Source organism: Bacteroides galacturonicus (genome assembly GCF_003096855.1).
Taxonomy (GTDB): Bacteria; Bacillota; Clostridia; order Lachnospirales; family Lachnospiraceae; genus Lachnospira; species Lachnospira rogosae.
In genome coordinates, this window is sequence record NZ_QEOA01000006.1 from 57,672 (window position 1) to 115,342 (window position 57,671).

Genomic DNA, 57,671 nt, shown 5'->3' on the forward strand with positions numbered 1-57,671 from the left:
ACATACATAATTGCAACTATCATAAATGCAAATGTTGTAGTTATTAATGTCTTTAAAATACCGAAAGCAATGAAATCACCTTTGAAATATTTCGCTGTACGAAGCATTTTCCTGCCCTCGTTCTTTTCATATATAGCCATCTTAGTCATCATCTTAACTTTATTCTCATTAAGCACAACTTTCACCTCATTATTCATTTCATAAATATGCTATTGGTTATATAACAGCATTTTATTAAATATAGCATATTTGACATTAATTGTATATTACAATTTGCGAATGTCCTCCGCCTGCTGCTGTTACAATTCTTACTTTTCTTCCCTCAGCAGTAAATGTTCTGTCACTTGAAGCAGAAAGATAATTGCTCCATACCTGACTATATTCTGATGGGAGAAGCTCACTTAATACACTATTAATCTTGCTGTCAAAACCACCGCTTCTCTGCTTGATATATATAATAGAAACTTCTGGCTGTATTATTATTTCTCCATAATAAGTATCATTTTCTGTATATATGTATACATTAGAATATTCTCTTGTAAATCCCTGATTACCAAGTATGTCTGGCAGATCTGTACTCTTCATTCCGTCACTGTTTCCAGTTGATGAACTGCTGCTTCCTGTGTTAGTGCTATTGGTATTCGATGAATTAGAGCCTGAATTGTTAGAGGTATTGCCTGAATTATTGTTATAAGACCCATCTGAATTATTAGATGAATCATCTGCAATATAGCCTCCGTCAGAACTACCATTATCTGTACCACTGCTGTTACCATCATCATAGCTTCCTGCCTCACTGTTATATGAGTAGCCCGTTCTGCCTGATGTGCCACTATTAGAAGTCCCTGATGAGCTGCTGTTAGATGAATTAGAACCCGTAATGCTTCCATTACCTGTGTATACAACATATCCATTGGCTGAACCTGCTGATACACTCTTTATTCCCTCAATAGCTACGGCATCTGACACATCTCCTACTGTCGCTGTAAGTGCCGCAACACCTACATTATTAACAGTTACAACACCATCTGAATCAACCTTCATAATATCCTCATTACTGCTTGACCACACAAGTGCCTTATCAGTATTCTCCGGCTCTACAACTGCAGCTGCTTTAAATGTTGTGCCGACAACAACAGCTGTATCATCCATTAATATCTCAACCTTAGTAAGTGACCTGTCAGCTACACTGTTGTTAGATGAATTATTCTGTGGTTTCAAATTCTTCTCTGTCAATGTCATTCCAACAGTATTATCCCCACTTTTCTTATTATTAGAACTTACAGCTCCTGCTATAATAACTGAAAAAAGAGCAATTACAGCTATTACAATAAGTACAATTGCAATTGGGGACAGCTTAGTTGTTGTATTTGCTGTGCCTTTTGAATTATTATCCTTTTCGTTGTGCATCTTTATCTCCATTCTTAAACTATCTCATCAGGAAGCTTCCATTGCTCTGCCTGATACTTATAATCTTCCGCCATCTGTCTGAACTGTGCTATCTGTTCTATATCTTCTGATGTTTCTGAAAGCTTGTCATAACATCTGCTAAGAGCATACAAAGGCTTATTACCTCCGCTTGTAATATCTAACATGCTTGAAGTTTCATATATTGCATTATAATACCACATTGCCGCTTCTGCATAGTCATTTATATCATAATAATAATTACCAAGTTCATAACATATCTCTGAGCTTGGATTATCAGCAACACACCTTAAAGCAAGCTTAAAGAATTCTCCCATATCACCTGCTATGCGGTATATTTTAACAAGTACGCAGTTCACTTCCTGTCGAATGTCGTCACTTCTGTTCTCATTAATAAGAATATCGGCAAATATATCTTTAAAATCCATAAAATCTTTATCTGAACCAGAAATATAAAGCTCCTTGCATAACATAGTTATAACATAGTCCTCCAACTGTGTTCCCCTGGCAAATGCTTTAATATATGTAGAGAAATCCCTCCTGCTGTGGTCTGATACTGGTCTGTGCAGTATCTCTATATCACTGTCATATACCACAGGTGTAAGCCTTACTGTTTCATGAATTGGTGATGTCCATACGAAAGGCCTTAACCTCTTAAAAAGCTTTGGCCTTAATTCTCTGTGTACATTGTACACAGAGTTATAGTCATTATCATTAACATAATACATCTGTACTATATCTATCTCTGGAAGAAGCATTGATTTCAGGTCTTTTAATGCCTGATTATTGCGTTCATCTAATATCTCATCTGCATCTGCACTGAATATATAATCGCAGGAAGCTAATGAAAATGCGTAATTTCTGGCAGCGGCAAAATCGTCACACCATTTATAATCATATACTTTATCTGTGTATTTATGTGCTATATCTTTGGTTGAATCAGTCGAACCAGTGTCCACTATTATTAATTCATCATAAGTTCCTGCGTATGAAATAAGACAGCGTTCTAATATTGACTGTTCATTTTTTACTATCATACATAAGGTGATTGATATCATTTTCGTGGTCTCCTTATAATTGTTTCCTGTTCATAAGTATACCATATCAGTTTTTATGTGGATAGATTTTTAATTAAAAAAGGAGTTTGTGTTTGATATGTCACCTGTCTACTGGTACGGGTGGCAATCTAGCACAAACTCTTTTTAGGTTTTCTTTATTATTTTTTTATCATTTCAATACTTGAATTTATTTATTCCAGCTATTTATTTTAAGCCTTTTTCAAGGTCTGTAAGCATTATGTCTAATGCCTGTATTCCACCTTCGGCTGTGTACCATACATTTGAATGTTCAAGATATATTATATGGTTGTTTTTGTAGGCATCTGTTGTCTTTACAAGTTCATTTTCCACTATTTCTTTAGCATTCTTAGCACCTGCTGTTGATATTGCGCTATCTCTGTCCATAACAAATATATAATCAGGATTCTGCTTTACTACTGTTTCAAATGAAGTTTCATTGCCGTGTGTTGATGTTGAGCCTGCGGCTGTAAGATTGTTAAAACCTGCTTCTACACCTATTAAAGAGCATCTTCCATCATTTCCAAGAAGATTAAAACTTCCGCTTGTTGTCATACCTACTAATGCTGTCTTTCCTGATGATATCTTCTTTATTGCATCTATTCTTGCTCCAAAATCAGACATAAGTGAATCAACTTTATCTTCCATTCCGAATATTGAAGCTATTGTCTTTGCATTTTTAGATACGCTATTTACAAGTCCCTCATTAGTATCTGTTGCAAGATATACTACTGGTGCTATTTCACTTAAAGCATCATAGCTCTTTGATAAACGTCCACCAATAAATATAATATCTGGTTCACACTCCATAACTGCTTCTAAATCAGCCTCTTTTATTGTTCCAAGATTTTTAATTGATGCATCATTTGAATATTTTTCAAGGTAATCAATACTTGTTGATGCCATTCCTACTACTCTGTCACCTACGCCAAGTTCATCTATAATATCTAAACATGCAAGGTCAAGAATTGCTATTCTCTTAGGATTATAAGGAACTTCTAATTCAATTTCATTCTTTGAAGCATCAAGCGAAGTGATTGTCACGCTTGTCTTTTCTTCTTTAGTACTTTCATTATCAGACTTATCAGTACCACACGCTATAAGTCCTACTGCCATTACTGCCATAAGTGCCATTAATAATAATTTCTTAAAATGTTTTTTCATATTTTACCTTTGTGGCTTACTGCCACTTCATCCTTTCTTTAAATTATAATATATCCCAAGCCGTATACATTACTAAACCAATACCAGTAATAAAAGTGAATGGAAAATTCCACTTTTGACATCCTGCCATTATTTAATAAATTTAATAATATATAGACAATGGTTTGCCCTTAATCTGCATAATCTCAAATTCTACATTATATATAGAAGATAAGTTTTCCTTAGTTATAACTTCTTCAACTGTACCAAATGAAGCAATCTTTCCGTCTTTAAATGCACATATATAATCAGAATAAAATGCCGCATAATTAATCTCGTGCAATACAAGTATTACTGTTTTTCCAAGTTCATCACATAATCTTCTTACTATCTTCATAAGATTACTTGCGTGATAGATGTCGAGATTATTAGTCGGCTCATCTAAAAGAACATATTCTGTGTCCTGTGCTATAACCATAGCTATATATACTCTCTGCCTTTGTCCGCCTGAAAGTTCATCTATAAATCTTTCCCTGAAAGTTTCTAATTCCATATAGTCAATAGCTTTGTCAATCATTTCCTTATCTTTACTATTAAGTCTTCCTCCTGAATGAGGAAATCTTCCAAATGCAACAAGTTCTTCTACAGTAAGCTTCATCTGGATATTATTAGTCTGTGTAAGTATTGCCAGATGCTTTGATAATTCCTTGCTATTCCATTTGTTTATATCTTTCTTTTCTATAACAACTGAACCATTATCCGGTGCAATAAGTCTTGATATTATACTCATAACAGTTGACTTGCCTGCACCATTGGGTCCAATGAGCGATGTGACCTTCCCTTTTGGAAGTGAAAAGCTCACATCATTGACAACTGTCTTTTCATCATATTTTTTAATAATATGGCTAATCTGCATAACTGTAATTCCCTTCAAATTATTTTATGAATTATGCCTGCTTCCCTTTAATATTAAATATAGAAAATATATACCACCTGCAACTGTTATAAATACACTTATTGGAATAGAATACACAAACACTCTTTCAACTATAAACTGTCCTCCAATAAGTGCTATTACACCCATTAACGCCGCACCAGCTATAAGCTGTGTATGTCTGTATGTTTTTAACAGTTGTCTTGAAATATTAGCAATAATCAGCCCCAGAAATGATATCGGGCCAACCATAGCTGTTGCAACTGCTATACACAAAGTTACAGCCAGTAACAATCTTCTTATACATCTGTCATAATCAACACCCAGGTTAATTGCCTGTTCTTTTCCAAGAGTTATTACATCAAGCAGTGCAAGTTCTTTTCTAAAAATCACACCTATAAGTGCAAGTATAATCACCGAAAATATAATTATCTCTGAATTAATATTACTAAAGCTTGCTACAAGTGAAGTCAGAAGCGTGTCATATTCATTAGGGTCCATAACCCTTGTCAATGTACTCTGGATACTTGAGAAAAATGAAGTCAATACAGTTCCAACAAGCAATACATACAGCACATTATGTCCTGTCATCTTAAAAAGCCAGCTATATACAACAGTCGCTATAATTCCCATAAGTACAAGGTCTACAAGAAAACTAAGATTATCATTGGTAAATAATATGCTTCCTGAACCTAACACAAATACAACTGATGTATGTATAAGTGTGTATAAGGCATTCATTCCCAATAGACACGGTGTAACAATTGTATTATTAATAACAGACTGAAATATTATCGTTGCCGCTCCTATTGCAAATGCTGTTATTATCATCGCAATCACTTTAGGTATTCTTAATTTCATTGCATATCTTAGAAGTTTATGATTATGAAACTTAACACCTATAAAAAGAAATGCCGCAACAATAATAATGGCTATTAATGCAATAACAATAAGCTTTATAATATTTTTTCTATAAGCTCTTTTGTTCATAACCTGCTCCATTCGTATCTTTAAATAAAATTTTCTTTATATCAATTGCTTTTCTTCCATATCTTAATCTGTATAAAAGCATTCCTATAAATATAATGCTTCCTAATATTCCAACAATCAGCTCAATTGGTAATTCATATGGTTTAATCACAATTCTGCCAATCATATCGCAGACCAGAACAAATATTGCACCAAATAAAGCGGTATCAATAAGCGTTCCTCTTATTTTGTCACCCTTAAACATTGCCACTATATTAGGAACAATTAAGCCTATGTAAGAAATTGAACCAACGACAACAACAACAGAAGCCGTTATCATTGCGGCAATTGTAAGTCCTCCAAACAACACAATATCATATGGAACACCAAGATTTTTAGAAAAATCTTTTCCCATACCAACTATATTAAAATGATTAGCAAATACAAATGCTAATATAATAAGAGGCACAACCATATAGACTATTTCATATCTTCCTTTAAGTACTAATGAAAAATGTCCAACAAGCCAAGTGGATAACGCCTGTGTCATTTCATACTTATATGCAAGGAAATTAGTTATACCGCCTATAACGTTACCAAACATAATTCCAACGAGAGGAACCATTACCACATCTTTATATTGAACTTTCTGAATAAACCAGACAAATACCCAGGTACCAAGAATAGCCGTTACAAAAGCAAAACCCGCTCTCTGCCATAATGTTGAATTAGGAATAAATAATAATGCCAGAAGAATTCCAAGCTGTGCTGATGAAATCGTTGCTCCTGTTGTTGGCGATACAAACTTGTTCATACAGAGTTGCTGCATTATAAGTCCTGCAACACTCATTCCCATACCTGTACATATAATTGCTAACAATCTAGGTAATCTTGAAACAACAAATATCATCAATGCATTATTATCATTTGTTAATAAATCTTTGATATCTATATCAATAACACCAACAAATATAGATATTAATGATAATGCAAGCAGAATTATTGCAAGAATAATTTCTGTACAGTACTTTTTCAACCCATAGTTCCTCCTTTCCTTACTTTTGTTAGTTATTGCTAACTTGCGACCAGCAAATTATATTACATACTAATTTAGTATGTCTATAACTTACTTTTTTGTAACTTTGAGCTCTATTTTTCATACCTTATATTCTCAGTTGCTATATCATTTCTATTACTATAACCTTTAGCAAATTGTTCTAAATTATCAACTATATCAACAATATCGCTATATTCCTTATTGATTTCATATACTACTATCTTTGGCGGCATTTCCTTTATTACATTTCTGTTAATAAGTCCGCTTGCCTCTAACTCCTTTAACTGTGACATCAATACCTTTGGTGTTATATCATCAATTTTTTTCTGTAATATAGAAAATCTGTTGTCACCGTTTATTATGTGTGCAACTATCCTAAGCTTCCACTTTCCACCTATCAGGTCATCTATAAGATTAAATGGGCAATTATAATTATCTTTTATTTTGGAATAAGTATCTTTCATAAACACCTCCTGAATTAATTCCAATAAAAATATTCTAATAAAAACAAAAAAGCAGTGAGATAGCCAATCTGACATCAGTCGGATTTATGCAAAATGCTACTCACTGTTTAATATCTGTATTATATTTAATTGTATGCTGATTTTTTTCTTTTGTGCTCATTATATCATATGCCCTGCGTTGCTTTTCCACGCATCCGAAGTTTCGAAGAAACTTCTAAGTGACTACGAAGTAGTCATATTATATCATAATTTTTGTGCAGCTTTTCAGCACATATAAAGTTCCGTAAGGAACTTTTAAGATGAGCACTTTTGTGCTCATTATATCATATTCTCAGAATTCTTCCAATTATGCAGTTAATTATGAAAATGAGAATATATATCGTTACGATTGTCGAACCTACTGGAGTTGAGGTAAATATTGATATTATTATTCCAAATACTGCCCCGAATACTGAAAGAATTGCTGAGTATATTATAACTGATTTGAAGCTTGTCATTACTCTCATCGCTGACAGGGCTGGAAATACTAAAAGGGCTGTTATAAGCAGTGAGCCTACGAGGTTCATTGCAAGCACGATTATTACTGCTGTTATAACTGCTATCATAAGATTGTATACATTAGTATTTTTGCCCATTGAGCGTGTAAAATTCTCATCAAATGTCACTGAGAATATTCTGTTATAGAATATTATAAAAAATGCAACAACTACAAGTGAAGCAATTACACACATAACGACTTCTGAACCTGTAAGTGTAAGTATTGATGTTGAACCAAAAAGTGTGGAACACACATCTCCTGATACATTTGAGGATACTGAGAACACATTTAATATAAGGTAACCAACTGCCATTGAGCCTACTGAAAGCATAGCTATTGCTGCATCACCCTTTAATTTCGTGTTAGTTCCTGTTCTAAGAAGCAATATCGCACACACTATTGTTACAGGCATAATGAATATATTTACATTAGCAATCTTTAACACTGTAGCTATTGCAAGTGCACCAAATGCAACGTGTGACAAGCCATCTCCTATGAAGGAAAATCTCTTTAACACAAGTGTCACGCCAAGAAGTGATGAGCATAAAGAGATAAGCACGCCTACGATAAGCGCATATCTTACAAATGGATATGACATATAAAACTGAAATTCCTGTATAAATCCGCTCATTACTCCTCATCTCCTTCCATCTGTCCAAATACATTGGCTTTGTCGCTTTGCATAAATTCTTTCTTAGTACCATAAAAGCTGTCTTTACTGTCAAGATAAAGAATATGTGTCGCATATGATACCGACTGAAGGTCGTGGGACACCATAATTACTGTTATTCCTTTATCGTTAAGCTCCTTTAATAGCTCGTAAAATTCTGCTGTCACCTTAGGGTCCAAACCTGTAACAGGCTCATCTAAAAGTATTACCTTGGAAGTTGCACAGAGTGCTCTTGCAAGTAAGACCCTCTGCTGTTGTCCGCCTGAAAGATTGCGGTAACATTTTTTCTTAAGGTCTGTAATATCAAGCTCTCTCATCTTCTCAATTGCAAGACTTTTCTCTTTCTTTCCGTAAAATGGCTTAAATCCGCTTCCTGCAAGTGTTCCTGACAGAACAACTTCCCATACAGTAGCTGGAAAATCCTTCTGTACAACTGTCTGCTGTGGAAGATAACCTATCTCATAATCCTTAAGACCATCACCATATTCTATCCTTCCTGATACTTTATCTATAAGGTTAAGCAGTGTCTTTATAAGTGTACTTTTTCCAGCTCCATTTTCACCAAGCACACATAAATAATCACCTTTATTGACCTTGAAATTAAGACCTGATACAACTGCCTTGCCCTCATATCCCAAAGCCAAATTCTCACATTCTATATATGACATTTTCTTTTCCTTTCTCAATTCCTATTTATCAATTGTTATTGATAAACATTCTCATAGTAAGTATAATAAACACAAAAATTATCGTTCACGTCTGACATTAAAATCTATTGTAAAGCCTGTTTTAATACGACAAGGTTATTACTCATAACATTCAGATATGTATAATCTGCATCATCTGTCCCTGCCGACTGCATCGAATCCATAGTAAGTATCTGCTGGTTCTTCTGGCTTGTATTGCCCTTAATAGTGTTAGCTATTCTTTTATCAGAACCATCAATTACAAGTATGCTTCCTGTTCCTATCTCGTCTATCTTGCCAGAAAGAAATGTAACTGTCTTAAAACTTGCCTCTGTTTCTGCTGAACAGCCTGCAAATGCGGCATAATAATCAATTCCGTAATCATCAACAAGATACCTGAATGGAAATCTGTCGCCAAATATAACTGTCTTAAGCCTTGAATTCTCACATACATTTTCATAATCACTATCAAGTCCGGCAAGCTGATTTATATACGCATCAGCGTTATCCTGGTATAACTGCGAATTATCTTTATCCAAATCCTTGACTATATCCGCAAGATACTGTGTTAATACAGCCGCATTTTTTAATGAAAGCCATATATGCTCGTCATATTCAATATCCTCGTCTGTGTGACTGTGCCCTGCCTCCAAACTGTGGTCGTCTGCGTGATTATCTTCGCTATGGTCACCTGCCGTATATTCATCTGCGTGGTCATCTGCTGTATGGTCATCACTATGCTCATCTGCGTGGTCATCACTGTGATCGTCTGCACTATGGGAATGTGTGTGTGTATGCCTGAACTGGAAACGGCTCTCCTGCATACCTTCTATTACCTCTTCCTCTTTAGTCCTGTCGCTTATAAGCTCCATCATATTGACTTTTATCATATCATTATTCTTAGTTTCCCTTACCGCATCAAGAACCCACGCATCAGACTCGCCTCCGACATACACAAACACGTCTGCTGATGAAATCTTAGTCATATCCTTAGCTGAAGGCTGGTAACTGTGTAAATCCACTCCACCATTAATAAGAAGTGTCAGCCTGAATTTATCGGAATTATCACCTATTATCTGACTTAGCCAGTCGTACTGTGGGAATGTTGTACACACAATACTTATCCTGTCATCATCATACCCTGTATCTGATGAACAGCCTGTTAATAACAGCATTGAAAATGTACCAATCAGAAGAACAGTACTCATAAATAATGCTTTTATTCTTTTTCCTGCCATTTTTATATCTATATTAAAATGCTTATTCTGCATATTATCTTTACTCCATTCTAACCCTGCTCCTCTTTGCAATTCCTGCAAAGACCGCTTAAAGTTGAGCCATTACATTCAAGTGTAAATCCATATTGTTTCATAAGATTTTTTCTTATTTCGTCCATAAATGCACAGTCAAGGTGCATAACCTTTCCACACTTACGGCACTGCATATGAAGATGTGCATCACAATTATTATGTTCATCTGATATTCTATAATAATAATTACCACTGCTTGCTGTCTTAAAACGCACAAGCACTCCATTATCTGTCATTCTGTCGAGCGTACGGTACACTGTTGACTGGTTTACATCTACATTGTTGCTTTCAAGGTAATGATATACGTCAGCCACGCAGAAGCTCTTGTCTTTCTGGAGTGAAAGATATTGTTCGATTTCCTGGGTAGCTTTGGTGTGGTATGTTTTAGGCATTGTGTACGGCTCCTTTCTTGTGAGGGAGGGCATTAATTGCTAATGTTTGGTGATTTCCTCTATGATAATGACACCGATTGGGGTATTGTACGCACTTTAAATTGTGGCGCACTTTATGTTAATGGCACACTTTAAACTGTGGCTTCGCATAGCGGGTATATATGCTGATTTACTTTAATGGCTTCCCTTTTTATAAAAAATGCGAAATGCATTGTAATTTGCATTAAATTTGCAAATCGTTTGCATTTCGCATATTATCATTTAACTATAGTTCTGTCAATATGTTTATATTTATTTAACAATATTTACTGGCAAAGAAGTAAACTCTCTCATTCCTGCCAATAATGTAGATTGAGATTGGGGAGAGCTGGCACAGGCATAAGAAGACGATGGGGAGCCGCCGGCACTTAAGCGCTGTCCTTTAGCGCTTTAGTACCGCTGCGAGCGACACTTAAGCGCAAGCGTGTCGCCGTTGCCTGTGCCAGCTCTCCCCAATCCCTCACAACCTACATTCCTCTCTCCCAATTGCCCAATCAAATATTTTTTATCATATTCTTACAACTATTATAAGTTATAACAAAATACCCTCCATATATCAAAAGTATAAACACTCCGGTCATTATTATTGACTGTACCATATATTCCGTACCAAGCAGTTCCATCACCATATAGCTTACCCTCATTCCGAATATTGAGTGTATTATTGCAAGAGACATTGGTATTCCAAAGAATATCGCTGTCTGCTTTAATACTGCGTGATTGATTTTGCTATTGTCTGTTCCAAGATTTTTAAGTATCTTATATCTGCCAAGATTGTCGGCACTTTCTGACAGTTCTTTTAATGCAAGTATTGCCGCTCCTGATATAAGGAATATAAGTCCAATGTACAATGCTATAAATGCTATCATAGCACCAAGTCCCATTGAATTCTCTTTTACTGAAATAAGCGTATTAATATCCATTATAATACCTTCTTTACCAGCACCATTCGCTATCTTTACAATCTTTTTATCAACTGCCTCACGTTCATCACCCTCTGGTATATTATAATTACCAATATAATATTCACCTGTTGGAAGCATTGTTTCAAGTACTTCGTCTGGCACAACCACAATTCCTATATTTATATGGTTAGATGACATCTGGACAAAACCATCCGAACAACGATTATATTTTGGCTTTAACAATTCCCCATTTAAAGCAATCTTTACTCCCTTATCTAAGGCTTTGTTTCGCACTTCTGCCATCGACTTAAAGTCTGCAACAATTATATATTCATCAGAACTAAGACTGTATTGTTCATTACCATACAGAGCTGCCACCTTGTTATAATCACTAAGTTTCATAATATCTTCAGAATAATATGCATCAAAATATGATGAATCAATATTATCTGCGATATCCGGATTATCAGCCTTCGCTGCTTCTGTATTTCCTAAAGTATCATTAATTGTAAGTTCACTTGTATTGTATACATACACATCTACTATATCTTTAAGAATATCTTCAAGGTCAATATCTTTTCTCTTATAATAATCTTTAATCAATTCTGCCTCATCATCTGAATAAAGTTCCTTCTCTATCTGCACATCTGCTGGTGATAGCATATCAATATTGTGTACAAGTGAATTACGCACTGTAAGTCCGCTTGATAATACGCATATTGTTATAAACATCATAAGGCATATAACTGTCATTGCGAACACGTTGCTGTTCATACGGCTGCTCATCTGACGGAACACAAAGCTGTTAAGCCCCTTATAGTACACCTTTTTCATAGAATGTACTGCTGAGAACATAATTCCTGATAATGACCAGAAGAATAAAAATGTGCCTGCACAGCCCATTACTATATATTTGGCAAGGTCAGTAACTAACTCAAGATTCCTGCTATCTGATACCTTATAGTAGGCAAATGCAAGCAGTACAACTGATATTATCCATACAACTGCACATATATATGGATTTTTGTTAGTTGCTTTTTCTGCCTTTCTGCTTCCTGTAAGAAGGTCTATAAGCTTATATTTGTTAATGCAGAACATATTAAAGAGTATTACGATAACATATATAATTGCAAAATATATCAATGTCTTTACAAATGCCTGCTGAGAAAATACAAATCTGTATTTCTCAATGTTAACCCCAAACATATTGGCAACAAATATACTTGTAACCTGTGAAAGTCCTATTCCTGCCACAAGTCCTATTCCTAACGATATAACACCTATAATCAGTGTTTCAAGAAACAGTATAAGTGATATTTTCCTTTTTCCCATTCCAAGAAGAATGTATAATGCAAATTCCTTTTTTCTCTTCTTCATAAGGAAATTACTTGCATATATAACAAGAAATCCAAGTATAAATGCAACAAATACACTTACTCCCGAAAGTGTTGTATTAATAAGCTTTACTATCTCTCTTGTGTCTTCTGATATTTTAAGCATAGTTGTCTGTGTTTCGATTGCATTAAAAAGATAAAATATCGCAACACCGAGTATTAACGTGAAGAAATATACTGCATAATCCTTCAGGCTTTTTTTCATATTAGAAAATGATAGTTTAAAGAGCATCGCCCGCGTCACCTCCCAATAATGAAACAACATCTATTATCTTGTTAAATAAGGTCTTCCTGTCATCAGCGCCACGGTTAAGCTCGTGGAATATCTTACCATCCTTGATAAATATAATTCTGCTTGCATAACTTGCAGTAAATGAGTCGTGTGTTACCATAAGTATTGTCGCCTGCAATTCCCTGTTAAGCATATTAAACCTTTCAAGAAGAAGCTTAGCAGCTCTTGAGTCAAGAGCTCCTGTCGGCTCATCGGCAAGCACCAGACTTGGACTTGTTATAATTGCCCTTGCAGAAGCAACTCTCTGTTTCTGTCCACCTGACATCTGGTAGGGATATTTATTTAATATCTCTGTTATATCAAGCTGTTCTGCTACATTTTTTACTGCCCTGTCAATTATCTCAGGAGAATCATTTCTGATTGACAATGCAAGTGCAATATTCTCATATGCTGTAAGTGTGTCCAGAAGATTAAAATCCTGAAATATAAATCCCAGCTTATCTCTTCTGAATCTGTTAAGAGCACTTCCTTTAAGCTGTGTGATATTATTGCCGTCTACATATATATTGCCACTTGTAACCTTATCAATTGTAGATATGCAGTTAAGAAGTGTTGTCTTACCGCTTCCCGAAGCACCCATAATAGCAACGAATTCACCCTTATTTACATCAAACGATATGTCATCTATCGCTTTAGTCAGGTTATTCCTGCTGCCATAGTATTTCTCTACATTTTGAATTCTCAAAATATTCTCACTCATATAAAATCCTCCATTTCTGTATACGAAACCTCTAAGGCTCATATCTGCCAATCACTTGACTTCCTCTACATTGTAATAAGGATTTTGTTATCTGTCGTAATTCTAATATTACGCAATGTTACATTTTTGTAATATTGGCTTTGTATAATATTAACTTTCTGTAATATTAATTCTTTATAATATCGGACTTTTCAATATTAACCGGGTTGTAATAGCTGTCCCCGTAAAATATTATTTCAACCTCTGTATATTCTCCCTCAATTGACTTTATCTCTATATTATGTCCAAGCTTGCCACACATATTTTTAGCAATATACAAGCCCATTCCTGTTGATTTGGCGTTATTTCTTCCGTTAGAACCTGTATAAGATTTAATGAATACTTTATCTATATCTTTAGCTGGTATTCCAATTCCGTTATCCTTTATATGAAGCACAGCCTGCCCCACTTTGTCTGTGCCACTGTCCTGTCTTTGCTCTGAATATACTTCGATATAAGCCTCTCCTGATGTCTTTTTGTATTTAATACTGTTGCTTATAATCTGGTTGACTATGAATTCAAGCCATTTGGCATCAGTATTAACATAAGTATCTATGTCGTGGACATTAAGACTTATGTTGTTGCTTAATATTATGTCTTTATTCTTAACTGCCGTCTTGTTAATAATTGTTTTGAGATTAACTTTTCCAAATGAGTAGTCTTTCTCTGCATTTTCTGACCTCACATAATAAAGTACCTTGTCTGCATAATCATCAAGCCTGTTAAGCTGTGTAATAAATTTCTTATCTATATGCTCTTTGTCATTGTGGCACATAAGCGTAAGGCTTGCTATTGGAAGCTTTATCTCGTGAACCCACATTTCTATGAAATCTTTAAAATCCTGCTGTCCCCTCTCGTACTGGTTAATATGCTCAATCATAGATTTATTAATGTCATACATCGCTGTATACACAAGGTTTCCCTCATAGAATTCCGGCTCGTCCAGTGTTTCAATAACAAGATATTTCTTATCAATCCTCTGTGTATTATCAATAAGACTGTTATAGAAATTCCGTTTTCTGCAAAAATCCCATATGAACATTATAATAAAAAATATGGCTGCAAGTACAGCCATAAGTGCCGCCATCTGTACTCCGAAGTTAAATGCACACAGAAACCCACATATAAGTATTATATATACAATAATAAGTATAATTTTAAACAACTCATCTTTTATATATTCTTTTAATTTCATACAAGACAATACCCCTGTTTCTTTCTTGTTTCTATCGCATCTTCGTATCCGAAATCCGAAAGCTTCGCTCTTAACCTGCTTATATTAACAGTGAGTGCATTATCATTAATATATTCCTCGTTATCCCACAGTGCCGTCATAAGTTCATCTCTTGATACAATCTTTCCTATATTGTTAAGCAGACTTAAGAATATTATCATCTCATTCTTGGTAAGCACGAGCTCTTTCTCCCCACGGCTTAATGTTCCTTTCGCAGTATTAACAGCTGCTTGCCTATACTGGTATATTCCCTTCTCACCTGTATCTGCCTCACTGCTGTCCTGCTTTCTTGTCCTCTTTATTACAGCAGATATTCTAAGCATAAGTATTGTCGGGTTATATGGCTTGGTTATATAATCATCTGCCCCATAGCTCATTGACAGCACCTCATCACTCTCTGATGTTCTACTCGTCACCATAATTACCGGTATATCCGCCTCTTTTCTTAACTTTCTTAATACAAGCTCTCCATTAAGCTCTGGAATGTTAATATCCAGAAGCACAAGATCTGGCTTTGATTTTATAATCTGTCCTGCCGTATCTGAAAATGTACTTATATATTCTGCCTCATATCCTTCATTACGCAAAAGTTCAATAAGCTCATTTCGTAATACCTCATCATCCTCAACAACTAATATCCTGCTCATTATTCTTCTCCATTTCCGCTCACATTTCTGCCACGCTTATGTCACACTTATATGTGGCTTTTACCTGCTTTAAAAATGTAATAAATAATTCCTGCCGCATCTGCTAAGAACCAGCCGATAGGAATAGCCACCCATATTCCAATAACCCCGATTGCTGATATTCCAGATAAAGTGTATGCAAGCACAACTCTTGTTCCAAGTGATATCACTGTAAGCACAACTGACATCATCGGCTTATTGATTGCCCTGTAATAGCCATACAGCATAAATAATATTCCAATTCCTATATAAAATGTTCCCTCTATTCTAAGATACACAGCTCCCGCATTAATTACGTCCACGCTGGAATTATCAACAAATATGCCCATAAATGTGCCTGCAAATCCACATACAACCGCACTTATGCACACGCAGAATATAATAACGCTTACTACTGACTGCTTTATCCCTTTCTTAATACGCTGTCTCTGCCCTGCCCCGTAATTCTGTGCAACAAATACTGAAAACGCATTTCCAAAATCCTGTACCGGCATATATGCTATGGTATCTATCTTTACAGCCACTGCAAATGCTGCCATAATCACTGTACCAAAACTGTTTACTATTCCTTGTACGCATAATATTCCAAAATTCATAACTGACTGCTGAAGACAGGTAAAACCTGATAAAGAAAATATATTCGTTATATTTTCTTTATTAAACTGCATATCGTCTTTATGTATCCTGTATTCAGGATAAGCCGCAATCATATATATAAATATCCCTATTCCAGATATATACTGTGCTATCACTGTTGCTGCTGCCGCACCCTTAATTCCCATATTAAAACCTGCCACAAACAATATATCTAAAAATATATTAAGCACAACTGATACTGATAGAAATACAAGGGGAACTACCGAATTGCCAATTCCCCTTAATATATTAGACACATAATTATATATGTATATTGCAATAAAACCTATAAACACATATATAAGATACTCTTTCATATCTCCGGCAATTTCATACGGAACCTGCAAAAGTAATATAATCTTATCAACTAATATATAGAACAATGCCATAATCACAACAGCAATTGCACCTATCATAGATGATGATAAGAATATTCCATTACGGATAGCCTTAACATCTTTTCTGCCATATGCCATAGACACAAATGAACTGCTGCCAAGACACAAGCCTATAATTACTGATGTAAGAAATGTCATAAGCGTATATGACGAACCTACTGCCGCCAGTGCATTATCACCTACATATCGTCCAACAACCCACGTATCTACAAGATTGTAAAGCTGCTGTAATACATTTCCTAACATAAGAGGAAGTGCAAATCCCCATAAGCCTCTCGTTATATTTCCTTTTGTCAAATCCGTACTTCTTGCCATAATACTGCTCCTTAAGTAATTCTCTTGTAAAAAAGACTTCTTAAATAATAGTTACCAGAAATTAAGCTTTAAAATTATTATTCAAGATTTAATTTCTTATCGAGTATATATATTGAGGCAACCACAAACGCAATAAACATAACTACTGACACCACAACCGAACCTGTCATAATATGTCCGAATTCTTCAAACGTAAATGCCACATCACTTCCCGTTACAGATTCCTTAATCATCTCTTCAAACATATTACCATTCCCCTTTATTGGCGTAAGTAAAAGCACAATAACATTCAATATCTGTCCAACAATATACACTGCAATATATGTTACAAATGAGAATGCATCCCTGTTGCCATTGGCTGTATATCCCATACACATACAGAAAAAGAACATTGCATACATATATATCCCTGACAATATAATCAATATAATCATCAATGTACAGAAGCTGCCTTTATATCCTAACACATTTAACTGCTCATTAATACTCTCTGGCACTCTCCATATCCAGTCCACCCTTGCAATTGATATACATACAGAAACAATAATCACTACAAAATTAACAAGATATATAATATATCCTGATATAAGCTTGCATACATATATAAGCCATACAGGAACTGGAAGTGTGTGGGTAAGATAGCCCTCATCTTTTAACGTGCTTCTTCTAAAATATAATATCACAAATACTATGCTTACAATAAATAAAACTACGCATACAATTACATAAACTGCTATCATAACCGGATATGCCACTGGTGTAATGCCATTATCCGGAACATATTCTGACAACATATGTAATGCCCAGCACCCAAATGCTGCAAGTAATGTAACTATATATAATGCAATGTGTTTTTTAAATAATTCTTTCAAATCATATTTTATTAATCTGCCTGCTGTTAATAACATACGAACACCTCCCTGAATAAAGCGTCAACACTCTTATTGTATTTGGTTCTTATATCATCAACTGACTCCTTAAGATATACCTCGCCCTGTTTTATAAATACAACCTCGTCAAGAACATTTTCTATATCACTGATAAGATGTGTTGTTATAACAACTGTCGCATCTTCATTATAATTGCTTATTATTGTTCGTAAAATGTAGTCTCTTGCCGCAGGGTCAACACCTCCCATAGGCTCATCTAAAAGATACAGCTTTGCTTCCCTGCTCATAACAAGAACTATCTGCACCTTCTCCCTTGTTCCCTTAGAAAGTGACTTTATCTTATCCTGCTCATTAATTCCGAACTTCTCAAGCATATCAAGTGCTTTCTGCTTGGAAAAGTCCTCATAGAAATCCGCAAAATAATCAACTGCTTCCTTTACCTTCATAGATGGATTAAGGTATGTTCTTTCTGGAAGATATGACACTATCTTCTTAGTATTAACACCAACCGGATACCCATTAATTGTAATCTGTCCTGAAGTTGGCTTAAGCACGCCTGCCATCATCTTAATAAGTGTACTCTTGCCACTTCCGTTAGGACCTAATATTCCTACAATCCTGCCACTTTCCAGGGAAAGTGACAGATTATTCATAACCTTTTTCTTGCCGTAGCATTTGCCTAATTCTTTAATCTCCACCAAATTGCTCATATATCCTCCATTCCAAGATAAATTAAAGCACTGTTATAATTTCCCTGTTATAACTTTTATTCCTCTATACGGCTGATATATTCCTTATACTCTGCAATTGCTTCTTCTGGAGTAAAACCTATCTTTTTCATTCCATTATGAAAGCTCTCACAAAGCTCCAGAGCCATATCCTGCTTTAACCTGTCTATCTGTTTACCTCTGTCTGCAACGAATCTTCCAGATGTTCTCTGTGATTCAAGATAACCTTCTCTTTCAAGCTCTGATAAAGCCTTCTGCATTGTGTTAGGATTAACTCCTGCCTCCAATGCCAGCTCCCTCACCGGCGGAATCTTATCGCCGACCTCAAGCTTTCCGCTGGCTATCTGAACTTTAAAATGCTCCATTATTTGCAGATATATAGGGACATCGTTACTAAAGTTCCAACTCATAACTTATTCCTCCTGCTTATAATCAATATTGATAATTCCCATATGGTAGTAATGCATAAACAATATATGCGTCTTACATTGTATTATTGTATTACTCTATTAGTACAATAATACACAGTTAATAAAATGTCAATATATTTATTTATCATCTCTGTGCTCTCCGCCCCACTTGCACATTGCAACAAGAACCGGTACTAAAGACTTTCCTCTTTCTGACAGGCTGTACTCTACTTTTGGTGGAATTTGAGGATACTCTTTTCTTACAATAAGCCTGTCCGCCTCCATCTCCTTTAATGTGGCACTAAGTGTCTTATGTGATATATTTCCCATACATCTTTTAATCTCACTATACCTCATAACCTCCTTATGATTAGCCAGCCAGTACATAATCACAAGCTTATACTTCCCACTTATAAGCGACAAAGTATACCCAAAATCCGTATCACCAATCCCCTCCCCCGTCTGACAACACAAACTACACATCTCTTTCATAAATCCAACTCCTTCCTAAGTTATCAAAAAACTAAGCGGCTGTCCTTTAGCCGCTTAGTACCGCTACGGTTTCAAGTAGCGAGAGCGTGCCCAGCGGTAATACAACACGTCCTCCACAACGTCCGTCCGCCATTACCCCTCCCCGGAATTTTTTCACACCACGCTAACCTAAAGGAAAGTATATAACCTAAATGTGCGTACTTCCCATTTATATAATTATAGGTTATATTCTAAATTGTAACAAGAATTATTATACAACCACACCTATTAGATGTACCCTATTCATCAGATTGGAGGATTATGAAATTTAGTATTGAAGAACTTCGCCCGACAAGAAATGGTATGACTATCTCAAGAGATTCCAAGCTTGGCAATTCTACCAAAGTAACTTACTTCTCTATGGGAAAGGATACTTCCATAAGTCAGGAAAGCTATGATAGAATGACTATGTATATTGGAGCTTTCGGCTGGGGAGAATTCATTATTGGAGAAGAACCTAAGACTATTAAATTACAGCCAGATGAACTACTTATTGTACCTGCTGGTACATTATGCGGAATGCAGACATCTAACGGAATTGTGTATACAGAGATTATATGTACAGGAAAGGATATTAATATGAACGCTAACGTAAAAACTAATGAAGTATTTGCACTTAAGAACCTTATATCTTACGAAGAAGGCAGTATTGCCAATATGGATGTTGTAAGCACTCCTGATATGAAGTATGTGCTTATGGCATTTGACGAAGGAACAGGTCTTACACCTCACAGAGCACCTGGTAATGCTATCGTATTTGCACTTGAAGGCAAGGCAACTATAGGATATGAAGGTAAAGATTATGAGCTTTCAGAAGGTGAATGTTTCCGTTTTGAAAAAAATGGACTTCATAGTGTGACAGCTAATGGAAAGTTTAAGATGGCGCTTTTACTTGTGTTAGAGTAATTCCAAAAAGCAGTGATGAATGACGGACAGCTATTACTAACGGACGTTGCGAGGCTCTGCTATATTACCGCTGGGCACGCTCCCGCTACTTGAAACCGCAGCGGATACTAAGCGGCTAAAGGATAGCCGCTAAGTACCGGCGGCTTCAACAGTACCCAGCTTGCAATATAGCATAGGCTCACAACTTGGTGCAGATTGTTGTGACGTGTGGACACTGTTCTTTGTAGATGAACTCTGTAGAGTGTTATGACTATATCGTATATTATTCGCTTTGGTATGATATTTAAAAATGCTCCTTTCCAGATGATTGGTGAATTGGGATTTACCTGTTAGCTGGATGGGAGCATTTTTTCATATCTTATATTGGCTTTTGTTTCTTACTACTTACCTGTTGGTTTGGCTTTCTTGTGCTTTATTATTATTATTGTGGCAAGAAGTATTATGGCTATAGCGGCGGCTATGTAGTAGATTATTTTGTTGGAGCTCTTGTGTATAAGGGCAAAATCGGCTTCGTATGGGATTACGGCTGTTATGTAACTGCCGTTCTTTTTCGCGTCTGCTTTGACCCAGTTGTTGCCGTCTTTATCTACATACCATATTTCATTGCTGCCATCACTATCTTCTACAAGAAAATGCCCTGTAACAGTATCCTGCTGGCTTGTGTGAGAGCTTAATATCTGCCAGCTATAAGCATATACTACATCTCCTGACAGACCGCTTATGTCACAAGTCCTGGTTACAAGCTTGTCATCGTTGTAGAACTTACCTTCTGCAAGGAATAATATTTTGCCATCTGCATTTTTCTCATTAGATGCAAGACTTTCTGTCCAGAGGTGATATTCTGCCTCAACAACTTTATTCTGTGTTATAGGACTTACTGTAATATCTGCCGGCCATTCGCCATAATATCCGTCTTTCTTTGGTATTGATGGCAGGTCTGATGTTGTAATATTGCCATTGTAGGCTATTACCTTAGTTCCAGCAACGTAATCATCAGCTTTAAATGTTATTGTTATCTGATGAAAGCCTTCTGGAATATTATCAAGTGACATAACATAATCATAAGTCACCTTATCAGCAATACCGCTATAATTAATATCATCTATGCCGCCTAAAATGTCACTCACAAATATGTTATTTCTTACGCTTCCTTCTGAATCAGTAGTTCCGGCAATCACACCTTTTTTCTCACCATCACCGCTGATTGTTGCAATGGACACATTATTCTTAACTGTGTATCCCTGTCCGCATATTCCACCTGCATAACTGTCACTTTCAACATTGCAAAGGCTGTAATTATCTGATACTGAACTGACACTGTTACCAGCTATTCCACCTGCGTAATCACCAGTTTCAGACTTAACACTTCCATAGCCCTCGCAGCCATATATAAGTCCTAATTCCTGCAAACCAGTTATTCCGCCTGCACAATCTTTTCTGGAAGTAACCTCTCCATAATTAACACAGTATATTACTATGTCATTGACTGTTGAACGGAGCTTGACATTTGTTGAACTTCTTAAATCCAGATCATACTCAGGGTCTACATCATATTCAATGTTCATAGTTCCTGTTATTCCACCTACATTAAGGTCACCGTATACAGTTCCCCTGTTCACTGATTTAGTTATAACACCGTCTGTATTCTTTGCATTTTCCGCCGTGGAAATATCTTCTATATGACTGTCATCACTTGTAACAAGCTGTGCTGTATCATTCACTGTACTTCCTATATTGTTAATCTGTGAAGAAATGGTATTGATACTGTCAGAAATATTCTGTATCTGTTCATCAAGAACATTTACAATACCTTGAATATCTCCTGTAATATTGCCTGTTCCAAGCTGGTCTGACACATCTTTTACAAAGTCTTCTGCTGTATCACTCGAATCTGCCATTGTGTTACTGATGTCCTTAAGATTATCATTAATGATATCCCACTGCTCATCGATAGCATCTTTCTGGGAGTCTGATAAAATTTTATCATCACCCTGAATGTCCTTTATCTTATTAAGAGCATTATCAATATTGTCAAAATACTCTCTTGTATCAGGGTTATCCTGCATAGAGTCAGATACTTCTTTTAAAGAGTCCGATAATACATCTGCATCTTCCTTATACTGGTTAGTAATGCTTTCTGCATAATCTCTTGTCTTAGATGAAGCACTGCTCATTGAATCTGACAAGCTGTTTAATGTATTGCTTATATTATTAACAGAGCCCTGAATTGTATCAATTCTGTCCTGTAAATATTCAGACTCTATATAAGGCTCTGCCTGTCCGACAATACCGCCGACATCTTTTCTGCCGTATATATCGCCTTCGTTGGTACAGTTAAGTATCTTTCCATTCTGGCTTCCTGCTATACCACCAACATTATAACCTGTATGGTTATATCCAATTGTTCCATAATTTGTACACGATGAAATAACACCAGATGAATTACCTGCTATTCCACCCATATCGTTACGGTCTACAACGTGCTGTGTAATATTAAATGTTCCAACATCAACTCCACCGACATCAAGTGATGAAGCTAATTCATCTGTATTAACGCGGCTTCTTGATACACATTCACTTATAAGTCCTTCATTCTTGCCAGCTATTCCACCTGTCTGGTTAGTTGCTGTAACAACAGCATCACTAAGACAGTTAGTTATATTAGCACCCGGCTTATTAATTCCTGCAATCGCACCTACATATGTTGTACCATTGACTTTTCCATAAAATGTGCAGTTAGTTATTGTACCATAATTAACACCGGCAATTCCTCCTATATTCTTCTGTGAACCAGATGTATTAACGCTTCCTGATACACTAAAATTGCATACATAAGCATTTTCTCCAAGGTAACGGAAAAAGCCATAATCAGAACCTTTATAATCGATATTAAAGCTTCTTACTGTATGGTTAGCACCATCAAATGTTCCATCAAAATATGGTATGCCTTGAAAATCTGTATTCGATAAATTGATATCTGTAGCAAGTCTTACTGTCCTGCCCCTGCTGTAACTGTCATATTTACAGTTATTGGCAAATTCAATAAGTTCCCTGGCACTGGAAATTACTATAACATCACTGTCAGCTTCCTCTGCCTGTACCACATATGGAATAATATTTCCAAATGCCGCAAAGATAATGAGCAGTGACAGCATTACTGCAAGTATTTTATTAAATTTTGTATTAAGCTTTACCATTACTGCTCATCTCCTTTCTCTGTATTGTTCGTAACATTTTCTGTATTATCCACACCATCACTTTTATCTGTTAATAAAAGATTATCTGTATCTTCATATGTAACCTGTCCCTGACGTCCTGGAATTAGTGAATCAACTGATACCTTCATCTGTCCCTGGAATGTTCCCTGAATGTCAGCATCAATCTCACCCTGTACATAACCTTTGACGTGTCCTGTAACTCTTACCCTGCCGGCAACTTCTTTCTGTGGTCTTGCAATATTCATTGTAAGAGCTGTCTTTTCGATAATAATATCTCCAAGTAAAAGTATCTGTGGAAGCACGAATAATACAAGGATAATTGATATTAATGTACCTCGTCCAAGTGCAACACCTATTGAAGCAACTGTCGCATCTGAGGCAATCTCACCTATAAGGAAGCCTGCACAAGTAAGAATTGAACCTGATGTAAATATTGTTGGGAATGACTGGTTAAGTGTCTCAATCATTGCATCTTTAAGCTGCATTTCCTTCTTTAACTGCAAATACCTGTTAGATATAACAATCGCATAATCTATTGTAGCACCCATCTGTATTGCTGATACAATCAGGTATGCAATAAAGAATACTGTCTGCCCCTGTAATGCCGGTACAGCAAAGTTAATCCATATACTTCCCTGAATAGTAAGAACAAGAAGCACTGGAAGTCCTGCTGACTGGAATGTAAAGAACAGAATTATCATAACAAAAAGTGCAGTAAGTACGCTTATAATAATATTATCTGATGCAAATGATGACTCAAGATCGTGGTCACTTGTAGAATTACCAACAAGGACTACATTATCTGTGCCATAATACTGAGCTGCAATACCACGGATTTCCTCCAATGCATCGTATGTTTCCTGACCTTCTACAGGAAGTGAAAGGTTAAGCACAAATCTTGAATAATCGCTTCCCTGAAGCTGTAACTGTGCATCGTGGAGTGTATCATATAATGTATTAAGCTTATCGTCCAAATCTCTATCTAATGTTACATAACCTTCCTTATACTGGTCATAAAGGAATAAGAACATATCAATAATAGGAACCTCATAATCATTAACTCCTGTAAATACAGGACCATACTGCTCCTGATTATAAGCATATGCCATATAAAGCACATCAACTACTTCTCTGTCTATATCAATCAATTCAGCAAATTGTCTTGGATTTAACTTATCCGTAAGCACATAATCATCATTAATTGACACATTTGCAAGACCAAGTGTTGATGTAACATAGCTTAGATTATCTAATTTGCCTAACACTCTCTTCTCTGACTCATAATCGCCCTTTGGCACCATAACAACTAACTGGTTGCTCTTGCCAAATGTATCCTCTATTCTTTCTTCTGCTATCTTAGCATTACTCTTTTTCGCACTCACAATTGAGCTTGTATCATAAATATACTGGCAGTTATTTGAAAATATAGCTGCTGCTATAAGAAATACTATAAATAAAGGTGGAATTATATATTTGGTCTTATTAGCAAATTTACCAACAATTGTAATCTTTGGCACATAACATTTGTGATGTGTATTATCAATTCCCTTGGCAAATATAAGCAGCACTCCCGGCATAAGAAAGAATACTGATATAAGACTTATAATAATGGCCTTAACCAATATAATACCCATATCATAACCAAGCCTGAACTGCATAAACATCATTGCAACCATACCTGATACAGTTGTAAGTGATGATGAACTAATCTCTGGAATAGCCTTTGAGAGTGCAACCTTTACCGCTTCTTCTGCATTAAGCGTTTCGTGCTCCTCCATAAATCTGTCGCAGAGAATAATCGCATAGTCAATAGCCAGTGCAAGCTGTAACACTACTGCTATCGAGTTGGTGATAGACGAAATAGTACCGAACCAGTAATTAGTTCCCATATTAAGAATTGCCGCAACACCAAATGTTATGAGCAATACTGGAATTTGCAGATATGCCTTTGTTGAAAGCATTAACACAACTACTATAATAATTACTGCCAGTACAAGAATAATGTTCATATCCTTTGACAGTGATTCCGCACTATCTTCTTCCGAACCAACCTCCGTTGAAACATATACGTCATAATCTGATAACGTATCCTTGACATCATTCAATGCCTGTTTGCTTATATCCTCATCTTCCGTTCCATCAAATGTAATATCAAACAAAGCATCTGTACCTTTATAATGGTCTGATGAGTCATCAAATGTTACCTGCTTAACTCCATCAATGTCCTCAAGTTCACTTACAAGCTCGTCTGCCTGATTATAGGTGACATTGGTAAGCATAACCTTAGCACTGCCATATGTAACAAACTGTTCGTCCATAATAGACAATCCCTGTCTTGTCTCACTATCGGCTGGCAGGTATGATGTAATATCCTGATTGACCTGTACTTTATTGATAGATAACACACTATAAATAATCGCAAGAATAAAAAGAATTTCTATTGCTTTACGTTTATTCACAATAAATGTGGCTGCCGTAAGCCAAAAATTACCCTTTTGCTTTTCTTCTTTTTCCTTCATAAATTCTTCTGTACATATAATTCACTAAATATCCTAATAATCTTCAATAAACTTTAATTATTAATTAGTTTCTTAAATGTACCGTCCTTTCTTCATTTTGCTTATTGTGTTTATAAACATAGTGTTGATTATTTTTATAGAATAATTATAATTATCATATAATATTTGCTCAATAATCAGTTTTGCACAAAGTGTTGATTAATAGACATTGTGTTGATATATGTCAATTAATTAAGAAAGATTTAAGAAAGGGTAATATATGGAAAATAATATAGACAGACGTGTAATGAGAACTAAAACACTGCTTATTCACAGCCTTTCCACTCTGATGAAACAAAAAAACATCAAAGACATAACTGTAAAGGAATTATGTGAACTGGCAGATATTAACAGGGGCACGTTTTATCTGCATTACAAAGATATATACGATATGCTCGCCTCTATAGAACAGGAGCTTAGCGACAAGTTCATACAGATATTTCAAAAATATAATGCCAGGAATACAAAGGATTTTCCTTATCCTTTATTCTTAGATATATTTGAATTTGTAAGCGATAATGCCGAACTTTTCCGCGTGCTTATAGGTCCTAATGGTGACATTTCATTTATTATGAAAATACACCAGCTTTATAATATGTACTGCATACAGACCGAAATCAGTAAATTATCGCCTGAACTTTCAATTAACTGTAAATATTACGGTAATTTTATACTTTACGGCTGTGTCGGTCTTATCGAACAGTGGCTCTCAAGCGATAATCCTGAGTCCCCACGCGAAATGGCTAAGCTTGTAACCAAGCTTGTATCAACTGGAGTTTTATCTTTAATAAAATAAATACTTAAAAGGTCTTCTTCTGTAATCAGAAAAAGACCTTTTATTCTTAGTACTCACGAATTCTTCTTTTCTTTCTCAGTCATAACTATTTCGCCCACGTAAGCTCTTCATTATCACTATTGTAATTAAATCTGCCATCGTTCTTTTCTTCAATAGCTTTTATCATATGATAAGTGTACTCATTATATGGTGTAGGAATTCCAAGCTCTTTTCCCATTCTCATTAATGCACCTGAAAACATATCTATCTCCGTATGTCTTTTGGCATCGATATCCTGCAATGTTGAATATCTCGCTGTTGGAAGGACTGCACTGCCCCTGCCGGAAGAACCCTCAACAATGCTTATGTCAATTCCTTTTGCAAGTGCAACTGCCTCAAGCTCCTTACGAAGACCTTCACTGATTGCCTTCATATGAACACTATCCCTGTAACAGCCAACACCTGCCCCAAGAATAGCCTGCGGAAGATTATTGCACACATTAAGTCGGAACTTACACCATATCTCCTCTTTAATATGCTTTGTTACCCGAAAATGTATATTACCTCTTTCAAACAGTTCCTTAACCATACGTACTCTTTCACTGTCAAATGGTGCGTTAAGCTCTCCATATATAATTCCAAGAGTTGTGTCTGGATTAAATACATAACCCTGTCCTTCTTTATGTGATGAAGCTACCTTGATAAGTGAATACAGCATATGTGAAGAACCTATCTTACCAGCAATAATCTCCTCACTGTCCACGCCATTCATAAGGCTCATAACTGTAGTATTATCACCAGTTGCAGCTTTTATATCATCAAGTGCCGCTGGAAGTGCTCCGTATTTTAATGATACTATCAATAAATCAACACCTTTGGCTTCGTCAGGTGTCCATACTTCTGGACGGTATACATTACCATTAATCTTACAGCCATCAGCCTTAAGCTTTTGATTTCTCTCACTTGAGGCTATAACTCCAAGCTTTATATCCTTAACATCTGAAAGTCCCCATATAACATAAGAACCTACCGCACCTGCACCTATAATTCCAACTGACTTAATTGACATAACAACCAACTCCTGCTTTATTACTCACTATAATTCTTATTTACATAGTCTTTAATCTCATTGCTGTCCTCTGGCATTCTACAGCCGACAATATAATTACCCTCATCATTAGAACATCTTATTATACAGCCCTGTATTTCTTTGTCTTTAATAACATCGAAATTATCAATCTCGATAACAATATTCTTACCCTTCATATTTTCAAACGATGAGTCATTAACTGAAAAAGCAAAACCATTAGCACTAATATTAACCATGTGTCCATAATATGTTATATCTGTACCATCAACGCTTATTGTACACTTATTGTCAAGTGGCATTCTTGGATACTTTCTTCTGTTATATACCTGTGGGTTAGTATCAATAGTAAGCTTGAACTGTCCCTTTTCTCCTGCCTTGACATTATGTATTGCTATACCATTCCAGCAATATAATACATTATCTACAACAGCGTTAAATGAACACTTAAGATTTCTTCTCTTATCATCAAATGCTGCTCTGTTATTAATATTTATGTATACATTATTGTCTTTTCTGTCAACAACTTCACCTGTGTATTCTTCCTTGGCATTAGTCTGGTCTTCAATAACCATTCTGAACTTCATACCGCTCTTTATATCGGAAACATTCATAAATCCACCGATACCAAGTTCTTCCATAAGTTCGCCGACAACAGACTCAATATCCGTTGCACTCTTGGCACTTGCTTCATATTTGCTAAGCATCGTCTTAGTTGTCTGTTCTGCATTATTAATGCTCTCTGTCATTATCTGCATTATTTCGCCAACCTGATTCATATTAGCAGTAAGTGTCTCATTAGAATTCTCAACCTGCTTAACTGCACTGTCAACAACCTTTATATTATCACCAAGGCTTGTTGCATCACTCGTTATATCTGATACTGACTTATTAACTGTTGATACCTTCTCAATGTTAAGCTGTATAAGTTCAACTGTTTCTGTAATTGATTGAAGCATTTCATCTGATGTAGCCTCAAGATGTGAAAGTGCTTCCATAATACTGTTAGAAGAGTCTTGAGTTCCACTGCTTAAGCTTCTTATCTGGTCAGCAACAACAGCAAAGCCCTTTCCTGCTTCTCCTGCTCTTGCCGCCTCTATTGAAGCATTAAGTGCAAGAAGATTAGTCTGTGAAGTAATTCCTTCAATAGTACTTGTCTCCTGCTTAACATTTTCAAATTCCTTCTTAAATGTTTCAAGAATAGTCTCAATCTTGCTTGATAATGCTGACATTCTGTTAGTAATTTCAACAACCTCTGTAAGCTCATCAGCACTTAAGTCAGCATGTTCAACTGACTTCTCAATAAGCTTTGAGAATTCCTCCATAAGATCTGATACATCTTTCACCTGAGTATCAATAACCTTAGTCATCTCTATTGATGAAACTGTCTTATCATTAAGGATACCATTGTTCTTTGCAAGTGTTCCCATATCCTTAACTACATTGTTAGCACCCTGTTTATTCTCATCTGCAAGTTCTCTTACAACTGTAACACCATCAACAATTGAATTACTTGCATCTTTAACCTGCTCAACTGTCTGTACAACCTGTGCCAGCTCCGATTCAATCGACCCCGTCAGTGCACCATCTGACTCAACCAGATGTCTTATCGCCATATTAGTACAAGCAAAACAACATAATACAATCGCAAACTGAAGTGCACACTCCTCACTTGCAACAAAATCCATCATTCCCTTAGCCACACCTTTGTAAATATTACTGCTGATTAATACAAACAATGTAAACCACATAATCATCTTTATAAACTTAGGATCTTTGTACAATATAAGAATTGATAATAATGGAAGAATAAATATATAAGAAATCTTATCGAGTGCTGTCCATGCTATAACAGCGTAGAATAAAAGATAACATATACCTAATACCCATTTGTACTCTTTAGCTGCCTTACCCTTAATCATAGATACTATATATCCTGTTATGTAAGTAACCCAGCCTACTACTGTAAATGCTATAAAATATCCCCTTGCAATTTCCCCATTCTTTGTCTTGATACCATAATATATGGTCGCAATAAAAATAAGAGCAAGCCAGGTTATACCTGCTCTTTTGTTGGCTTTCGCCCTGAAAAATGATTCATCATACTCCTGCATATGCATTGTCCTTTCACTGATGTTAGTTTATCATTGATTTCTATATTCTATTGTCGTCACAAATACTTAAATGATGTTTTTATAATACCACATTTTTATCTATATTCATAGTACATTATTGCTTTCACAATTTATATTTTATAATTAGTTGTTGACAGACAATTTGTCCATATACTATTATATTAACAAAGGGAGTAGTTAGCATCTTTAGATGTAATAATAATCGTCATCACGCTGCAAGGCCGGTTATTATTAGTGAGTAACGAGACTTTTATCAATCATTTTTTTGATGTGGTAAAAGGCTTTTTTTGTATAAAGATTAATAAATGTTTCTTTTGCCGCAGGAAAGGACTTAATATGGAATATTTATTACTACTCATTGGATTCGTGCTGTTAATCAAAGGAGCTGACTTTTTCGTAGATGGTAGCTCGTCACTTGCAAGAATTATGAAGGTACCAAGCGTTATTATAGGACTGACGATTGTTGCTATGGGAACAAGTGCCCCGGAAGCTTCTGTAAGTGTTAATGCCGCACTCGCTGGAAGCAACGATATTGCAATAAGCAATGTTATAGGTTCTAACCTTTTTAATGGTCTTGTCGTTGTCGGTGTATGTGCATTTATGGCTGGATTTAAGACTAATCCTGAGATTTTAAAAAGAGATATGCCACTTAACATTATCGTAACAGCAATTCTTTGCATTATGCTTCTTGACAGACATATTAACCATATTGAGGGAATAATCTTACTCATCAGTATGGCTGTATACATTGCAGTTATGGTTATATCAGCACTTAAAAACCGTGAAACTGCTGATGAATGTAAAATACTTTCTCTGCCTAAGAGTCTTATATTTATCATAGGCGGACTTATTGCTGTAATATTTGGTGGAACACTTGTTGTTGATAATGCCTGTCTTATCGCTAAAGATTTCGGTGTCAGTGAGAATTTTATAGGACTTACAATAATCGCTATTGGTACATCACTTCCTGAACTTGTTACCTCTATCACAGCGACACGAAAAGGCGACAGCGGACTTGCACTCGGTAATGCCATAGGCTCTAACCTTTTTAATATACTATTCATATTAGGAATGTCTGCAACAATCTGCCCGCTAAATGTATTATCAGAGTCAATTATCGACTGTATAATACTTCTTGTGTCAGCAGTCATTCTTTATGTATTTGCAAGAACCAAAAAGACTATGAACAGATGGGAAGGAATTGTATGCGTGTTTCTATATGTAGGATACACGGCATATCTTTTAATAAGATAATACCTGTCATTATCTCCTACTCTTCCATAATCATCTTTTTTAATTCTTTTGCCGCTGAATTTAAAGGATGCTGGTAATCATATACCATACACACATTTCTTTCAGGAATCGTTTCTTTTAACGATATCTTTACAATTTCACGCTTGCTAAGGGCTTCCTGTGCCATAAGTTCAGGCACGAAGCCCAGACCAAGCTCATTTTTCACAAGTGGGAGTATCTGGTCTGTTGTAGCTACCTCAGTATCTGGCAGTAATTCAATTCCATTTTTATAGAATAATTCATTATAGAACTGAAATGTCATTGTTTCCCTGCCAAGACATATCAAAGGATAATTCTTTAACTCCTTTAATGATAATTCCTGACTTCCCAATGCAGTAAACGTAGTACCTCCTACAAGAATTTCTTTAAATGTCTTTAACATTATCTGCTTAAGAGGTGCTTCTACATTGACAGGTGAAGATGCAACAGCGAAATCTATAATTCCCGATCTTACAGCTTCTATTGCCTGAGGTGTCGAATGGTTATATATTTTAAGACGTATTCCCGGATATTTAATATGGAACTTTTTAAGCTTATCTAACAAGAATATATTAAGTGCTGTCTCACTTGCACCAATTGATACGCTTCCTGTTGTAAGGCTTGAGCTGTCAGATAATTCTTCCTCTGCTTCTAATAACTGGCTCATCGCAACGGATACGTGTGTATACAACTTCTCACCCTCAGGAGTAAGCTGAATTCCCCTGTTATTTCTTATAAATAACGAACAGCCAAGCTGCTGTTCAAGACAATTCATAGCCCTTGTTATATTCGGCTGGCTGTTACCTAATGCGTGTGCAGCTTTAGTAAAGTTACTGTATTTGGCTACATAATAAAATATCTTATAATATTCATAATTAACATTCATATAATCTGACCCTTTCACTAGCTATAAGTATCACAGTTATATCAAATAATAATCAAAACCATATCAATTATACTTTTTACTTATCATTGTTTCAATAGTATACTCCTTACTTGGTAATAAAAGCAACTAAAATTTATTATCATTATTAAAAGTTACATTTTACCAACTACAACCTATACTATATTTTAAAGGAGATGCTTATATGCTTACTGCTGTAACAGGAATTAACTGGGGTGATGAAGGCAAAGGCCGCGTAATTGACTTGTTAGCTGAGCAGGCTGATATTGTTGTCCGTTATCAGGGCGGTAATAACGCCGGTCACACTGTAGTCACTGATAAAGGGAAATTCGTTCTTAATCTTCTTCCATCTGGAATACTTCACCCTGATGTTGTATGTGTTCTCGGTGATGGAATGGTAATTGACCTTGAACATCTTTCAAATGAAGCTGAACAAATCAAAGAAAAAGGAATATCTGTAACTCCTGATAATCTGAAGCTTTCAAAACATGCCACTATATCTATGCCTTGGCACAAGGTTCAAGATGAACTTGAAGAAAACCGGTTATCTGCAACAGGCAGTGCATTTGGTTCTACACGCAGGGGCATTGCTTATGCCTATAGCGATAAATACCGCAAGAAGACACTTCGTCTTGCCGACCTTCTTCATCTTGATAATGAAAATGTTAAAGCAAGGCTTAAAACCATATTAGATGCAAAAAATCTTGAACTTGCCGGCTGTTATCATCAGGAACCAATGTCATATCCTGCTCTCTTATCGTGGTGTGAAAAACAAGCAGATATATTCAGGGATTATATATGTGATACAGGCATTTTCTTAAATAATGCCTTAGCTGATAATAAAAAAGTAGTTCTTGAAGCCCAGTTAGGCGCTATGAGGGATATTGATTATGGTATATTCCCCTACACTTCAAGCTCATCTACAATAGCTGCCTATGGCCCTTTAGGTGCTGGCATACCTTATGCCCCACTTAACCATATTGTCGGTGTCTTAAAAGCTTATTCAACCTGTGTAGGTGCTGGTCCATTTGTTGCAGAAAATGCAATGTCTGAAGAATGGCAGAAGCTCCTTCGTAAATACGGCGGCGAATATGGTGCTGCTACAGGACGACCAAGGCGTGTCGGACCATTTGATGCTGTTGCCAGTGCTTACGGCCTTAAATGCCAGAATTCAGATTTAATAGCATTAACCAAATTAGATATCTTAAGCTATATGAGAGAAATCCCTATTATAACAGGTTATAAATATAAAAATACTGTCGTAACAGAATTTGACCCGACAGACAATATAGATATGTACAAGCCTGTTGTTGAACTTATGCCAGGCTGGCTTACAGACATATCAAAATACCGCACATATGATGAACTTCCTGATAATGCAAGAAATTATATTGAAAAGCTTGAAAAGCTGCTTAATCACGAAATCCAGTTCATATCTGTCGGGGCAGAGAGAAACCAATATTTAACAAAGGGAGAATGGCTATGAGAAATTTAATTGACCCTCTTGATTTTACACTTGATGAAACAATAAGCATTTTAGACTTAGCTGACAGGATTGCTTCTAATGAAGAAGCCTACAGCCACGTTGCTGATGACAAAAAGCTTGCTACTTTATTCTATGAACCAAGCACAAGAACTCGTTTATCCTTTGAGTCAGCAATGTTAAGCCTTGGAGGAAAGACCTTAGGCTTTGCCGGTGCTAACCAGTCAAGTGCCACCAAGGGCGAAACTGTCGCAGATACCGCCCGTGTTGTAAGCTGTTATGCCGACATTATTGCAATGCGCCACCCAAAAGAAGGTGCACCTTTAAGAGCTTCTATGTATTCATCAATTCCAGTTATCAACGCTGGTGACGGAGGTCACAACCACCCAACCCAGACATTAATTGACCTGATGACAATACGCCATAGAAAGGGACGTCTTGATAACCTGACTGTTGGTTTCTGCGGTGATTTAAAATTTGGAAGAACTGTACATTCTCTTGTGAACAGCCTTGTACGTTTCAATGACAATAAGTTCTATTTTATATCACCAGAAGAATTAAAAGTTCCCGATTATCTTATAGAAGATACTCTTATTCCTAATAAATCAGTATATAAAGAAGTAAGAAGCCTTGAAGATACACTCCCAGAGCTTGACGTGCTTTATATGACAAGGGTACAGCGTGAGCGTTTCTTTAATGAAGATGATTATATAAGATTAAAAGATACTTATATACTTAATAAAGAGAAATTACAGCTTGCCCCTGCCGATATGCCGGTTCTTCACCCTCTGCCAAGAGTTGATGAAATATCAACTGATGTTGATACCGATAAGCGTGCCGCCTATTTTGAACAAGTGCAGAATGGCAAATATATCCGTATGGCTCTTATTATGAGTTTACTTGAACTTACAGACCCACTCACAGGAAAAAAAGTACTATAGTAAAATAGAATGGAGATTATAATGTTAAATATAGATTCTTTGCAAAATGGTGTAGTAATCGACCATATCCCTGCTGGACAGGGGTTAGATATATACCGCCTTTTAAACCTTGATGCACAGTCACATTCTGTTGCACTCCTTCAATATGTAAAAAGCGAAAAGTACGGCTGTAAAGATTTAATCAAGATAGAAGGAACCAAGCTTCCTGAAAGATTAGATATTCTTGGTTACATTAATAAACAGATAACTCTGATTATAATTAAAGATGGAAAAGTTGATAAAAAATATCATCCTCTTCCACCTAAAATCTTAACCAATGTTATAAAATGTAAAAATCCACGCTGTATTACAAGTATCGAAACGGGCTGTGAACACATTTTCAAGCTGTATCCATCAGGCAAATACCGCTGTCTTTACTGTAATGAAGAAATCTCTGTAAGATAGATTGGATTATCCCCATACTTCTTCTGCGATTTCTTTTACAAGCTTAAGCTTTGCCCACTGTTGTTCCTCTGTAAGCTTATTACCTATTTCACAAGATGCAAATCTGCACTGTGGACTTAAGTATAATCTTTCAAGAGGAACAGGCTCTGCCTATAACTTATTTATCTGTTTCTTATTATCTTAGCCGCCTCAACCATATTTCTTAAGCTGGCATCTGTTTCCTTTACACCTCGTGTCTTTAAGCCGCAGTCTGGATTAACCCAGAGTTTGTCCCTGCTGATTTTAGTAAGCATTATATTTAACGCATTAACAATTTCATCAACTGATGGAACTCTTGGAGAATGTATGTCATATACTCCCGGTCCTACTTCTGTCTCAAAATTATTCTCTCTTAAAGAATCTAATATTAAAAGGTCTGAACGTGAAGCTTCAAATGTGATAACATCAGCATCCATATCGTCTATTGCTGGAATTATATCTGTGAATTCTGAATAGCACATATGTGTATGTATCTGTGTATCATTCTTTACTCCGCTGTGTGTAAGCCTGAAAGCAGGAATTGCAAAATCAAGATATTCATTATACCAGTCTGACTTTCTAAGTGGAAGCTTCTCTCTTAATGCTGCCTCATCAATCTGTATTACCTTAATTCCTGCCGCCTCTAAGTCTAGAACTTCATCTCTTATTGCAAGTGCAATCTGCAATATTGACTCTTTTATAGTTATATCTTCTCTTGGGAAAGACCAGTTTAATATAGTTACAGGTCCTGTAAGCATACCCTTCATCGGCTTATTAGTTAATGACTGTGCATACACTGACCAGTCAACTGTCATTGGCTTCTTTCTGTATACATCACCCCATATTACAGGTGGCTTAACACATCTTGTACCATAAGACTGAACCCACGCCTTCTGTGTGAATAAATATCCCTCAAGTGCCTCGCCGAAATACTCAACCATATCATTTCTTTCATATTCACCGTGTACAAGCACATCAAGACCAATCTCCTCCTGCCATTTTACGCAATCAGCAATCTGCTTCTTAATATACTGTGTATACTCTTCTTCTGATATTTCATTCTTTCTGTAAGCCGCTCTCTCTGCCTTAATCTCCTTAGTCTGAGGAAATGAACCAATAGTTGTAGTTGGAAATTCCGGAAGACCAAGTTTCTCCTTCTGAAGCTTTTGTCTTTCACTTCTTAATGGAAGACGTACATAATCTTCTTCCTTAATATTAGCAAGTCTTTCCTTAACCTCTGCGTTATGGCAGTTTCTTTCTTCCTCAAATACCTTCTGGTTATCAATATAGGCATTTTCACTCTTAACCTTATCCTGTTTCTTATCAGCAAGAACACCTAACTCAGCAAGCTCTGTAAGCTTTTCTTCTGCGAATGAGAAATGTATTTTATAGCTGTCAGCTAATTTATCCTCGTGCTTTAATGTATATGGAACGTGTAATAATGAGCAGGAAGTTGATATAACAACATTTATATTATTATCACAGGCATTTTTAATGCTGCTTATTAAATCTAATGTCTTCTTATAGTTGTTCTTCCATATATTCTTTCCATTTACAACACCAGCAAATAAAAGCTTACCAGCTGGAAAACCATATTTTTCTACTAATTCAAATGTCTTTCTTCCCTCATTAAAATCAAGTCCAACACCTGCAAATGGCTTATTAATAATGTCCTCATATATATCCCTTACATCTCCGAAATATGTCTGAAGAAGTATATTGCAGTTGCCCCTTTCCTTAAGAAGTTCATCATATATCTTATTAAATAAAGCCTTGTCAGCATCACTTAAATCATATACAAGTGCAGGCTCATCAAGCTGTAACCAGCTTATGTTATTATCGTTACATAAAGCTATAAGCTCCTTGTAAGCTGCAATAAAATCATCTAAAAAATCATCAATGCCCTTGTTCTCTGTAAATCTGCATAACTTAAGAACTGTATAAGGACCAGCGATTACCGGCTTTGTTGTAATGCCCAGTTCCTTAGCTTCTTTGTATTCATTAAGGAGTTTGTCTGCTGAAAGCTTAATAACTGTATCATCTTCAACCTCTGGTACAATATAATGGTAATTAGTATTAAACCATTTCTTCATTGCCAGTGCCTTAACATCACCAGACTCTCCCTGATAGCCTCTTGCCATTGCAAAATATGTATCAAGACCTGATAAATTAAGCTCCTTATATCTTCTTGGAACAATTCCAAGTGCAGCTGCTGTATCAAGCAATGTGTCATAAAATGAGAAATCATTACTTGGAATGAAATCTATTCCTTCATTCTTCTGTATAGTCCAATGTATCTTTCTTAAATTCTTAGCTGTATCTAATAATTCCTGTGAACTAATCTCACCTCTGAAATACTTTTCACTTGCAAATTTTAATTCTCTTAAAGTTCCAATTCTTGGAAACCCAATAACCGATGTCTGCATATATATCCTCCAAATTAATTAACCTCAGGCTGTTCGACTAATATACTGAACAACCTGAGGTCATATTATCATTATATGAATTTTTAATAAAATACTTAATTTATTACGCTTATCATAGTTTTAAACTATGGATAAGTTATTTTTCAATGCTTTTATATAGAATTCTGCGTATCTGCTAAGCATTATATTCTTCTTTCTGACAAGTCCTATCCTCATAATGCAATCGGATTTTAATGGCTTGGCAATGATATCTGAGCCATTGAGCTTCTCATCAATAATCCCCGAACTTACGGTAAATCCATTAAGTCCTATTGCAAGATTAAATAAAGTAGCCCTGTCACGCACCTGTATATTCTTAGGGAAATCAAGCACGCTTAAGAATTCTTCTGAGAAATAAAATGAATTTCTCTCACCCTGCTCAAATACAAGATATGGATACGGTTTTAAATCTTCAATCGTCACAAAATCCATATCTGCAAGCGGGTGCTTCTTGCATATAAATACATGCGGCTTTGCTTCAATAAGCTGTTCGTATACAAGGTCATTTTTCTTAAGAAGCTTGCTTATTACTTCCTCATTATTATCTGACAGATATAGTATTCCAAGTTCACTTTTGCCATAAGCAACATCATCTATAATCTCGCCTGTCTGTGTTTCCCTTAATATAAAACTGTATTTATCTGCATCAAATTGATTAACAACATCAACGAAAGCATTAACGGCAAATGAATAATGCTGGCATGATACTGAGAACTTCGGATCTCTTTTATTAACAACCCCGAAATGCTCTTTCATAATATCCGCCTGCTCTAATAACATTCTTGCAAACGACAATAGTTCTTCACCCTCGTGTGTTACTATAACGCCCTTTTTCGTTCTTATAAAAGCTGTAACACCCATCTCTTTTTCAAGATTGCTTATTGCCGTGCTAAGACTTGGCTGTGATATATATAATTGTTCCGCAGCCTCTGTTATATTGCCGCACTCAGCAACTTTTATAAGATAAGACAGCTGTTGTAATGTCATACCATTTCTCCTTTATAATACAATACGTTTAACTACGGCAACTAATGCATCAACAATAAATATGGCTATCGCAATTGCCCCTGCCGCACCAATTGTTCCAACAAGGCTTGATAATGCCTGCTGTGTATCTGATGTGAACAGGTAATATACTGTCTGGTACATTCCAGCTCCAGGAACTATTGTTAATATCGCCGGTATAAGTGTTGTTGTAACCGGTGTCTTTAAAAGTCTTGCCAGTATGTGGGAGATTATTGCAAGCACAAGTCCTGACATAAAGGTTGCCATAAGAACTGATGTGAACTGTTCTGTATACAAATAGATTGCCCAGCCTGCAAGACCTAGTATGCCGTTAACTAGCAGGCATTTTCTTGGGGCTTCTATTATTACTGAAAATGTTATGATTGCACCGAAAGCGAATAGGCATTGAAGTAGCATATGGATGGCCTCCTGAATTTTATCTTTTCCTTGATGTGTGGGTGATATTATTTACGTTGTGGCTGGATTGCCAGCTCCCAGCAAGTACAACGGCGACACGCTTGCGCTGAGTGCCGCTCGCAGCGGTACTCAGCCGCCAGCTTGGGCTGCCGGCTAAGGACCGGCGGCTCGTTTTTAGGATATTATTACCAGGCCTATGTAGACGCCCAGGGCTATTAGGGCGGCTTCGGTGAAGGCTTGGAGGATATTGGCATTGCCAGAGGCGTAGTCGCCGTGGAGAGTATCTCTTATTGCGTTGGTTATTGCAGCCCCGGGAACAAGTACCATTATCGAACCTATTATTATTAAATCAAGATGGGCAAGGGGATTAAGATGAATGAGTACCCTTGCCACAACTGATAATACAATAGAAGCTGTCAGGTCTTTTATAAGTGAATTAAGCTTCATACTGCCAGCGGCATGTAACCATATAGACAAGAATACGCCAACTATCCCTGTAAACAGCATATCCACGCCATTGCCGCCGTACATTCCCGTAAAGAAAAGCCCCACGAATACTGTGCATATATCCTTTAACCACCACGGATACTGATTCTTCTTTAAATGCTTTAACTGCGAAAATGCCTCCTCTAATGATATTATTCCTTTATAAAACTTTCTTGATATGTCATTGACCTGAGCTATCATATTAAGGTTGGTTGCCCCTCTGTCCACTCTCCTGACAACTGTCAGTGCATCTATTGACGGATCATCTAAAGAAATCATAAATCCCGTTGATACAACAAATGCCTGTGTAGTCTTTAAACCTGACGTTTTAAGCATATAATCGATTGTTTCCTCAACCCTGTATATCTCTGCTCCATTTTCTAACATAATCATACCCGCAAGAGCCGCTGTATCAATAAGAAGCTTATAATCCATATATTGTTACTCCTTTACACACACCTTCTACGCATTTTCTAAGCATTTTTATCTTTAAATTCATACTTTTTAAGTTCACAGTTCTTAATTCCAAAGCCTGAAAACTCATCATTGCTCATATTTCTGAAATATGACTCGACAATCCTCGAAATACCATTATGCGCAACTAGAAGATATATTTTATCAGAATTGTCATTTCTTATATCATCTATAAGATTATATATCCTCTGACTCAGATGAAGCATTGTCTCTCCACCGTCAAAATCATCAACAAAGTTCATCTTAGCCGCAGCAAATTCCCTGCCATCTCTTGGTGTAGACTCGTATCTGCCAAAATTCTGCTCCTTTAACCGTATTTCCATTCTGCACGGTATGCCAGCGGTTTCTGATATATGCTTTGCTGTGTCAGCCGCTCTTATAAGTGGAGAATATAATATCTCATCAATATGTATATTTCCCATTTTGATACACTCACCTAATTCTATTGCCTGCTTATGTCCAAGCTCTGTAAGTGCAATGTCTGTCGCACCACATATTTTATTCTCTACATTCCATATAGTCTGTCCGTGTCTTGTAAAATAAAAATAACTGCTCATATATTATTCCTCTGCTATCAAATATTATATACCTATGCATTGTCACGATATATATCTGTATCATTTATATACACCATGTTTTCACATATCTTGTATATATTTCATATTTTTACACACTATATACGCTCTATTCTTCCCAATTCTTTCAAAGTTTTGTCTGTCATATTGTATACAGCATCAATTATATAATTCCTGTAGCTTGCATTGCCATCCACTTCTGCCATTCTGCGGTATGCAAGCTCTCCGCTTATTCCCATTACGCTAACAGCTGCACATACACTTTCTAATATATGCTCTTTATCCGCTGCTACATATGCTGATGTAAGAGCTGACAGCTGACAACCGGCACCGGTAACAAGGCTCATCATCTTATGACCATTCCTTATTGCATATACGCGGTTCTCATCAGCAACCATATCAATTCCGCCTGTAACCGCAATCACAGCACCTGTCTTTTGGGACAGCTTATTAATAAAATCTGCCATTTCTTTTATATTATCATCTGTAATTTTATCGGCAATCCCCGCCTCAACACCCATAGCAGACTTATTTTTCTGCATAGTTTCATATACTCCAGCTGCTATATTATGAATTCCCTGCTTTGCGGCTATCGCTTTTATCTCGGATACATTTCCTCTTATAACACCAAACTGTACATTGGACATAAGATTTTGGACAGCTTTAATTCTGTAATCTGATGAACCAGCACCAACAGGGTCAAGTATTACTGGTATTCCAAGTTCATTGGCTGTAGCACCTGCTTTAAGCATTGATGATAATTTATTATCATTAAGCATCCCGATATTAATATCAAGTCCCTGGCATATTGATGTTATCTGGCTCACCTCATTAATATCCTCCGCCATTATAGGTGCACCACCGCATGCAAGCACTATATTGGCACAATCATTAATGCTCACATAGTTCGTTATGCAGTGGATAAGCGGATGTCTGTTATGCACATTTTTTATTATATTTTCAAACATTCACTAAAATCCTCTTTTCTATACAGAAAGCTTGTCTTTTTCCATATATGATTATCACTGTATTGAATATTACAACGTCTTTTATCATTGCTTACAATAGCTTGTATTCTCCTATATATGCCTATCGATTTTGCATATTGAATTGTCTATCCTGCAAGATTGTCCTGAATCTTAACTAACAAGCCTGCCTTTTTTATGCTGAATACTATTATTCCAGATATGACCGCACCCATGGCAGTTGATATAAAAAATGGAATTATATACGCATAAAATGCTATTCCTGCGGCACTTTTTCCCATAAGGAATATTGCAACCGGATATGCACATAAACCACCAAGTATTGATGTTCCTGCTACTTCTCCTATCATTGTTGCAATAATATTATGGGTCTTTTTGTATACAATACCGCATATCAATGCACCGAACATACTTCCCGGAAATGCCATAAGGCTTCCCATTCCAAGCAGATTTCTTATAAGTGAGGCAACAAATGCCGCCATTACGCCGTATCCGGGTCCTAAAAGGACGGCACAGAATATATTAACCATATGTTGTACTGGTGCACATTTACTTCCAAATACAGGAAATGAAATCAGGCTTCCAGCTACTGCGACTGCACATAGGACACCAGCAGTGGAAAGTTTTTTAATGTTGTTCATAGTATTTCTCCTAATCTATTAGTCTATTAACCTCTGATTTATTTTAACATAATTTTGTGGGTTGTGTTATATTATATGAGGGAATTATATCAGGTTATGGTTTTAATTTTATGAGGACGGGGAATATTATAATATATACAGAAATGAGGATTTGTTATGAAAGCTTATGAAAGATTATTAAAGTATGTTGTTGTCAGAACTCCTAGTGATGAAGAGAGTGGAAAGTCACCTTCTTCTGAGTGTCAGTTTAAGCTGGCTGGGCTTCTTAAAGACGAGATGACTGAGCTTGGACTTAGTGATGTTAAGCTTGATAAACATTGTTATCTTTATGGCAGACTGCCTGCAACTAAGGGGCTTGAGAAGCTTCCTTCAATTGGTTTTATTGCCCATATGGATACTGTGTCTGATTATTGCAATGGTGATATCAATCCTGTTGTGACTCCTGATTATGATGGTGGGGACTTAGTGCTTGGTAACAGCGGACTTATATTAAGTCCTGATACTTTTCCACATCTTGCTTCTTTAAAGGGCAGAACTCTTATAACTTCTGATGGAACAACTATTCTTGGTGCAGATGATAAGGCTGGAATTGCTGAAATTCTTACTATGATTGAATATATCACTGCTAATAATATTGAACACCCTGCAATCTGCGTAGCATTTACGCCTGATGAAGAGATTGGTATGGGTACTGAACATTTTGACGTTGAACGCTTCGGAGCTGATTACGCATACACTGTTGATGGCGATACTGAGGGTGAGATACAGTACGAGAATTTCAATGCCGCCAAAGCTGAATATGTTGTGAAAGGTTTTAATGTCCACCCCGGCTCATCTAAGGATACTATGATTAACGCTTCCTTAGTAGCTATGGAAATTAATAATTGCCTGCCGGCTATGGAGATACCAAGGGAAACGGAGAATTACGAAGGCTTCTATCATCTTATAAGTATGTCTGGTGATGTTGCAGAAGCACACCTTAATTATATAATCCGTGACCACGATGCTTCATTATTTGAAGCAAAGAAAGCCACACTGTGCCACATTGAAAAGATTATGAATGAAAAATGGGGTGCTGGAACTGTACAGCTCACTATCACTGACCAGTACCGCAATATGGCTGAGATTATCAAAAAATGTATGTTTCTTATAGAAAATGCTGTGAAAGCCTGCAAGAATACTAATATACCACCCCTTATACTTCCAATAAGAGGTGGCACTGACGGCTGTATGTTAAGTTATATGGGACTTCCCTGCCCTAACCTTGGCACTGGCGGACACGCCTACCACGGTCCTTACGAACACATAACCATCGAAGGTATGGACAAAACTGTTGATATGCTTGTAGAACTCGTGAAAACATTTTCCAAGCCTATAATTAACTAACAGGCATAAGCTTACGCCTTAACTGTTTCAATTCTTGTAAAGAAATATATGTACTTGAATATTATCAAAAATACAATAAATACACGCCCATATATATTAGACATTGCAAGCATTGCCAATATAAGCATTGCTGATGCTGGCAGAAGTATGCACAACTTAGTCTTTAATGTCATTGAACGGCTGGTAACGAAGCTTTCAAGATGTTTTTTGTAAAGCTTTGTTCCAATAAACCACATATGAAATCTGTCAGAGCCTTTGGCAAAGCAGAAAGATGCTAATAATAAAAATGGCGTTGTTGGCAATACTGGAAGTACGACACCTATTGCACCGAGTACCATTGACACAATTCCTATCATAAGCCATAAAAGTTTAATTGGGGATTTAATGATATTCTTCATTAATGTTTCGATGTCCTTTCTTATTGTCTTGTTGTGACTAACTTTAGTTAATCACGGCTAACTTTGATAAGTATATATGAACATATCATTTTTTGTCAATACACCGGATTAATATACCAAATAATGGCAATACCTCCGCGCCACTTAAGGACAGAAGATATTGCCATTATTTTATAGTTTTTCCGCTCAATGCTTTATTTTAAAGAACTCTTGGATATCTATAATATTTATAAATTAAAGCTTTTCATTATTATGTCTTTCAAAGAAGCTCTTAGTTTCCTTAACTACAACTCCGCTCAATACGAATAACGCAATCATATTAGGAAGTGCCATAAGTCCGTTAAATATATCAGCGATTGTCCATACCGCACTTACTGTCATATAAGGTCCAATAAATACTGCTAATATGTATATCCAGCGGTATATTTTAACGTGCTTCATATTACCACCGCTAAGATATTCAAGACATCTTTCGCTGTAATAGTCCCAGCCAAGAATTGTTGTAAATGCAAAGAATACAAGACAGAGCATAAGCACAAAAGAAGACACCTGTGCCGGGAATGGAAGTCCATTCTGGAACGCATATGTAGTAACTGCTACACCCTCAAGGCCTTCAACCTGCCATGCACCTGTTATTACAATTGAAAGCCCTGTAAGAGTACATATTACAATTGTATCAATAAATGTACCTGTCATACTTACAAGTCCCTGTCTTACAGGTTCGTTAGTCTGTGCCGCTGCCGCTGCTATAGGTGCACTACCAAGACCAGCCTCATTAGAGAAAATGCCTCTTGCAACACCTTTCTGCATAGCAACAAGCATACTTCCGACTGCTCCGCCAGTGATTGCCCTAGGAGAAAATGCTGCCTGAACTATAACCTTAAATGCCGCAGGAACTCTAGTAATATTAGCTATTACTAAAACCGCAACAAATAATACATATATAATTGCCATAAATGGCACTACAACCTGACTTACGCTTGCGATTCTCTTAACACCACCTATAAGCACAAGTGCAACACAGACTGCAAGAATAAGTGAAGCGATTACTACTGACCATGAGTACTCGCCAAGAAATGGAATATTGACACAATGCTCATTATTCGCATCGAAAAAACCATTAACGGCACTTGAAATACCATTTACCTGACTAAATGTACCAATACCAAAAAGTCCAACACATACACCAAAAAATGCAAATAACTTAGCAAGCCATTTCCAGTTCTTGCCCATTCCCTGCTCTATATAATAAAATGGTCCGCCAAGACTGTGTCCGTCTTCTCCTATAACTCTGTATTTAACAGCAAGAAGACCTTCTGAATACTTAGTTGCCATTCCGAAAAATGCTGTTATAACCATCCAGAATAATGCACCCGGACCACCTGCACAGACTGCTGTTGCAACACCAACGATATTACCAGTACCAATAGTTGCACTTAAAGCTGTACATAATGCGGCAAAACTTGTAATTTCGCCTTCGGCCTCTTCTTCATTTTTAACCATCCATTTTAATGCTAAAGGGAGCTTTCTGAGCTGTAATAAACCAAGACGAACTGTCAATAATATTCCGCCAAAAAGGATAATTACCATAAGCGGCACACCCCAGACGAAATTATCAATGTTCGTAAGAATCTGATTAATTGAATTCCACATTGTACTTTCTACCTTTCATATCTAAACTACAGCATAGTACAAGCCTATACTGTCCCAACACCGCAAATGCCGTACATTACTAAATACTTTGCTAATATGCAGACTTTTACTTAATGCATTGGAATTATAGACAATATTGCCTGAATAAATATAAAAGCAGAAATAACATTTTAGAATATACAACTTATCATATAACAAGTTATATTATACTTTATGCCTTCTCTGTCCTTTTGCCTGAGAGATTCATATACCCTCTTTATAAGAAGTCATAATATTGTCTTGTAATCCATTATTAACTGCTTATAAAGAACTATATGTTGCACCTTCGGCCTCTGTGTTTATCCAGAACTCTCCAGAGAGTCGATCCATTTACAGTTGCGCCAGCAGATACTGGCACCTGAGAGTGTTACTCCTTCGGCAGGCTTGCGCCGTTTTCCTGCAAACTTCATATCGAAAATTGCCTTATATTAATATAATCTTATTTTCTACATAATTCAACTTATTTTTACAATTTTTTTATAATTATAGAATTTCCTATTACATAAAAAGGCAGCCACCGTGATTACACTCCTCCGCTGGATATACCAGAAAGTATGCTGTACCACTTTATGTGACTGCCATTTTATTATCTGCTTATATTATTTACTTATACTATTCGCCTATACTATTAACTTATATTATCAGCTTATATTATTAAGTATATAATTCTAAGCATTTTCTTTTCTTCTATATAATGTAAGACATATAACACCTGCACTAATCATAAGAACTGCAAGAAGAATTATTGTTCTTGTAACTGAGAGAGTATCAGCTGTTGCAGCACTGTCTTCTGCCACATCATTATTATCTGCCGCACTGCCATTTCCTGATACATTGCTCTTATCCTCTGTATTAGAATTAGCAACATCCTCATAGACTACAATATATGTTGAGAATCTATCAGTTGCAAATGTAAGTTCTCCTGTTGCTTCATCAAATGCGGCACTAAGAATATCTGATACCCCATTGTGAATTCTTATTACACTATACTTTCTTGTCTTTGAAGAATCTTTATTAATAAGGTCTGCATTTAACTTAACCTTAATATTAATTGCACTGTTAAGTTCATATACATCAGACTTCTGCGAACCTATAATCTTCTGTAACTGGATATCAAGTATGCATCCAGCAGCCTGATTGTCCTTAATGTTACTATTAATAAGTTTCTTCTCATCTTCTGTAAGATTAGAACTCTTATCCTTTACAGTAAGTGCAATATCAACCTTTACACCATCTTCTGCCTGTTTAGCTTCATCTTCTGTAAGGATAGCTTTAATAATGTCTTCTGTTGAATCTACAAGTCCTGTTTCCGGTACTCTTTCATCTACCAATACTGAAACTTTAATATCTGTCTTAACATCAGAGTTATCTGAACCCGGCTTGTTGTTATCACCCGGCTTATTATCGTTGTCGCCTGGCTTATTATCGTTGTCGCCCGGCTTATTATCGTTGTCGCCCGGCTTATTATCGTTGTCACCTGGCTTATTATCGTTGTCGCCCGGCTGTGTATTCTCAAGCTTAGGAATAACTGTAATGTCTGCCTTGTCACCACATACTGTACAATGATGTGACTTGCTTCCTTCTTCTGTAGTAGTAGCTTCCTTATCGATAGTCCATTCTGTACTATAATTATGTCCTGCCGCTGGAATTACTTCTGTCTTAGTATCTCCACATACTATACAAGTATATAACTTTGAACCTTCTTCTGTACAAGTTGCTTCTTTCTGTACTTCACCATCATTCCATACATGTTCTGTATGTTCTTGCTTAGCTTCATTGTAAGAAGTCTTCTCCCACTGTAATGTTGTAAGTGTAAGCTTTCCTGCACCTGTATATGGTTTAACTTTAGTATCAAGTTCTGAAGCTGCATATAATGTGTAGCCAGTATAAGGAAGGTCTTTCTTGAATTCATCTTTATCCTGAACTAATGCTACTTCACCTTCTTTATCAGTATTAAGAGCTACCTTTAATTCCTGCTGGACTCCGTCAAGCATATAGATTGTATTAAATGCATTAATATAACCTGCTGGACTGCTTCCGTTACCACTTATAAGTGCATTAGTTATACCTGACATATAGCAGTTCTCAAGTAACATATGAGCTCCACAGTTAGATGATGCACCATTACTTACAATTTTCTTAGCTAATTCCGGATTTGTCTTTTCTATATCAAGACGCATTTCTCTTAAATCCTGTGCATCCATAATACAATTGTATACATGTGCTGTACCATAACGAAGTCTTGGCATTCTATCCATCGAATTCTTATAGTAGTTATTAGCAAGTGTAAGTTTAATATTCTTAGCTGATGAATCATCATCAGACTGTCCTAATAAATGAGTCTTTTTCTGACCATAAGCATAATTGTATATCTGCTGATCTGTCATACCCTCTTCAAGCAAATGCTTATAATATGGGTAGTTATCTGGATTAGCCTTCATAGCATTCATCATTTCATCAAAGAATACATTATCTTCACTTGCTGGAAGGAATTCACACCATGATATTGTTATATTACTGTCATTAACTGGTGTCTTAACATCAATAACTCCATCATATGACTTATAGAAAGTACAGTGGTCAACCCATATATCAGAGCTTCCCTTTTCTATTGTCATATAATCCCAGTCATTACGATCATAAGCACCTTCTGTATAATCGTCCCACTCCCATATCTCATCAAATTCAATATTTCTTATGATGATATTATTAGAGCCTGTTATATCTATACATGTATGTGTAATCTTAGCTCCATTCTTAGAGTAGATTGTAAGATTACTCATATCTGCAAGCTTAAGCATTGATACACCTGTCTTTAAAAGTGTTGGGTGTGTAAGTGGCTCAAGCTTATGTGCTGTTATAAATGAGCTGTAGCTGTCAAAGTTATTAACTTCCTTATCACCAAGCGCAATATCTGCTGTAAGCTCGATCACTGATGCCTTACCACTCTTCTTTACACTCTGTATTGCATTAAGGAATTCTTCTGCTGTGCCGGCTGTGTAATAGTTATCTGATGTTTCCTTTAATAATCCACCACCTGTTACATTAGCACTCTGTGCATAACCTTCCTGTGCATACTGTGCAAGTCCTGTATCATCACCTTCTGTCTGTGAATAAGTATCTGATACATATTCTTTTTCTACATATCTGTCTATGCTGTCTGTCTTAACAGTACCTGTATACCTTATTGTACCTACTATTGTATATGGATCCCAGCCAAGATATGATGTTGAAGTCATTTCATTGGCTTTCGTAGCAGATATCTGTCTTCTGTTACTGTTAATTGCAAATGCAGGACCATAGCTTCCATATTCGAAAAATCTTGCATTAGCAGCCAAATTACCACTCATATCTGTATATGGATTAGAAGCATTCGGCTTTAATATCTTACCCATATAGCAGTTAATCCAAGTAATATAAGCATCTGCTCCCCAAGGTCTTGCAAGATAATACTTACTTCCTGAGCATCCCTCTTCTGAGAGAACCTGACAGTTAAAGAATGTAAGACCATATGTTGCAGAGGCTGATGCCTTAGGAGCTGATACATAGCCTGAATTCTTATTAGCATTGTAACGGAATACAAGCTTGCAATCATTAAATAATGCTCTAGGCTCATTACCATATATGAAATCCACATTACCAGCTATATAGCACTTGTAATAATACTGGGTGCCACCATTAGCACAAAGTGTATCCTGATAACCAAGTATTCTTAAGTTGATATATGATGTTTCATTGGCATCATTTCTTAAAGCATCTGCTGATTCATTTGACTTAGTACCATCACCAAGATAATTATAAGTATTCTCGATTGTAAGGTTCTCTGCCGAAAAGCCTGTTGCTGTCTTATCTATTCTTACAGCACATCTTAAAGACATATCTCCACCAGCTAATTCCTTAACATCATAATATATTCTTGTCTTCTCGCTATCCTCACCTATAAGTGTTATATAAGGAGATTTAACAACAAGATGTTCTTCATAATCACCTTCTTTAACAAGAATAATTACACGTCTCGTGTTATCAGAAGCAACTGAATCTACTGCCGCCTGAACTGTCTTATAAGTTGGTATTCCATTAACCTCCTCACCATCAGTTCCTGTGTATGCACTATCTACAACCTTGTTGTAATTAGTAAGATATACATAATTAAATGTTTCTCTAGTCTTGTTACCTTTCTTATCTGTGAATATTAATTCAACATCATTTCTTCCTTCTTCAATAGCAATGTCTTTAAATGCAAAGCTTTCTTTTTCTTTAACATCTGTCTTTGCTGCTTCACTGCCATTAACATAAAGCGTTGCTGTTACATTTTCTTCAACTACACCTTCAATTGTAATCTTTCCATTGTATACAGTGTCATATGACTTCTTAGTTATTGTATACTTAACAGCATCATCTTCATATACATATTTACCTGTATGTCCTGCTGTTGGAACAGTCCATAAAGTATCTGATGGGTTACTGTAGTTATCTACTTTTCCATTAACGTGTGAATAAGCTATTATATAATAGTAATATGGCATCTCTGCTGTTACATCTTTATCTTTATAAGCACATTCTGTAACTGTTGCTATCTTTGAAGCATTCTCTGCTGTCTCATCGTATGAATAACGATATACCTCATATTGGTCAGCCTTATCTACTGCATCCCATACAAGATCAACTGTATCTGCACTTGAAGCTATGCTTGCCTTTGGTGAATCCAGTGCTGCTATTACTGTTATTGCATCTGATTCAACATAATCATTAATCTCACCATTAATACCTAACTTACCAGCCACTCTGAACTTATAATCTCCGGCATCCTTAATTGAATACTTATATGTTGGCTCAGTAATGTCTGATGCAACCTTTTCCCAGCTCTTTCCGTTATCTCTTGATACTTCAAGCACATATAAACCATCGCCTTCGGCTGGTACTTCATCTGTCCAGCTTACTGTGATGTAATCTCTTGTATAAGCTGCTTTAGCTGTAACTTCCTTAACAACTGGTGCTGTACCTACTGCATTGTAGCATTTATTCTGGTCGTAAAGAACTGTTCCGTCCTGTGCTATATACTTCATATTCTGGATAGTTGCCTTAACACCTGCTAATACAAATCCATATGATACTGCTGTATTTTTCTTATCTGCATTAAATAAGAGATTATCACTTGCACTATAAGAATATGTAGCTGTCTTAGTCTCTCCACCCTTAGGTGTTGCTGTGATAACAAGAGCATCGTCTGTCTTTTCAACTGTAAATGTCACAACAGTTCCTGCTGGAATAGTTGTATCCACTTTACTTGAAGCACCTGCAAGATCTGATGGCTTCTTTGAGTAAACCATCTTAAGTGCATTAGAATTACGTATTCCTACGGTGTCTATATAATTCTTGTTAAATGCACCAAAGAATATACCATTAGTATTGCTTGAACCACACTCTGTAATTGTTATATCTGCTGTAAGCTTGTTGGCATCTGTAGTCTCATCAAATCCAAAGAAGCTTACTGTATTATTGATATTAGTTGACTTATCAGTGTTTGTAGTTGTATTTAATGTACCACCTGTCTGTGTAAGAACAAGTTTCTGTCCTGTAGGCTGTACAACAAGATTAGAAGCTGTACCATAATCATATGTCTTAGGCATAGCTGGCTGTTCATTATATTCAACATCCTTAGCTGCATATACTATAGATATTGAAACTATGTAAGCTGAACCTGTTGATACAATTTCAACTGTTCCTTCGCTCTCATCTTCATAATTATATACTGTTGTCACATCATCTTTTGATGCCGGCTCACCCGCTATTGTGTAAAGTGCATATGTACTTGCTGGTGCATATGATTTTACTGATATAGTACACTTTCCACTTACAGGTATTGTTATCTTAGCTCCTGTAGTAAACTGTGCTGAATTAGGGCTTGGTCCATTAGGAACTAACTTACCTTTTGTAGCATCAATAGCTAAACCATTGTAGTAGCCTGTTGTTCCCATAATATTATCATCATAATAATCACCATCATCACTCTTAACAAAAGACCAGCTTGTAACCTGCTCAAATATAAGCTTATGTGATGCTTCAGCACCCTTTACTGTAACTGTGTTACCTGACTTTACCTTGTATGGAAGTGCAAGGAAATCACCACCAAGTGTAAGTGTATATGAACCCTCTCTTAACTTAATAGCATCCTTATCTGTAAATACATATTCATATCCATCATCATTATTCATATATATGTATTTTACATTCTTGCCTGTTAAATCAGGTTCTTCCGGAAGACTTACTGTAACGGCATATGTTGGCTTAAGTCCTACAGTTATATCTAATTCTGCATCTTCTGAATATTTAATTCCATCTGATACAGAAGTTACTTCATAGTCATTAGCACCCTTTACGGCTACACTATATGAAACACCTTTTTCAAACTTAGCTGTATATTTCCAAGTATCTGTATCAATAGTTACTTCTGGAACATAGTCTGTTTCCTCAGTTGTTGTAAATACAAGTTCAAGGCCTTCTGTATAATAACCCTCAGTAATGCCATTAATCTTACCTGTTACTGTGCAGGTATCAAGGCTAATGACAGTTAAATCTGCTGTAATCCTGGCAGCAGTCTCTGTACTTACACTATGTTTATAAATACCACTCTTAATCTGGTATGCCGGATTGCTCAGTGATATCTCATATTCCATAACTTCATCTTCTGCTGGTACTTCAATTGAATATGTACCGCTCTTGCCATTCTCTGCAACTGTTATATCTGATGTATATGTAAGTCCAGTTGTATTATTAGTCGCTACAACCTGCATATCAGATGGAATATCTGATTTAGATGTAATAGTTCCATTTATTACTTTCTTATTAAGTTCTACACATTCGATTGAAAGATTTCTAATGTATGTATTAGTTTTAACATCTAATGTAAGCTCTCCTTCATCTCCTGTAAGATAACATTCAAATTCCACATCAACATAATTTTTGTCAGAATTTTCAACACAGGAAATACATTCCATCTTTCTTAAGACCTTGTCACTTCCTGTTATATTAAGTGTATTTCCTAATATGCTGTCCTTATCTGTACCTACGTTCTTATTGACAGTAAGTTTAATAACAGCCTTATCTCCCGCTGCCGGTATAACTATCTTAGTACCAGTATTAACCTGAATTCTATCACCTGTCGTTGGATAAAACTTACCTGATGATGCATCAACATATAATACATCTTTATCACCATTAGTATAAGTTCCTGTATCACTTTGAATTATTGTATTAGAACCTTTACTTGATAAAACTGTTTCTGAATATCCCCATTCAGCTTTAGTATCCCCACCATCTGCGAATGAAGCAGATGTTGTCGCATAACTTGTTGATGAGTCAACCTTTATCATATAAAGATATTTCTGTGCTTTTAACTTAACAGATACTGTTGTTGCATTTTTATCTACCATTCCAGTAATTACATAGCTTTTACTTCCACCTGATGTCACTTTAACATCATTCATTCCTGTACATTCAATATCATCTACAGTTATTCCACTACTTGCCTGCAATGTTACTGTACAACTTTTCGCATTATTAATCACAGGAAAAGTCATTACTGTTCCTGCATTAACCTGAAAATCCTTATTAGTACTGCCTGCTTTCAGGCTTCTATTAGCCATTTTACCTGAATTTGCATTTATTAATAATTCATCATTATTAGAATTAACCAGCTTACCTGATTTGCCGTTCAATTCCGTAACTGAATTATCATTATCGCCATCTGCGTACATTGTAGAACTTACTGTCCACTCTGCACTGGCTTTTTCTGCCGCTTTGGCTGTAATGCTAAACAAGCCCTCCGGCAATGAAAGTCCAGATATGATTAAAGCTAACGCCATAAACATAGCCGAACTTCTGCGAAACCATTCTCTTCTACGTCTTGATTTCATAGTCCATACTCTCCCTTTCTTAACAATACAATGTTTTGTAACTTTTACACAAAACTAATTGCCTATTTTTTATAAGATTACAACTTTTGACGAAAATGTACTACTGATTTTTATAGTTCTCAGGTACCAATTACTGAAATTTTTAGGTTTTGATGTATTTTTTGTGATACATTGCATAAAATCCGTGTAAACATTTACCAATAATCGTCTATATTACAAAATAATATATATTTATTACTGCTAATTATTTACACGGATGTTATACGCATATATTTAATTATTATCATTCTCTTAGTGTCACATCTATTATCTGCCTGCTTGTCTGGCAATTATATTAACTAATTCATCAGCATCTATCGGCTTTGCTATATGTGTATTCATACCAGCTTTAATGCTCCGTTCTATATCATCATAGAATGCGTTGGCACTCATCGCTATAATTATTACAGTACCCGCATCTTCTCTTCCTGACTTTCTTATCTTCTCTGCGGTTTCCAAGCCGTCCATAACCGGCATCATTATATCAAGGAGTATAACATCATACTCATTAGCATCTGAATTCATATATGTATCCAGTGCTTCCCTGCCATCGCTTACTCCAACAGTCCTTGCACCCGCATTATCAAGAATAAAGCTTACAATCTCCATATTCATCTCGTTGTCTTCTGCAACCAGCACTTTAAGCCCTTCAATTGACATCTGTGCATCATATTTACTATTCTTAGCTTCAGTCACGTTACGGTTAATTTTGAATGGTAATATTATTGTAAACTCTGTTCCAACATTCTGTCTGCTAATAAATTCAATTTCTCCACCCATTATCTCAATAAACCTCTTGGTTATTGCAAGTCCAAGCCCGGTTCCTTTATAAGCTGTTCTTGCATTGCTGCTCTCCTGTGCAAATGGCTCAAAAGCTATCTGCTGGAATTCTTCGCTCATTCCTATTCCGGTGTCTTTACATATGAAAGTAACCTTAACTATATCGTCATCAGCTGCATTTTCACTATAAGAAAATCTTACAGAGCCATTCTGCACATTATATTTAATCGCATTGGATAATATATTCTGTAATATCTGCCTTAAATGAAGCGAACTACCTATCAGATTGTCATATTCTATACTACCTCTGTCAACTGAATAATCGATACACTGTTCATCTGCCTGTGTCTCAATAACACTGCTGACCTCATTAATAATCTTCGTAAGCTCAAATGGTTCTTCTTTAATGGCAATCTCCCCCGACTCAAGCTTATTCATATCAAGAACATCATTTACAAGATCTAATAAAAAGCCTGAGGCTGACATAATCTTATCAAGACATTCTTCTTCCTTTTCCCTGTTGCCAAGATTGAACCTGCATATATCGACCATTCCTCTTATTCCATTAATAGGTGTTCTTATATCGTGGCTCATTCGCCTTAGAAAATCTGTCTTTGCAATATTGGCACGTTTCTCCTGCTCTGCCGCCTGTAGAAGCTGTCTTTTATATTCCATTTCCTGTAGCTGCATTTTGCTTTCGTCCTTGGCAATAACAAGCTGTCTTACAAACATGACAACACCTATTACCGCAATATAAACAAATAATGCAGCAGCAACCGCCCTGTTTCTTAAAGAATATACCTGCTTATCCGCAAAGAACGCATATATTGTATAATTCTCTATCTGCTTTCTCTTGCCATAGTAATAATCATTTTTGTATGGTACAGCTATAATACCATTATCATTTTCTTCCCAAGCTCCATCATATCTTTGCCTCAGTGCCTTCATATCAAGCCCCTGAAGCTCCTCGTCATTGGAATTAAGCACCTTGTCCTCATCTGATATATATACAATCCCATCCATATCAAACTCAAAACCTGATATGAGCCTGTCAATGCTTATATCTCCACTATTATCATAGCTTTCCTTCTTCACATATGTAATAACTGCACCTTTTGTATCTTTTCTTGCCGCTACAGCAATATCGGAAAACTCCTCATTCTGGCTTTCGGTATATGTTATGCTCCCTGACCTGGCATTAACTCTTGTTATATATACCTTCTGTGGGTGTTCAATGACATCTTTTACATTACTGTCGTCTATAACTGAATCAATATCCGTATATTCCATTCCCCTGCAATATTCACATTCACCCTCTCCGTCAAGAACAACTATTCCGTCAAGTCTCTGGTTATACATATATTCATCTAAAAATGTATCAATATCATCTTCATACTGCATACACCTTACTAATTCCTGTGTCTTATCAGAAAGCCTGTACAAGCTTTTCACTTTATCATTCTGTATAAAGTATTCATATGTATTAACTCTTGTCTGCACAAAATCCAGCACCCTGTCTGCTGTCTTATTAACCGTTTCATTGCTTATTTCGGTAAATATAACAGCTACTATTGTCAACAGTATAAATCCTGTAATTATTGAAATCAAAAATGCTTTAACATCTGATATGCCCCATATTCTACTCTTATCTTCCATTAGTTCCCCCATACTGCCATACTAACGTCAACCCCATATTTCTCTGCTATGCTCTGTATTGTGCCATCAGCCCTCATTTCGTTAAGCACCCCGGTAAGCTTCTTATCAATTCCACTGTCATTATCAAATGAAAATGCAATTCCCAGCTCTGACACGCTTAATTCTTCCCGAAGCACACCAAAATGTTCCTCATTGGACTGTACAAATACTTTCATAGCATTTTCGTGACCTGCTATGGCATCAACATAACCTTTTCTCATACTAGCATATAATTCTTCCATCGTTGACATACTGTACAGCACACCAACCTGCGGCGTATTCGTATTGGATAGTATGTACTCCGGCTTGGAAGTTACCTGCACCGCCACTCTTTTGCCGTTAAGATCATCAAGGTTTTCTATCCCGCTGTCTTTATTGACAACTACTATCTGACGGCTGTACATATATGGACCAGCCCAGTTGTACTTATCCTCCCTGCCGGTCATTGTAAAACAGCCCCACAGGCAGTCTACCGCTCCCTCTTTAAGATATATGTCTTTGTTATCCCATACAATCTGCTTGAATACTGGCGTATAACCCATACGCCTGCAAGCCTCTCTTGCTATCTCAACATCAATTCCTGTAAAGTTGCCATCACTGTCAAGATAACTGTAAGGCACATAATTATCACTGCCTATTATAAGAGGCTTTAAATCATTACTTGAACTCTTAGAGCCGTTATTATGTATATTACTGCACGCCATAAGCCCTGCTGATACTATGGCAGACAATATACATATAACTAATTTTAAATAACTAATTATATTATTACTTTTCATTTTTCCCCCACTCTTTAATAAATACACTCTTAAGTATTTCTGCCTGATGTCTGTATATATCCTTTTATATATTTATCAATGTTTTTAATCATATACTCTACTAATCTTACATAACTTTTATGTATTTAATTATATAGCCTGATGAACTATAAGTCTATGTTTATATATTTTAAAATTTTTAATTTATTTATATAAAATAAATTGTTCCGTAGCTTATACTATATATTAATATTAAAAACAGCAGGAAGATATTATGAATTTCCAATATCTTCCTGCTGCTTATATACATCAGCTTATATGCTTTATTATTCTATTATAATTGTATGTTACTC

At 36.2% G+C, this 57,671-nt stretch carries 46 protein-coding genes and 2 riboswitches (2 of these 48 cut by a window edge); of the genes, 7 read left to right on the top strand and 39 right to left on the bottom strand.

Features of this window, described 5'->3' with window-relative positions; genetic code table 11:
• The 21 genes from C7390_RS08985 to C7390_RS09085 all read right to left on the bottom strand — a co-directional run.
• A protein-coding gene (locus C7390_RS08985; RefSeq protein WP_022501923.1) for a hypothetical protein crosses the window boundary here: on the bottom strand, positions 1 to 176 show its start. 226 nt of this gene lie to the left of the window's left edge; the window shows 176 of its 402 coding nt (coding positions 1-176); it begins with the start codon at positions 174 to 176; its stop codon lies beyond the left edge, outside the window.
• A gap of 79 nt (positions 177 to 255) precedes the next feature.
• Positions 256 to 1,422 (bottom strand): Ig-like domain-containing protein, encoded by a 1,167-nt coding sequence (locus C7390_RS08990; RefSeq protein ID WP_116444046.1) that lies wholly within the window; start codon positions 1,420 to 1,422, stop codon positions 256 to 258.
• A gap of 2 nt (positions 1,423 to 1,424) precedes the next feature.
• Positions 1,425 to 2,486, bottom strand: coding sequence for a glycosyltransferase family 2 protein (locus C7390_RS08995; protein ID WP_116444047.1), 1,062 nt, complete (start codon positions 2,484 to 2,486; stop codon positions 1,425 to 1,427).
• Between the two features lie 204 nt (positions 2,487 to 2,690).
• Positions 2,691 to 3,668, bottom strand: a complete 978-nt coding sequence (locus C7390_RS09000) for a siderophore ABC transporter substrate-binding protein (RefSeq protein WP_116444048.1) — start codon at positions 3,666 to 3,668, stop codon at positions 2,691 to 2,693.
• A gap of 142 nt (positions 3,669 to 3,810) precedes the next feature.
• Positions 3,811 to 4,563: an iron ABC transporter ATP-binding protein gene (locus tag C7390_RS09005; protein ID WP_116444169.1), complete on the bottom strand. Its 753-nt coding sequence runs from the start codon at positions 4,561 to 4,563 to the stop codon at positions 3,811 to 3,813.
• 24 nt (positions 4,564 to 4,587) lie between these two features.
• Positions 4,588 to 5,571 carry an iron chelate uptake ABC transporter family permease subunit gene (locus C7390_RS09010; protein WP_055174014.1) on the bottom strand — a complete coding sequence of 328 codons (984 nt, stop codon included), beginning with the start codon at positions 5,569 to 5,571 and terminating at the stop codon, positions 4,588 to 4,590.
• Positions 5,552 to 6,586 (bottom strand): ABC transporter permease, encoded by a 1,035-nt coding sequence (locus C7390_RS09015; RefSeq protein ID WP_022501929.1) that lies wholly within the window; start codon positions 6,584 to 6,586, stop codon positions 5,552 to 5,554. Before C7390_RS09015 ends, C7390_RS09010 begins: the two co-directional genes overlap by 20 nt.
• A gap of 113 nt (positions 6,587 to 6,699) precedes the next feature.
• On the bottom strand, positions 6,700 to 7,071 hold the full coding sequence (locus C7390_RS09020) for a winged helix-turn-helix transcriptional regulator (protein ID WP_022501930.1): 372 nt from the start codon (positions 7,069 to 7,071) through the stop codon (positions 6,700 to 6,702).
• 323 nt (positions 7,072 to 7,394) lie between these two features.
• Positions 7,395 to 8,240, bottom strand: coding sequence for a metal ABC transporter permease (locus C7390_RS09025; RefSeq protein ID WP_116444049.1), 846 nt, complete (start codon positions 8,238 to 8,240; stop codon positions 7,395 to 7,397).
• A complete protein-coding gene (locus C7390_RS09030) occupies positions 8,240 to 8,947 on the bottom strand; it encodes a metal ABC transporter ATP-binding protein (RefSeq protein ID WP_022501932.1) in 708 nt (235 codons plus the stop codon). The genes C7390_RS09025 and C7390_RS09030 overlap by 1 nt, the downstream gene beginning before the upstream one ends.
• A 104-nt stretch (positions 8,948 to 9,051) precedes the next feature.
• The gene (locus C7390_RS09035; RefSeq protein ID WP_318295641.1) at positions 9,052 to 10,236 is read right to left on the bottom strand and encodes a metal ABC transporter substrate-binding protein; all 1,185 of its coding nucleotides are present in this window, start codon (positions 10,234 to 10,236) and stop codon (positions 9,052 to 9,054) included.
• A 17-nt stretch (positions 10,237 to 10,253) separates the two neighbouring features.
• Positions 10,254 to 10,667, bottom strand: coding sequence for a Fur family transcriptional regulator (locus C7390_RS09040; protein WP_318295642.1), 414 nt, complete (start codon positions 10,665 to 10,667; stop codon positions 10,254 to 10,256).
• 533 nt (positions 10,668 to 11,200) lie between these two features.
• On the bottom strand, positions 11,201 to 13,237 hold the full coding sequence (locus C7390_RS09045) for an FtsX-like permease family protein (RefSeq protein ID WP_116444051.1): 2,037 nt from the start codon (positions 13,235 to 13,237) through the stop codon (positions 11,201 to 11,203).
• A complete protein-coding gene (locus C7390_RS09050; RefSeq protein ID WP_116444052.1) occupies positions 13,227 to 13,997 on the bottom strand; it encodes an ABC transporter ATP-binding protein in 771 nt (256 codons plus the stop codon). The genes C7390_RS09045 and C7390_RS09050 overlap by 11 nt, the downstream gene beginning before the upstream one ends.
• 166 nt (positions 13,998 to 14,163) lie before the next feature.
• Positions 14,164 to 15,231, bottom strand: a complete 1,068-nt coding sequence (locus tag C7390_RS09055; RefSeq protein ID WP_116444053.1) for a sensor histidine kinase — start codon at positions 15,229 to 15,231, stop codon at positions 14,164 to 14,166.
• On the bottom strand, positions 15,228 to 15,917 hold the full coding sequence (locus C7390_RS09060) for a response regulator transcription factor (protein ID WP_090140140.1): 690 nt from the start codon (positions 15,915 to 15,917) through the stop codon (positions 15,228 to 15,230). Before C7390_RS09060 ends, C7390_RS09055 begins: the two co-directional genes overlap by 4 nt.
• A 47-nt stretch (positions 15,918 to 15,964) precedes the next feature.
• Positions 15,965 to 17,305 (bottom strand): MATE family efflux transporter, encoded by a 1,341-nt coding sequence (locus C7390_RS09065; protein WP_055306218.1) that lies wholly within the window; start codon positions 17,303 to 17,305, stop codon positions 15,965 to 15,967.
• Positions 17,306 to 17,382: 77 nt separating this feature from the next.
• Positions 17,383 to 18,213, bottom strand: coding sequence for a hypothetical protein (locus tag C7390_RS09070; RefSeq protein WP_090140144.1), 831 nt, complete (start codon positions 18,211 to 18,213; stop codon positions 17,383 to 17,385).
• A complete protein-coding gene (locus C7390_RS09075; protein ID WP_055174004.1) occupies positions 18,204 to 18,905 on the bottom strand; it encodes an ABC transporter ATP-binding protein in 702 nt (233 codons plus the stop codon). Before C7390_RS09075 ends, C7390_RS09070 begins: the two co-directional genes overlap by 10 nt.
• A 56-nt stretch (positions 18,906 to 18,961) precedes the next feature.
• On the bottom strand, positions 18,962 to 19,333 hold the full coding sequence (locus tag C7390_RS09080) for a GntR family transcriptional regulator (RefSeq protein WP_055174003.1): 372 nt from the start codon (positions 19,331 to 19,333) through the stop codon (positions 18,962 to 18,964).
• A gap of 138 nt (positions 19,334 to 19,471) precedes the next feature.
• Complete coding sequence (locus C7390_RS09085; RefSeq protein WP_242854082.1) at positions 19,472 to 19,825, bottom strand: winged helix-turn-helix transcriptional regulator; 354 nt, start codon at positions 19,823 to 19,825, stop codon at positions 19,472 to 19,474.
• Between the two features lie 300 nt (positions 19,826 to 20,125).
• On the opposite strand from C7390_RS09085, the gene C7390_RS09090 reads away from it, so the two are divergent.
• A complete protein-coding gene (locus C7390_RS09090; RefSeq protein WP_116444054.1) occupies positions 20,126 to 20,770 on the top strand; it encodes a cupin domain-containing protein in 645 nt (214 codons plus the stop codon).
• Between the two features lie 380 nt (positions 20,771 to 21,150).
• Here the strand turns inward: C7390_RS09090 and C7390_RS09095 are convergent, their stop codons facing one another.
• Positions 21,151 to 23,967 (bottom strand): GLUG motif-containing protein, encoded by a 2,817-nt coding sequence (locus C7390_RS09095; RefSeq protein ID WP_116444055.1) that lies wholly within the window; start codon positions 23,965 to 23,967, stop codon positions 21,151 to 21,153.
• Positions 23,967 to 26,507: an efflux RND transporter permease subunit gene (locus tag C7390_RS09100; RefSeq protein WP_116444056.1), complete on the bottom strand. Its 2,541-nt coding sequence runs from the start codon at positions 26,505 to 26,507 to the stop codon at positions 23,967 to 23,969. The genes C7390_RS09095 and C7390_RS09100 overlap by 1 nt, the downstream gene beginning before the upstream one ends.
• Before the next feature lie 259 nt (positions 26,508 to 26,766).
• Here C7390_RS09100 and C7390_RS09105 point away from each other — a divergent pair, with 259 nt between their 5' ends.
• On the top strand, positions 26,767 to 27,342 hold the full coding sequence (locus C7390_RS09105; RefSeq protein ID WP_055306225.1) for a TetR/AcrR family transcriptional regulator: 576 nt from the start codon (positions 26,767 to 26,769) through the stop codon (positions 27,340 to 27,342).
• Between the two features lie 85 nt (positions 27,343 to 27,427).
• On the opposite strand, the gene C7390_RS09110 is transcribed toward C7390_RS09105, so the two are convergent.
• Together C7390_RS09110 and C7390_RS09115 are read right to left on the bottom strand one after the other, a co-directional pair.
• Positions 27,428 to 28,390 carry a ketopantoate reductase family protein gene (locus tag C7390_RS09110; protein ID WP_116444057.1) on the bottom strand — a complete coding sequence of 321 codons (963 nt, stop codon included), beginning with the start codon at positions 28,388 to 28,390 and terminating at the stop codon, positions 27,428 to 27,430.
• Between the two features lie 20 nt (positions 28,391 to 28,410).
• Entirely contained in the window at positions 28,411 to 30,522 is a 2,112-nt protein-coding gene (locus C7390_RS09115; RefSeq protein ID WP_055306227.1) for a methyl-accepting chemotaxis protein, read from the bottom strand.
• Positions 30,523 to 30,879: 357 nt separating this feature from the next.
• On the opposite strand from C7390_RS09115, the gene C7390_RS09120 reads away from it, so the two are divergent.
• Entirely contained in the window at positions 30,880 to 31,797 is a 918-nt protein-coding gene (locus C7390_RS09120) for a calcium/sodium antiporter (RefSeq protein ID WP_022501949.1), read from the top strand.
• Positions 31,798 to 31,813: 16 nt separating this feature from the next.
• Here the strand turns inward: C7390_RS09120 and C7390_RS09125 are convergent, their stop codons facing one another.
• Entirely contained in the window at positions 31,814 to 32,701 is an 888-nt protein-coding gene (locus C7390_RS09125; protein ID WP_055306228.1) for a LysR family transcriptional regulator, read from the bottom strand.
• A gap of 202 nt (positions 32,702 to 32,903) precedes the next feature.
• Here C7390_RS09125 and C7390_RS09130 point away from each other — a divergent pair, with 202 nt between their 5' ends.
• From C7390_RS09130 to C7390_RS09140, 3 genes are read left to right on the top strand one after another with little or no spacing between them, the layout of a single operon-like run.
• A complete protein-coding gene (locus C7390_RS09130; RefSeq protein ID WP_055173997.1) occupies positions 32,904 to 34,205 on the top strand; it encodes an adenylosuccinate synthase in 1,302 nt (433 codons plus the stop codon).
• Entirely contained in the window at positions 34,202 to 35,143 is a 942-nt protein-coding gene (gene pyrB / locus C7390_RS09135) for an aspartate carbamoyltransferase (protein WP_022501952.1), read from the top strand. The genes C7390_RS09130 and pyrB overlap by 4 nt, the downstream gene beginning before the upstream one ends.
• 21 nt (positions 35,144 to 35,164) lie before the next feature.
• The gene (locus C7390_RS09140; protein WP_055173995.1) at positions 35,165 to 35,587 is read left to right on the top strand and encodes an aspartate carbamoyltransferase regulatory subunit; all 423 of its coding nucleotides are present in this window, start codon (positions 35,165 to 35,167) and stop codon (positions 35,585 to 35,587) included.
• 161 nt (positions 35,588 to 35,748) lie between these two features.
• On the opposite strand, the gene metE is transcribed toward C7390_RS09140, so the two are convergent.
• From metE to thiW, 7 genes are all read right to left on the bottom strand, one after another.
• The gene (gene metE, locus C7390_RS09150) at positions 35,749 to 38,031 is read right to left on the bottom strand and encodes a 5-methyltetrahydropteroyltriglutamate--homocysteine S-methyltransferase (protein WP_116444058.1); all 2,283 of its coding nucleotides are present in this window, start codon (positions 38,029 to 38,031) and stop codon (positions 35,749 to 35,751) included.
• Between the two features lie 120 nt (positions 38,032 to 38,151).
• A complete protein-coding gene (locus tag C7390_RS09155) occupies positions 38,152 to 39,057 on the bottom strand; it encodes a LysR family transcriptional regulator (RefSeq protein ID WP_055306231.1) in 906 nt (301 codons plus the stop codon).
• 12 nt (positions 39,058 to 39,069) lie between these two features.
• Positions 39,070 to 39,492 carry a threonine/serine exporter family protein gene (locus C7390_RS09160; protein WP_022501956.1) on the bottom strand — a complete coding sequence of 141 codons (423 nt, stop codon included), beginning with the start codon at positions 39,490 to 39,492 and terminating at the stop codon, positions 39,070 to 39,072.
• A gap of 174 nt (positions 39,493 to 39,666) precedes the next feature.
• Complete coding sequence (locus C7390_RS09165) at positions 39,667 to 40,413, bottom strand: threonine/serine exporter family protein (RefSeq protein WP_116444059.1); 747 nt, start codon at positions 40,411 to 40,413, stop codon at positions 39,667 to 39,669.
• Between the two features lie 38 nt (positions 40,414 to 40,451).
• Positions 40,452 to 41,009, bottom strand: coding sequence for a histidine phosphatase family protein (locus C7390_RS09170; protein ID WP_022501958.1), 558 nt, complete (start codon positions 41,007 to 41,009; stop codon positions 40,452 to 40,454).
• A 116-nt stretch (positions 41,010 to 41,125) separates the two neighbouring features.
• Positions 41,126 to 41,995: a hydroxyethylthiazole kinase gene (gene thiM / locus C7390_RS09175; RefSeq protein WP_116444060.1), complete on the bottom strand. Its 870-nt coding sequence runs from the start codon at positions 41,993 to 41,995 to the stop codon at positions 41,126 to 41,128.
• A gap of 146 nt (positions 41,996 to 42,141) precedes the next feature.
• The gene (thiW, locus tag C7390_RS09180) at positions 42,142 to 42,654 is read right to left on the bottom strand and encodes an energy coupling factor transporter S component ThiW (RefSeq protein ID WP_022501960.1); all 513 of its coding nucleotides are present in this window, start codon (positions 42,652 to 42,654) and stop codon (positions 42,142 to 42,144) included.
• Positions 42,655 to 42,810: 156 nt separating this feature from the next.
• Between thiW and pepT the strand changes: the two genes are divergently transcribed.
• Positions 42,811 to 44,040 carry a peptidase T gene (gene pepT, locus C7390_RS09185; protein WP_055306233.1) on the top strand — a complete coding sequence of 410 codons (1,230 nt, stop codon included), beginning with the start codon at positions 42,811 to 42,813 and terminating at the stop codon, positions 44,038 to 44,040.
• A gap of 11 nt (positions 44,041 to 44,051) precedes the next feature.
• Here the strand turns inward: pepT and C7390_RS09190 are convergent, their stop codons facing one another.
• The 6 genes from C7390_RS09190 to ftsH form a co-directional block, all read right to left on the bottom strand.
• The gene (locus C7390_RS09190) at positions 44,052 to 44,438 is read right to left on the bottom strand and encodes a YbaN family protein (RefSeq protein ID WP_207643370.1); all 387 of its coding nucleotides are present in this window, start codon (positions 44,436 to 44,438) and stop codon (positions 44,052 to 44,054) included.
• 234 nt (positions 44,439 to 44,672) lie between these two features.
• Positions 44,673 to 46,091 carry an alanine/glycine:cation symporter family protein gene (locus C7390_RS09195; RefSeq protein WP_116444061.1) on the bottom strand — a complete coding sequence of 473 codons (1,419 nt, stop codon included), beginning with the start codon at positions 46,089 to 46,091 and terminating at the stop codon, positions 44,673 to 44,675.
• Positions 46,092 to 46,303: 212 nt separating this feature from the next.
• Positions 46,304 to 46,457: riboswitch (glycine riboswitch) on the bottom strand.
• Positions 46,458 to 46,465: 8 nt separating this feature from the next.
• Positions 46,466 to 46,540, bottom strand: a riboswitch (glycine riboswitch).
• Positions 46,541 to 46,798: 258 nt separating this feature from the next.
• Positions 46,799 to 54,046, bottom strand: coding sequence for a pectinesterase family protein (locus C7390_RS09200; protein ID WP_116444062.1), 7,248 nt, complete (start codon positions 54,044 to 54,046; stop codon positions 46,799 to 46,801).
• Between the two features lie 306 nt (positions 54,047 to 54,352).
• Positions 54,353 to 56,521, bottom strand: a complete 2,169-nt coding sequence (locus tag C7390_RS09205) for a hybrid sensor histidine kinase/response regulator (protein ID WP_055306236.1) — start codon at positions 56,519 to 56,521, stop codon at positions 54,353 to 54,355.
• Positions 56,521 to 57,339: a substrate-binding periplasmic protein gene (locus C7390_RS09210; protein ID WP_116444064.1), complete on the bottom strand. Its 819-nt coding sequence runs from the start codon at positions 57,337 to 57,339 to the stop codon at positions 56,521 to 56,523. The genes C7390_RS09205 and C7390_RS09210 overlap by 1 nt, the downstream gene beginning before the upstream one ends.
• Before the next feature lie 326 nt (positions 57,340 to 57,665).
• A protein-coding gene (gene ftsH / locus C7390_RS09215; RefSeq protein ID WP_082437072.1) for an ATP-dependent zinc metalloprotease FtsH crosses the window boundary here: on the bottom strand, positions 57,666 to 57,671 show its final stretch. The gene runs 2,157 nt beyond the window's last position; the window shows 6 of its 2,163 coding nt (coding positions 2,158-2,163); its start codon lies off the right edge, out of view; it ends in the stop codon at positions 57,666 to 57,668.

Coding starts and splice junctions, on each gene's coding strand:
- C7390_RS09030 (WP_022501932.1), bottom strand. CDS start 8,947: ATGTCATATATAGAATGTGAGAATTTGGCTTTGGGATATGAGGGCAAG.
- C7390_RS09050 (WP_116444052.1), bottom strand. CDS start 13,997: ATGAGTGAGAATATTTTGAGAATTCAAAATGTAGAGAAATACTATGGC.
- C7390_RS09060 (WP_090140140.1), bottom strand. CDS start 15,917: ATGAGCAGGATATTAGTTGTTGAGGATGATGAGGTATTACGAAATGAG.
- C7390_RS09115 (WP_055306227.1), bottom strand. CDS start 30,522: ATGCAGGAGTATGATGAATCATTTTTCAGGGCGAAAGCCAACAAAAGA.
- C7390_RS09035 (WP_318295641.1), bottom strand. CDS start 10,236: ATGCAGAATAAGCATTTTAATATAGATATAAAAATGGCAGGAAAAAGA.
- C7390_RS09160 (WP_022501956.1), bottom strand. CDS start 39,492: ATGCTACTTCAATGCCTATTCGCTTTCGGTGCAATCATAACATTTTCA.
- C7390_RS09095 (WP_116444055.1), bottom strand. CDS start 23,967: ATGGTAAAGCTTAATACAAAATTTAATAAAATACTTGCAGTAATGCTG.
- C7390_RS09200 (WP_116444062.1), bottom strand. CDS start 54,046: ATGAAATCAAGACGTAGAAGAGAATGGTTTCGCAGAAGTTCGGCTATG.
- C7390_RS09055 (WP_116444053.1), bottom strand. CDS start 15,231: ATGAAATTAAAAGAATATATAAAAGATGAGTTGTTTAAAATTATACTT.
- C7390_RS09075 (WP_055174004.1), bottom strand. CDS start 18,905: ATGAGCAATTTGGTGGAGATTAAAGAATTAGGCAAATGCTACGGCAAG.
- C7390_RS09070 (WP_090140144.1), bottom strand. CDS start 18,213: ATGTTATTAACAGCAGGCAGATTAATAAAATATGATTTGAAAGAATTA.
- C7390_RS09090 (WP_116444054.1), top strand. CDS start 20,126: ATGAAATTTAGTATTGAAGAACTTCGCCCGACAAGAAATGGTATGACT.
- pyrB (WP_022501952.1), top strand. CDS start 34,202: ATGAGAAATTTAATTGACCCTCTTGATTTTACACTTGATGAAACAATA.
- C7390_RS09120 (WP_022501949.1), top strand. CDS start 30,880: ATGGAATATTTATTACTACTCATTGGATTCGTGCTGTTAATCAAAGGA.
- C7390_RS09105 (WP_055306225.1), top strand. CDS start 26,767: ATGGAAAATAATATAGACAGACGTGTAATGAGAACTAAAACACTGCTT.
- pepT (WP_055306233.1), top strand. CDS start 42,811: ATGAAAGCTTATGAAAGATTATTAAAGTATGTTGTTGTCAGAACTCCT.
- C7390_RS09045 (WP_116444051.1), bottom strand. CDS start 13,237: ATGCTCTTTAAACTATCATTTTCTAATATGAAAAAAAGCCTGAAGGAT.
- C7390_RS09155 (WP_055306231.1), bottom strand. CDS start 39,057: ATGACATTACAACAGCTGTCTTATCTTATAAAAGTTGCTGAGTGCGGC.
- thiM (WP_116444060.1), bottom strand. CDS start 41,995: ATGTTTGAAAATATAATAAAAAATGTGCATAACAGACATCCGCTTATC.
- C7390_RS08990 (WP_116444046.1), bottom strand. CDS start 1,422: ATGGAGATAAAGATGCACAACGAAAAGGATAATAATTCAAAAGGCACA.
- C7390_RS09080 (WP_055174003.1), bottom strand. CDS start 19,333: ATGAGTTGGAACTTTAGTAACGATGTCCCTATATATCTGCAAATAATG.
- C7390_RS09010 (WP_055174014.1), bottom strand. CDS start 5,571: ATGAACAAAAGAGCTTATAGAAAAAATATTATAAAGCTTATTGTTATT.
- C7390_RS09130 (WP_055173997.1), top strand. CDS start 32,904: ATGCTTACTGCTGTAACAGGAATTAACTGGGGTGATGAAGGCAAAGGC.
- C7390_RS09065 (WP_055306218.1), bottom strand. CDS start 17,305: ATGGCAAGAAGTACGGATTTGACAAAAGGAAATATAACGAGAGGCTTA.
- C7390_RS09100 (WP_116444056.1), bottom strand. CDS start 26,507: ATGAAGGAAAAAGAAGAAAAGCAAAAGGGTAATTTTTGGCTTACGGCA.
- C7390_RS09190 (WP_207643370.1), bottom strand. CDS start 44,438: ATGAAGAATATCATTAAATCCCCAATTAAACTTTTATGGCTTATGATA.
- metE (WP_116444058.1), bottom strand. CDS start 38,031: ATGCAGACATCGGTTATTGGGTTTCCAAGAATTGGAACTTTAAGAGAA.
- C7390_RS09210 (WP_116444064.1), bottom strand. CDS start 57,339: ATGAAAAGTAATAATATAATTAGTTATTTAAAATTAGTTATATGTATA.
- C7390_RS09195 (WP_116444061.1), bottom strand. CDS start 46,091: ATGTGGAATTCAATTAATCAGATTCTTACGAACATTGATAATTTCGTC.
- C7390_RS09110 (WP_116444057.1), bottom strand. CDS start 28,390: ATGTCAATTAAGTCAGTTGGAATTATAGGTGCAGGTGCGGTAGGTTCT.
- C7390_RS09205 (WP_055306236.1), bottom strand. CDS start 56,521: ATGGAAGATAAGAGTAGAATATGGGGCATATCAGATGTTAAAGCATTT.
- C7390_RS09140 (WP_055173995.1), top strand. CDS start 35,165: ATGTTAAATATAGATTCTTTGCAAAATGGTGTAGTAATCGACCATATC.
- C7390_RS09170 (WP_022501958.1), bottom strand. CDS start 41,009: ATGAGCAGTTATTTTTATTTTACAAGACACGGACAGACTATATGGAAT.
- C7390_RS09025 (WP_116444049.1), bottom strand. CDS start 8,240: ATGAGCGGATTTATACAGGAATTTCAGTTTTATATGTCATATCCATTT.
- C7390_RS09125 (WP_055306228.1), bottom strand. CDS start 32,701: ATGAATGTTAATTATGAATATTATAAGATATTTTATTATGTAGCCAAA.
- thiW (WP_022501960.1), bottom strand. CDS start 42,654: ATGAACAACATTAAAAAACTTTCCACTGCTGGTGTCCTATGTGCAGTC.
- C7390_RS09005 (WP_116444169.1), bottom strand. CDS start 4,563: ATGCAGATTAGCCATATTATTAAAAAATATGATGAAAAGACAGTTGTC.
- C7390_RS09165 (WP_116444059.1), bottom strand. CDS start 40,413: ATGGATTATAAGCTTCTTATTGATACAGCGGCTCTTGCGGGTATGATT.
- C7390_RS09020 (WP_022501930.1), bottom strand. CDS start 7,071: ATGAAAGATACTTATTCCAAAATAAAAGATAATTATAATTGCCCATTT.
- C7390_RS08995 (WP_116444047.1), bottom strand. CDS start 2,486: ATGATATCAATCACCTTATGTATGATAGTAAAAAATGAACAGTCAATA.
- C7390_RS09085 (WP_242854082.1), bottom strand. CDS start 19,825: ATGAAAGAGATGTGTAGTTTGTGTTGTCAGACGGGGGAGGGGATTGGT.
- C7390_RS09040 (WP_318295642.1), bottom strand. CDS start 10,667: ATGCCTAAAACATACCACACCAAAGCTACCCAGGAAATCGAACAATAT.
- C7390_RS09000 (WP_116444048.1), bottom strand. CDS start 3,668: ATGAAAAAACATTTTAAGAAATTATTATTAATGGCACTTATGGCAGTA.